This window comes from Citrobacter sp. Ce006 (genome assembly GCF_030336535.1).
Taxonomy (GTDB): domain Bacteria; phylum Pseudomonadota; class Gammaproteobacteria; order Enterobacterales; family Enterobacteriaceae; genus Citrobacter; species Citrobacter europaeus.
The window spans coordinates 1-41,746 of sequence record NZ_JAOWDO010000059.1; the positions used below are offsets into that span (position 1 = coordinate 1).

Annotated in this window: 45 protein-coding genes; 34 read left to right on the top strand and 11 right to left on the bottom strand. The window is 50.0% G+C overall.

Annotated elements, in window-relative coordinates; translation table 11 throughout:
• The 3 genes from OGV94_RS06055 to OGV94_RS06065 all read left to right on the top strand — a co-directional run.
• Positions 1 to 8,076, top strand: an 8,076-nt coding sequence (locus OGV94_RS06055) for an Ig-like domain-containing protein (protein ID WP_286522821.1), incomplete at its 5' end; no start/stop codon positions are given.
• 178 nt (positions 8,077 to 8,254) lie between these two features.
• Positions 8,255 to 10,447, top strand: coding sequence for a type I secretion system permease/ATPase (locus tag OGV94_RS06060; protein WP_286522822.1), 2,193 nt, complete (start codon positions 8,255 to 8,257; stop codon positions 10,445 to 10,447).
• Positions 10,444 to 11,619 (top strand): HlyD family type I secretion periplasmic adaptor subunit, encoded by a 1,176-nt coding sequence (locus OGV94_RS06065; protein ID WP_032950253.1) that lies wholly within the window; start codon positions 10,444 to 10,446, stop codon positions 11,617 to 11,619. The genes OGV94_RS06060 and OGV94_RS06065 overlap by 4 nt, the downstream gene beginning before the upstream one ends.
• A 74-nt stretch (positions 11,620 to 11,693) precedes the next feature.
• Here OGV94_RS06065 and OGV94_RS06070 read toward each other — a convergent pair whose 3' ends face one another.
• Entirely contained in the window at positions 11,694 to 12,545 is an 852-nt protein-coding gene (locus OGV94_RS06070) for a MarR family transcriptional regulator (RefSeq protein ID WP_286522823.1), read from the bottom strand.
• A 473-nt stretch (positions 12,546 to 13,018) separates the two neighbouring features.
• Here OGV94_RS06070 and OGV94_RS06075 point away from each other — a divergent pair, with 473 nt between their 5' ends.
• Positions 13,019 to 13,687 (top strand): hypothetical protein, encoded by a 669-nt coding sequence (locus OGV94_RS06075; protein WP_125461436.1) that lies wholly within the window; start codon positions 13,019 to 13,021, stop codon positions 13,685 to 13,687.
• A gap of 808 nt (positions 13,688 to 14,495) precedes the next feature.
• Here OGV94_RS06075 and OGV94_RS06080 read toward each other — a convergent pair.
• The 4 genes from OGV94_RS06080 to OGV94_RS06095 all read right to left on the bottom strand — a co-directional run bounded on the left by OGV94_RS06080 (position 14,496) and on the right by OGV94_RS06095 (position 18,000).
• Entirely contained in the window at positions 14,496 to 15,143 is a 648-nt protein-coding gene (locus tag OGV94_RS06080; RefSeq protein ID WP_286522825.1) for an MAE_28990/MAE_18760 family HEPN-like nuclease, read from the bottom strand.
• The gene (locus OGV94_RS06085) at positions 15,140 to 16,201 is read right to left on the bottom strand and encodes a DUF262 domain-containing protein (protein WP_286522827.1); all 1,062 of its coding nucleotides are present in this window, start codon (positions 16,199 to 16,201) and stop codon (positions 15,140 to 15,142) included. Before OGV94_RS06085 ends, OGV94_RS06080 begins: the two co-directional genes overlap by 4 nt.
• A gap of 168 nt (positions 16,202 to 16,369) precedes the next feature.
• The gene (locus tag OGV94_RS06090; protein WP_286522829.1) at positions 16,370 to 17,386 is read right to left on the bottom strand and encodes a phage integrase; all 1,017 of its coding nucleotides are present in this window, start codon (positions 17,384 to 17,386) and stop codon (positions 16,370 to 16,372) included.
• An 8-nt stretch (positions 17,387 to 17,394) separates the two neighbouring features.
• Complete coding sequence (locus OGV94_RS06095) at positions 17,395 to 18,000, bottom strand: phage repressor protein CI (RefSeq protein ID WP_286522832.1); 606 nt, start codon at positions 17,998 to 18,000, stop codon at positions 17,395 to 17,397.
• Positions 18,001 to 18,089: 89 nt separating this feature from the next.
• Here OGV94_RS06095 and OGV94_RS06100 point away from each other — a divergent pair, with 89 nt between their 5' ends.
• The 12 genes from OGV94_RS06100 (at position 18,090) to OGV94_RS06155 (ending at position 25,065) form a co-directional block, all read left to right on the top strand.
• Positions 18,090 to 18,326: a regulator gene (locus tag OGV94_RS06100; protein ID WP_286522834.1), complete on the top strand. Its 237-nt coding sequence runs from the start codon at positions 18,090 to 18,092 to the stop codon at positions 18,324 to 18,326.
• 34 nt (positions 18,327 to 18,360) lie between these two features.
• Positions 18,361 to 18,870 (top strand): phage regulatory CII family protein, encoded by a 510-nt coding sequence (locus OGV94_RS06105; RefSeq protein WP_286522836.1) that lies wholly within the window; start codon positions 18,361 to 18,363, stop codon positions 18,868 to 18,870.
• Positions 18,871 to 18,877: 7 nt separating this feature from the next.
• Positions 18,878 to 19,078: a phage filamentation protein Fil family protein gene (locus tag OGV94_RS06110; protein ID WP_072197369.1), complete on the top strand. Its 201-nt coding sequence runs from the start codon at positions 18,878 to 18,880 to the stop codon at positions 19,076 to 19,078.
• On the top strand, positions 19,042 to 19,383 hold the full coding sequence (locus tag OGV94_RS06115; RefSeq protein WP_286522839.1) for a DUF5347 family protein: 342 nt from the start codon (positions 19,042 to 19,044) through the stop codon (positions 19,381 to 19,383). Before OGV94_RS06110 ends, OGV94_RS06115 begins: the two co-directional genes overlap by 37 nt.
• Positions 19,384 to 19,450: 67 nt before the next feature.
• Positions 19,451 to 19,684 carry a DUF2732 family protein gene (locus OGV94_RS06120; RefSeq protein ID WP_076009140.1) on the top strand — a complete coding sequence of 78 codons (234 nt, stop codon included), beginning with the start codon at positions 19,451 to 19,453 and terminating at the stop codon, positions 19,682 to 19,684.
• On the top strand, positions 19,684 to 19,911 hold the full coding sequence (locus tag OGV94_RS06125) for a TraR/DksA family transcriptional regulator (RefSeq protein ID WP_000785513.1): 228 nt from the start codon (positions 19,684 to 19,686) through the stop codon (positions 19,909 to 19,911). Before OGV94_RS06120 ends, OGV94_RS06125 begins: the two co-directional genes overlap by 1 nt.
• Positions 19,908 to 20,204 carry a DUF3850 domain-containing protein gene (locus tag OGV94_RS06130; RefSeq protein WP_286522842.1) on the top strand — a complete coding sequence of 99 codons (297 nt, stop codon included), beginning with the start codon at positions 19,908 to 19,910 and terminating at the stop codon, positions 20,202 to 20,204. Before OGV94_RS06125 ends, OGV94_RS06130 begins: the two co-directional genes overlap by 4 nt.
• The gene (locus tag OGV94_RS06135; RefSeq protein ID WP_286522847.1) at positions 20,201 to 21,049 is read left to right on the top strand and encodes a DNA adenine methylase; all 849 of its coding nucleotides are present in this window, start codon (positions 20,201 to 20,203) and stop codon (positions 21,047 to 21,049) included. The genes OGV94_RS06130 and OGV94_RS06135 overlap by 4 nt, the downstream gene beginning before the upstream one ends.
• The gene (locus tag OGV94_RS06140; RefSeq protein ID WP_286522849.1) at positions 21,046 to 22,056 is read left to right on the top strand and encodes a phosphoadenosine phosphosulfate reductase domain-containing protein; all 1,011 of its coding nucleotides are present in this window, start codon (positions 21,046 to 21,048) and stop codon (positions 22,054 to 22,056) included. Before OGV94_RS06135 ends, OGV94_RS06140 begins: the two co-directional genes overlap by 4 nt.
• A gap of 89 nt (positions 22,057 to 22,145) precedes the next feature.
• Positions 22,146 to 24,473 (top strand): replication endonuclease, encoded by a 2,328-nt coding sequence (locus OGV94_RS06145; protein ID WP_286522886.1) that lies wholly within the window; start codon positions 22,146 to 22,148, stop codon positions 24,471 to 24,473.
• A gap of 158 nt (positions 24,474 to 24,631) precedes the next feature.
• Positions 24,632 to 24,820: a hypothetical protein gene (locus tag OGV94_RS06150; protein WP_001154444.1), complete on the top strand. Its 189-nt coding sequence runs from the start codon at positions 24,632 to 24,634 to the stop codon at positions 24,818 to 24,820.
• 11 nt (positions 24,821 to 24,831) lie between these two features.
• Positions 24,832 to 25,065: a DinI family protein gene (locus OGV94_RS06155; protein ID WP_286522851.1), complete on the top strand. Its 234-nt coding sequence runs from the start codon at positions 24,832 to 24,834 to the stop codon at positions 25,063 to 25,065.
• Positions 25,066 to 25,160: 95 nt separating this feature from the next.
• Here the strand turns inward: OGV94_RS06155 and OGV94_RS06160 are convergent, their stop codons facing one another.
• Genes OGV94_RS06160 through OGV94_RS06170 form a run of 3 tightly spaced genes read right to left on the bottom strand, consistent with a single transcriptional unit; the run spans position 25,161 to position 27,911 of the window.
• Positions 25,161 to 25,844, bottom strand: coding sequence for a hypothetical protein (locus OGV94_RS06160; protein WP_253686229.1), 684 nt, complete (start codon positions 25,842 to 25,844; stop codon positions 25,161 to 25,163).
• Positions 25,831 to 26,910: a hypothetical protein gene (locus OGV94_RS06165; RefSeq protein WP_016150813.1), complete on the bottom strand. Its 1,080-nt coding sequence runs from the start codon at positions 26,908 to 26,910 to the stop codon at positions 25,831 to 25,833. The genes OGV94_RS06160 and OGV94_RS06165 overlap by 14 nt, the downstream gene beginning before the upstream one ends.
• Positions 26,910 to 27,911 (bottom strand): PD-(D/E)XK nuclease domain-containing protein, encoded by a 1,002-nt coding sequence (locus OGV94_RS06170; RefSeq protein ID WP_000508501.1) that lies wholly within the window; start codon positions 27,909 to 27,911, stop codon positions 26,910 to 26,912. Before OGV94_RS06170 ends, OGV94_RS06165 begins: the two co-directional genes overlap by 1 nt.
• 110 nt (positions 27,912 to 28,021) lie before the next feature.
• Between OGV94_RS06170 and OGV94_RS06175 the strand changes: the two genes are divergently transcribed.
• Both OGV94_RS06175 and OGV94_RS06180 read left to right on the top strand, forming a co-directional pair.
• Positions 28,022 to 28,165 (top strand): hypothetical protein, encoded by a 144-nt coding sequence (locus OGV94_RS06175; protein WP_286522858.1) that lies wholly within the window; start codon positions 28,022 to 28,024, stop codon positions 28,163 to 28,165.
• Between the two features lie 91 nt (positions 28,166 to 28,256).
• Positions 28,257 to 28,955 (top strand): DUF4145 domain-containing protein, encoded by a 699-nt coding sequence (locus tag OGV94_RS06180; RefSeq protein ID WP_286522860.1) that lies wholly within the window; start codon positions 28,257 to 28,259, stop codon positions 28,953 to 28,955.
• Between the two features lie 8 nt (positions 28,956 to 28,963).
• Here the strand turns inward: OGV94_RS06180 and OGV94_RS06185 are convergent, their stop codons facing one another.
• The gene (locus OGV94_RS06185) at positions 28,964 to 30,004 is read right to left on the bottom strand and encodes a phage portal protein (protein ID WP_286522861.1); all 1,041 of its coding nucleotides are present in this window, start codon (positions 30,002 to 30,004) and stop codon (positions 28,964 to 28,966) included.
• Positions 30,004 to 31,770 (bottom strand): terminase ATPase subunit family protein, encoded by a 1,767-nt coding sequence (locus OGV94_RS06190; protein ID WP_286522863.1) that lies wholly within the window; start codon positions 31,768 to 31,770, stop codon positions 30,004 to 30,006. The genes OGV94_RS06185 and OGV94_RS06190 overlap by 1 nt, the downstream gene beginning before the upstream one ends.
• A gap of 141 nt (positions 31,771 to 31,911) precedes the next feature.
• Here OGV94_RS06190 and OGV94_RS06195 point away from each other — a divergent pair, with 141 nt between their 5' ends.
• From OGV94_RS06195 to OGV94_RS06245, 11 genes are all read left to right on the top strand, one after another.
• Positions 31,912 to 32,745: a GPO family capsid scaffolding protein gene (locus OGV94_RS06195; RefSeq protein ID WP_286522865.1), complete on the top strand. Its 834-nt coding sequence runs from the start codon at positions 31,912 to 31,914 to the stop codon at positions 32,743 to 32,745.
• 16 nt (positions 32,746 to 32,761) lie between these two features.
• Positions 32,762 to 33,826 carry a phage major capsid protein, P2 family gene (locus tag OGV94_RS06200; protein WP_286522867.1) on the top strand — a complete coding sequence of 355 codons (1,065 nt, stop codon included), beginning with the start codon at positions 32,762 to 32,764 and terminating at the stop codon, positions 33,824 to 33,826.
• A gap of 3 nt (positions 33,827 to 33,829) precedes the next feature.
• The gene (gene gpM, locus OGV94_RS06205) at positions 33,830 to 34,480 is read left to right on the top strand and encodes a phage terminase small subunit (protein WP_040230488.1); all 651 of its coding nucleotides are present in this window, start codon (positions 33,830 to 33,832) and stop codon (positions 34,478 to 34,480) included.
• 93 nt (positions 34,481 to 34,573) lie between these two features.
• Positions 34,574 to 35,038 carry a head completion/stabilization protein gene (locus OGV94_RS06210; RefSeq protein WP_025711939.1) on the top strand — a complete coding sequence of 155 codons (465 nt, stop codon included), beginning with the start codon at positions 34,574 to 34,576 and terminating at the stop codon, positions 35,036 to 35,038.
• Positions 35,038 to 35,241 (top strand): tail protein X, encoded by a 204-nt coding sequence (locus OGV94_RS06215; protein ID WP_000868184.1) that lies wholly within the window; start codon positions 35,038 to 35,040, stop codon positions 35,239 to 35,241. Before OGV94_RS06210 ends, OGV94_RS06215 begins: the two co-directional genes overlap by 1 nt.
• A gap of 3 nt (positions 35,242 to 35,244) precedes the next feature.
• Positions 35,245 to 35,460: an HP1 family phage holin gene (locus tag OGV94_RS06220; RefSeq protein ID WP_001397650.1), complete on the top strand. Its 216-nt coding sequence runs from the start codon at positions 35,245 to 35,247 to the stop codon at positions 35,458 to 35,460.
• Positions 35,441 to 35,956 (top strand): lysozyme, encoded by a 516-nt coding sequence (locus tag OGV94_RS06225; RefSeq protein ID WP_286522869.1) that lies wholly within the window; start codon positions 35,441 to 35,443, stop codon positions 35,954 to 35,956. Before OGV94_RS06220 ends, OGV94_RS06225 begins: the two co-directional genes overlap by 20 nt.
• Complete coding sequence (lysB, locus tag OGV94_RS06230; RefSeq protein WP_286522872.1) at positions 35,953 to 36,381, top strand: Rz-like lysis system protein LysB; 429 nt, start codon at positions 35,953 to 35,955, stop codon at positions 36,379 to 36,381. The genes OGV94_RS06225 and lysB overlap by 4 nt, the downstream gene beginning before the upstream one ends.
• A complete protein-coding gene (gene lysC, locus OGV94_RS06235; RefSeq protein ID WP_286522888.1) occupies positions 36,266 to 36,514 on the top strand; it encodes an Rz1-like lysis system protein LysC in 249 nt (82 codons plus the stop codon). Before lysB ends, lysC begins: the two co-directional genes overlap by 116 nt.
• The gene (locus OGV94_RS06240) at positions 36,477 to 36,908 is read left to right on the top strand and encodes a phage tail protein (RefSeq protein WP_286522873.1); all 432 of its coding nucleotides are present in this window, start codon (positions 36,477 to 36,479) and stop codon (positions 36,906 to 36,908) included. The genes lysC and OGV94_RS06240 overlap by 38 nt, the downstream gene beginning before the upstream one ends.
• Positions 36,901 to 37,350 (top strand): phage virion morphogenesis protein, encoded by a 450-nt coding sequence (locus tag OGV94_RS06245; RefSeq protein ID WP_286522875.1) that lies wholly within the window; start codon positions 36,901 to 36,903, stop codon positions 37,348 to 37,350. Before OGV94_RS06240 ends, OGV94_RS06245 begins: the two co-directional genes overlap by 8 nt.
• 2 nt (positions 37,351 to 37,352) lie before the next feature.
• Here the strand turns inward: OGV94_RS06245 and OGV94_RS06250 are convergent, their stop codons facing one another.
• Entirely contained in the window at positions 37,353 to 37,982 is a 630-nt protein-coding gene (locus OGV94_RS06250; protein ID WP_286522877.1) for a DUF2971 domain-containing protein, read from the bottom strand.
• 281 nt (positions 37,983 to 38,263) lie between these two features.
• Here OGV94_RS06250 and OGV94_RS06255 point away from each other — a divergent pair, with 281 nt between their 5' ends.
• From OGV94_RS06255 to OGV94_RS06275, 5 genes are all read left to right on the top strand, one after another.
• Positions 38,264 to 38,842 carry a phage baseplate assembly protein V gene (locus OGV94_RS06255; RefSeq protein ID WP_286522879.1) on the top strand — a complete coding sequence of 193 codons (579 nt, stop codon included), beginning with the start codon at positions 38,264 to 38,266 and terminating at the stop codon, positions 38,840 to 38,842.
• Positions 38,839 to 39,198 (top strand): GPW/gp25 family protein, encoded by a 360-nt coding sequence (locus tag OGV94_RS06260; RefSeq protein WP_286522881.1) that lies wholly within the window; start codon positions 38,839 to 38,841, stop codon positions 39,196 to 39,198. Before OGV94_RS06255 ends, OGV94_RS06260 begins: the two co-directional genes overlap by 4 nt.
• The gene (locus tag OGV94_RS06265) at positions 39,185 to 40,093 is read left to right on the top strand and encodes a baseplate assembly protein (protein WP_286522883.1); all 909 of its coding nucleotides are present in this window, start codon (positions 39,185 to 39,187) and stop codon (positions 40,091 to 40,093) included. Before OGV94_RS06260 ends, OGV94_RS06265 begins: the two co-directional genes overlap by 14 nt.
• Positions 40,086 to 40,691, top strand: a complete 606-nt coding sequence (locus OGV94_RS06270; RefSeq protein WP_001397640.1) for a phage tail protein I — start codon at positions 40,086 to 40,088, stop codon at positions 40,689 to 40,691. The genes OGV94_RS06265 and OGV94_RS06270 overlap by 8 nt, the downstream gene beginning before the upstream one ends.
• Positions 40,688 to 41,746 (top strand): phage tail protein (locus OGV94_RS06275; RefSeq protein WP_286522884.1); only part of this gene is annotated, 1,059 nt, incomplete at its 3' end. The genes OGV94_RS06270 and OGV94_RS06275, both read left to right, overlap by 4 nt.

Consider the following 41,746-nt stretch of genomic DNA (forward strand, 5'->3'; position numbering starts at 1 on the left):
CCATCGGCTGACCTGGCGGGCATAAAAGACGGCGATGCCAGCGTGCAGGTGAGCGTGACCAACGTCAACGGCAACAGCGCGTCTGCGGGCCGCGAGTACAGCGTGGATGCGACCGCACCGTCCGTGACCATCAGTACCCTTGCGGCTGACGATATCCTGAACGCCACGGAAGCGCAGTCAGACCTCGCCATCTCCGGCACCAGTACCGCCGAGGCGGGCCAGACGGTGACCGTGAGCCTGAACGGTAAAAACTACACCACCACCGTAGGCGCTAACGGCAACTGGACGCTGAACGTTCCGGCGGCGGACCTGGCGGGATTAACCGACGGCAGCGTGACCGTCACCGCGAGCGTCAGTGACAAGGCGGGGAACCCGGCGTCGGTTGACCACAACCTGACGGTGGACGTGACCGTGCCTGCGGTGACGATCAACACCATCGCGGGCGATGACGTCATTAACGTGGCTGAACACAATCAGGCACAGATTATCAGCGGCTCCGCCACCGGCGCGGCAGCGGGGGATAAAGTCACCGTCACCATTGGCGGCCAGACTTACACCACCGTGCTGGACGCGGCGGGCAACTGGAGCGTGGGCGTTCCGGCGAGCGTGATTGCCGGCCTCAGCGATGGCAGCGTGACCGTCACTGCGTCAGTGACCGACGCGGCGGGCAATACCGGCAGCGGTACGCACAATGTAACCGTTGATACCGGGCTGCCGTCAGTTGGCTTCGACACCCTCAGCGGCGATAACGTGCTGAATGCGGTGGAGAAAGGCCAGGATCTGAGCGTGAGCGGTACCAGCGCCAACCTGGCGGAAGGCACTCTGATCACAGTGACGCTGAACGGTAAACAATACACGGCGACAACCGCTGCAAATGGAAGCTGGAGCCTGACGGTACCGGCGGCGGATCTGACTGCTCTGGGTGAAGCAAATTACACTCTGAGCGCGACGGCGACTAGCGCGGTGGGTAACAGCGTGAGCAATACCGCAAACCTGCTGGTGGATACCGCGCTGCCAACCGTCACCATCAATACCATTGCGGGTGACAACGTTATCAATGCCTCCGAAGTGGCTGCAGGCCAGACTATTAGCGGTAAAGTCGCCAACGCAGAGGCGGGCAGTAGCGTAACGGTTTCTATCGGTGGGAATGATTACATCGCAACGGTTCAGAGCGATCTGAGCTGGTCCGTTAACGTGCCTGAGGCCGTCCTGACGGCGCTGGGGAATGGCGAACTGACCGTTACAGCAACCGTCACTAACGGCCACGGTAACACCGGCTCCGGCGAGCGTGATGTTTCCATCGATGCCAACCTCCCGGGTCTGCGTGTCGATACCGTGGCGGGCGATGATGTGATCAACAGCATCGAGCACGGTCAAAACCTGATCATCACCGGTTCCAGCGACGGTCTTGCTGTTGGTACCACGCTTACCGTAACGATCAATGGCAAAACCTATGCAGCATCCGTGCTGGCAGACGGCACCTGGAGCGCGGCAATCCCGGCGGCAGATGTCAGCGCCCTGACTGCGGGGACGGTAACCGTCACCGTAGAAGGCCAGAGCACGGCGGGCAACCCGGTGACTATCAGCCATGACGTCACTGTCGACCTGGCGACGGTAGCCATCAGCATCGATGCCATTGCCACCGACGACGTGATCAACGCGGCTGAAAAAGGTGCGGAACTGGTGCTTTCGGGCAGCACGTCCAACGTGGAAGAAAACCAGACCGTAACCATCACCTTTGGCGGCAAGTCTTACACCGCGAAAGTTGATGCCGACGGCAACTGGACGGCAACCGTGCCGCCCGCCGATCTCACCGGACTGAAAGATGGCGACGCCAGCGTGCAGGTGAGTGTCACCAACGTGAACGGCAACATCGCCTCTGCGGGTCGTGAGTACAGCGTGGATGCGACTGCGCCAACCGTGACTATCGATACGGTTGCGGGCGATAACGTGATCAACAGCAGTGAAGCGGGGACGGGTGTCACAATTTCCGGCTCGACAACGGCCGAAGTTGGTCAGACGGTGACCGTGACGCTTGGCGGAAATAGTTATACCGCGCAGGTTCTGCAGGGTGGTATCTGGAGCGTTAACGTGCCAGCGGGTGACCTGACGGCTATGGCGGACAACGGTTACACCGTACAGGTGAGCGTGAGCGATGCGGCAGGTAACACCGGCAGTGCGAATAAAGCGATTACGCTCGACACTACGCCGCCAACCGTCAGCTTTAATATCGTGGCGGGCGATGACGTGATTAACAGTCTGGAGCATACCCAGGCGCAGATTGTCAGCGGGACAGCAACCGGCGCGAACGTCGGCGATAAGCTGGTCATCACCATTGGCTCAAACCAGTACACCACCACCGTTGATGCCAGTGGTAACTGGAGCGTGGGCGTACCGGCCAGCGTGATTTCTGCCCTGACTGACGGCACCGTAACCATCAGCGCAACTATCACCGACAGCGCGGGTAACAGCAGCACCCAGACGCACAATGTAGTGGTGAATACCGCCTCCGTGGCGCTGACCGTCAACACCCTCAGCGGTGATGACGTGATCAACGCGGCGGAAGCGGGCAATGCGCTGGTGATTAATGGCTCCAGCGCGCAGTTTGCCAGCGGCACGCAGGTGACCGTTACCCTGAACGGCAAGAACTACACGGCCACCATTCAAAACGACGGTTCCTGGAGCACAACGGTACCGGCTGCAGACGTGGGCGCACTGGCCGATGGCGCGAGCTATCAAGTCTCTGTTTCGGCGCGGGACAGCGCAGGCAACAGTGCTTCGGCAACGCATGGCATCAGCGTGGATACCACGGCGCCAGTCGTCAGCATTGCCACGATTTCCAGTGATGATGTTCTGAATGCGGCTGAGGTGCAGCAGCCGCTGACCGTACACGGCTCTTCCAGCGCGGAAGCGGGCCAGACGGTGACCGTGACGCTGGGTGGCAAAACCTATACCGCGACGGTCGCAAACGACGGCACATGGACGCTCAATGTTCCGGCAGCCGACCTTGCCAACCTGAGTGAAGGCGCGTTGACCGTCAGCGCGTCGGTGAACGACAAAGCCGGTAACAACGGCCAGACCACGCATACCCTGACGGTTGATACCGTGGCACCAACCGTCACCATCAGCACTGTGGCAGATGATGATATCGTCAACAACGCCGAGCAGTTGGCAGGCCAGACCATCAGTGGTACCACTACGGCGGAACAGGGCCAGACGGTGACGGTCTCCTTCAACGGGCACAGCTATCAGGCGACCGTGGCGGCGAACGGTGCGTGGTCGGTCTTCGTACCGGGCCGTGATTTCCTCGGCCTGACCGATGGGGATTACACCCTCACCGCGACGGTGAGCGATAAGGCGGGCAACCCGGGCAGCGCCACGCACGACGTGACGCTGAGCGGTGACGTGCCGACGATTGCTATTAACACCTTTGCTGAAGATGACATCGTTAGCGCGGCGGAGCACGGTACGCCTCTGGTCGTCAGCGGTACCACCGACGCACCTGCGGGTCAGACAGTGACCATTACGCTTAACGGCAAAACCTACACCGCAACTGTGCAGAATGACGGCACCTGGAGCTACACCGTTGGCAGCGCGGACGTGACAGCGCTGGCAGACGGCGGGTCATATGTGATTCACGCCGTGGTGAGCAATACCATTGGTAACAGCGCCAGCGCCGACCACACCGTGACAGTTGATTTGACCGCACCATCAATGGGGATCGGCATTGATTCGCTGCAAAACGACACCGGCCTGAGCGCGAGTGATTTCATCACTAACGACAGTAAGGTCATCGTTAACGGCTCACTGACCGCACAACTTGGTAATAACGAGAAAGCGCAGATCAGTCTTGATGGCGGTAAGACCTGGATTGATCTGACCGTTACTGGTTTGCAATGGCGTTACACCGACGGCCGCACCCTGACAGACGGTACGTACCAGTACCAGGTTCGTGTGATCGACAATGCGGGTAACGTTGGCGCAACGGATAGCCAGGACGTGGTGGTTGACCTGACTGCGCCAGCGGCCACGACCATTACTGTGGATTCTGTTATTCAGGATACCGGACTGTCTGGCAACGACTTTATTACCAGCGACAACCAGATCAGCCTGAAAGGGACGCTCGGCGCGGCGCTGGGCAATGGCGACCACGCGCAGATTAGCCTGGATGGCGGTCTCACATGGACTGACGTCAGCGTCAGTGGTCTGAGCTGGACGTATGTAGATGGCCGTACGCTGGCCGATGGTGATTACAACTATCAACTGCGAGTTATTGATAACGCAGGTAATGTCAGCGCGACCACAAGCCAGGTGGTCACCATTGATACCGTCGTACCTGACGCCAGCAAAACGATCTCTATTGATAGCATCAGCGACGATACCGGCCTGAGCGGCAGCGACTTTATCACTAACGATACCTCGCTGACGCTGCACGGTTCGCTGGGGGCGACTCTGGCCGCTGATGAATACGTTCAGATCAGTATTGATGGCGGTGTGACCTGGCAGAACGTAATTGTGACTGGCAACAGTTGGTACTACGTTGATGGGCGCACGCTGCAAAACGCCACCTACGATTATTATGTGAGGGTAGTGGATGTTGCCGGAAACATCGGTGCTTCCGCGCATCAACAGGTGACCGTTGATACGGTCGCTCCTGACGCGGCTATCACAGTAACAGTGGATAACATTACTGTTGATACTGGCTTCGATAATAATGATTTCCTGACCAGCTCAACGTCATACACTCTGCACGGTACGCTGGGTGCGGAACCTGGCAAAAATGAGTATGTCCAGGTGAGCTTTGATGGTGGGGCTACATGGGCCTACGCCACGGTGAATGGAACAAGCTGGAGCTATACCGATACCCGCACGCTCAGCGATGGCGATCACCGCTATCAGGTTCGCGTGGTGGATCAGGCCGGTAACGTAGGGGCGACGACTTCTCAGGTAGTTACTGTCGATACTGTGGCACCGCAGAATGGCATCACTATTGACAGCATTAGCGAAGATACCGGGCAATCCAGCAGCGACTTCATCACCATGGACACCACGCTGACCATTAACGGTTCTCTGGGCAGCGCGCTGGCAAGCGATGAGCGCGTGCAGATAAGCCTCGACGGCGGCAATACCTGGATTGACACAACCGTAACTAACCAGCGCTGGAGCTACACTGATACCCGCGATCTGGCTGACGGTGATTACACTTACCAGGTGCGGATCGTCGACCAGGCAGGCAACGTCGGCTCGACCTCTTCGCAGGTGGTGACGGTCGATACCACGCCGCCAGCCACGGTCGGTACAGTCGTCAGCTATACCGACGGAGAGGGTGAACGCCAGGGCAGTTTTGGCGCATCGGTGGCAACAGATGACAGTTCCCCAGTCATTAACGGGACACTTAACCGTGCGCCGGACAATGGCGAGATTGTACAGTTGTATCGTGATGGTGTGCTGCTGGGATTGGTGACGATGAGCGGTGCCGCCAGTTGGTATTTCCAGGACAGTGGTCTGAATGACGGTAATCACACCTATACGCTGCGTGTCACCGATCTGGCGGGTAACCACACCGATTCAGATAATTTCGTGTTGAAAGTGGACACTCGCATCCCTACTACCACTGTGAGCATCACCGCCCAAACGACGACAGACACTACCCCCATTCTGAGTGGTTTGGTATCGGCGGAACTGACTAACGGCGAGTATCTCGTTATCAACGTGAACGGTAAAACTTACACCTCTGAATCAGGCGGTGCGGTAGTGGTCGATCCGGATAATAACACCTGGTATTTGCAGATCCCGGACAGCGATGCGCTGAGCGTGAAGAATTATGATGTCACCGCACAGGTGAAAAGTAGCGCCGGCAACGGTAATACTGCTGATTTGACCACCGGCAGCCTGGTCGTGGGTAATGAAGCCTCATTGACACCAGCCTGGTCATTTACCGCCGCGAATTATTCCTATTCTTCCAGTTATATGCTGGATTCGGATGGGCTGTGGACGATTATCGCTAATCAGCAGTTCGCCTCGGCGAACTCCAGTAGCCGTAACTCTTACACCGTTTCAGGTAATTTCTCTATGACGGGGAGTTACACCACGGGTACTTACGCAGATATCAACCGCGACGGGCTGGCAGACGTGCTGGCTGAAGGGACAAGCTACTCGTACATGGTGCAGCTAACTAACAATGGAGATGGTACATACACCTCCAGTACGCTGACCAATATGGGCGCTGCGGTGTGGTATGGCGCGGTGGTTGCCATTGATATTCAGGGAGATGGTTACACCGATTTCGTTATTGGCGATGCGGGGGGGCCTGACTCCAGCACCTTCATGCTCAATAACAAAGGTGTGCTGACCGGTAGTTCTAAGGCCGGGGCATACACCAACTTTGTATCAGGCTCGACGGTAGGTAACTACGTCAGCCTGATTGAAGCGTCCGGTGTGGATTTGAATAACGACGGAAAAGTGGATATTGCCCAGCATACGACCAATGGGGTGAACAACTATGCGCTGTCAACCATGTTTAACCAGGGCAATGGTTCTTTCACATGGGGGCAAAATTTTACCAATACCATGTACAGCGGCTATGGTTCTGGCGCGGCTTCCAGTGCGGTAAGTATGACCTGGGCCGACTTTAATGGTGATGGTTACATGGACCTGTATATGAGCATGTCCCGTACCTCCAGCGGAAGCAGCCAGGGCGGCGTGTTAATGCTGAACGATGGTAGCGGTAACCTTCTTGCCGGTACTGCGGTTGGAACAGCGACCACGGATAAGTTTGTGGGTAACGTCAGCGTGGCGGTGGACTGGAACCTCGACGGTAACATGGACATCATCAAACTGGCGAACAGTGGGCAGTCCTATCTTTACACCAACGATGGACTGGCGGGGACAGCAAGTTTTACAGCTTCAAAGTTCAGTACCGCTACGTCAACCCAGGTATCCGGAGCGGCTCTGCTGGATTACGACTGGGATGGTGCACAAGATCTGCTGATTTTCCGTCAAAACGGTACGGTTTTACTGGAGCGTAATACCAATACGGTTGCGCCAGGAACCGCATTGCATTTGAAGATCGTCGACAGCGAAGGCATTAACGCCTTCTTTGGCAACACTGTCCAACTGTACAACTCGGCAGGTCAGTTGGTCGCCAGCGAAATCATCAATGCTCAGTCCGGGATCGGCATAAATGATTCTTCGTCACTCATCAGTTTTTACGGTTTAGACCCCAGTGAAACTTACCGTGCGGTACTGGTTCGTGCCATTAATGGTGTTTCAAGTAATGCAACCTGGGATGGACTGACGGCAGGAGACGGTAAAGAGAGTTATTCCCTGACGGCTGATGCTGCCACAGGCGGGCACCACGGAACCCTGACAGGTACTGGATACAACGATACCTTTATAGCTGAGGCGGGTACTTATACCTACAACGGTTCTGGTGGCTGGACGACAACCTCTGAACACGACACGTGGAGCAGTACAGGCGGCATGGATGTCGTGGATTATCGCCATGCTACTTCCGGTGTAACCGTCGATCTTGGGCGGTCTACGGCCCAGAGTACCGGGTTCGATACCGCGACGCTGGTTAACATTGAAGGGATTAATGGTTCCAACTACAACGACGTTATTACCGGCAACAGCGGCGATAACCAGTTCGAAGGGCGTGGCGGTAATGACACTTTCAATATCGGCAGCGGCGGTCACGATACGTTGCTTTATAAGCTGATCAACGCTTCGGATGCCACGGGGGGCAATGGCAGTGATGTGGTCAACGGCTTTACCGTCGGTACCTGGGAGGGGACGGCGGATACTGACCGTATTGACCTGCGCGATCTGCTTTCCGATAGCGGCTATACCGGCACGGGATCGGCGAGCTATGTGAATGGCGTGGCGACGTTGGACAGTGGGGCGAGCAATCTCACTGACTATATCCGGGTGGTACAAAATGGGAGCAACACTGAGATTCAGATCGACAGAGATGGTACGGGTAGCCAGTTCGACCCGACCACCGTCGTGACGCTTAATGGTGTGCAAACCGATTTGGCCACGTTGTTGGCAAATCATCAATTGTTATTAGCGTAATCAAATGAGCTGCGAGGGGAGAAACTCTCGCAGCTATTCATTTCTTTACATAAAAATTGATAACAAACAGAAAAATAAAGATTTTTTTCATTTTTATTAGGATTCTGTTCGTATTGATATATCAATTAAATGACATAATTTCGATGCGTGACAATGTTGTTGGATAGGAAGTAGCACTATGAAGACTCATCCGCTTTATGAGCCATGGTTACAAGCCATGCTTATTATTGCGAAACATTACCGGCTTGATTTTTCGTTAGAACATGTCCGGGTGGTGATTAATCACGAAAGCCAGTCACCGCGTCAACTGGTCCTCGAAGATATGGCTCGCCATTTGGGATTAGGATTGAGGAAAGTTTCGGTGAATGCCGAATTACTCGATCCCTGGCGTTTGCCGTTGATTGCTGAGTTTACTGGCGGTCAAATTGCAGTTATCAACCGGATGGATAAAGAGGGGAATGTTAGTCTTCAATTCAGCGGTGATAGCGGTCTCGAAACAGTATTAACGCGAGAGGAGCTTGCGACGCGCCTGCTAGGGGGGTTCGTGCTTCGCCCTCTTGAGTCAACGCCGGACGCACGCGTTGATGACTATATCAAACCTTATGAGAAAAACTGGTTCTGGCAGCTGGCGCTGAAAGACTGGCGCCGTTATGGCGATATCATGCTGGTGGCGATGATCGCGAATGTACTGGCGCTTTCAGGCATGGTGTTTTCTATGCAGGTGTACGATCGCGTAGTACCGTCACAGTCGGAAGCAACTCTATGGGTCCTCTTTGGTGGGGTCATGGTGGCTATTACCTTTGAGTTCATCATGCGTATGCTACGCGTCCATCTTTCAGATGTAATTGGTAAACGCGCAGACCTGCGGATCTCTGAACGCGTATTTGCTCATGCTCTGAGAATTAAAAATGGTGCGCGGTCAAAATCCACGGGCTCTTTCATCGCTCAAATCCGCGAGCTGGAATCAGTGCGAGAGTTGATTACCTCCACGACTATTGCGGCAATTTCCGATCTCCCCTTTTTCCTGTTGTTCGTTTTTATCCTCTGGATGATCGGCGGGCCGCTTGTGCTGGTGGTATTGCTGGCCGTTCCGCTGCTGCTAATCCCTGGACTGCTGGTACAACGTCCATTAGGACGGCTCTCCAGCGAAGGGATGCGCGAGTCGGCGATTCGTAACGCCACATTGGTAGAGGCGGTACAGGGCCTTGAAGATATCAAACTGATGCGTGCTGAGCAGCGTTTTCAAAATCAGTGGAATAACACCAATGATGTCGCCGCTAATGTGGCGATGAAACAGCGTTGGCTAACGGGGTTACTCCTGACCTGGACCCAGGAGGTTCAATCCATCGTTTATGCTGTGGTGCTGCTGATAGGTTGTTATCTGGTGATTAGTGGAGATATGACTACCGGCGCGTTAGTGGGTACCTCTATCCTTGCATCGCGCACAATTGCTCCACTTTCGCAAATTTCCGGCGTGCTTTCACGCTGGCAGTCAGCGAAAGTTGCACGCAAAGGGCTTGATGATCTGATGCAACGGCCAATTGACGATCCGCAATCCGGCAAGAAAGTCCATAAAGCCCATCTGCGTGGAAATTACGTCATGGAAGATGTGAGTTTCTATTACGATGATGAAGAAAAACTTGATGTATTAAATATATCACGTCTCCAAATTCAAGCCGGGGAACGTATTGCCCTGCTGGGACGTAACGGCTCAGGAAAAAGTACGCTTCTGCAACTTCTTGCGGGTATGCAGGAACCCCAGCAAGGTTCCATCTTACTTGACGATATCTCACTCAATCATCTTGATCCTGCTGATTTACGCCGGGACATGCAGCTACTCAGCCAGCAGGCTCGTCTGTTCTTTGGCTCAGTGCGCGACAATATTATAATGGGCAATCCCTTAGCGACTGATGAGGAGATCCATCAGGCGCTGGCGATAACAGGAGCATTGGATTTCGTTCGTAAACAGAAAATGGGTCTGAATTACATTGTAAATGAAGGCGGGGCTGGTCTGTCTGGCGGTCAGCGACAGGCGCTATTGCTCACTCGCGCACTCTTAACATCACCTAATATTTTGCTGCTTGATGAACCGACGGCCTGGCTAGACGAGGTGAGTGAGAAACAGTTTATCGGCAGTCTGAAAGGCTGGTTGGGAAAAACGCGCACACTCATTGTCGCTACACACCGCTTACCTATCCTTGAACTGGTTGACCGCATCATTGTGCTGGATAACGGCCGAATTGTTATGGATGGACCACGAGATAGCATTCTTCGTGAACATGGTATGGCTCCACAAAAAGCGGGCCAACGTACGGTAACAATGAAAAAAGCCACTTCTCAAAAACCGGTAGTTAATGAGGAGGGCGTATGAGCGATTTCAGTCGTTTTAACAGTCGTCTTCAGGAGCCCCATCTTCCTCGCTCGAGTCTGGTGGTATGGAGCGTGGTGTCTATGCTTGTTGTTTTCATCGCATGGGCGGGGTGGTTTCAACTTGATGAAGTTACAACCGGAAGCGGTAAAGTAGTGCCTTCTTCACATGAGCAGGTTATCCAGTCGCTGGAAGGTGGAATCATCCATAAATTGCTTGTTCAGGAAGGCGATATCGTTGAACGCGGGCAGCAGGTTGCGCAACTGGATCGCACAAAAACAGAATCCAGTGTTCTGGAAAGTGAATCCCGGTTAAATGCGGCGCTGGCAACTGCTTCACGTTTGACTGCCGAAGTGAATGGTACAGAACTTACTTTTCCGGCTGAACTGGATGATGATGTCGACCTGGTCAGACAAGAGACAGCACTTTTTACTTCACGCCGCGAAAGTCTGGAAAAGGGGGTTGCTGGATTGCGTCAGGGGATGGCGTTGATTCAAAGAGAGTTGGCTCTCACCCAGCCTTTGGTAAAGCAGGGCGCTGCCAGTAATGTGGAAGTTCTTCGTCTGCAACGGCAAAAGAACGAATTAGATAATAAAGTGACAGAAATGCAGAATCAATACGTTGTGCGCGCACGCGAAGAATTAGCTAAAGCGAATGCCGAAATTGAAGCGCAACGTTCTGTAATGAAAGGCCGTGAGGATTCATTAACCCGACTGACTTTCAATGCACCGGTGAGAAGTATTGTTAAAGATATCGATGTGACGACAGTCGGTGGTGTTATTCCGCCGAATGGAAAACTGATGACTCTGGTTCCACTGGATGACCAAATGGTTATTGAAGCAAAAATCTCTCCCAGAGATGTTGCATTCATTCACCCAGGACAGAAAGCGTTAGTTAAAATTACCGCTTATGATTATTCTATTTATGGTGGTCTGCAGGGTGAAGTGACGATGATTTCACCGGATACAATCCAGGATGATGTAAAACGTGATGTCTATTTTTATCGTGTCTATATCAGAACAAACACTAATCATCTTGAAAATAAGCAGGGTAAAGAGTTTCCTATATTTCCTGGCATGATTGCAACTGTAGATATAAAAACAGGTAGTAAATCGATTCTTGATTATTTGTTAAAGCCATTGAACAAAGCAAAAGAGGCGTTACGCGAAAGATAAAAAAAAGCGATCGACGCAAATCGATCGCTTGTAACTTACCACAAGCTAGCACGAAAGAATGGGGGGTGATTTAACTATTTTTCAGGATGTATATTCAGATAGTGCATGACATAAGCAAAATACAGACCTGCATAGTTTTCGACAAGCTGAATAAATGAAGGATAAATCTCAATCAATCCGTCTGCTCTTTCTCTTAGGTAACCAGTGTCCTGGGCAACCTTTATAATCCTGCTGACATGAATCCGTGACACAAAGAATTCTTTGGCCAGTAGATTTGATGAATAATTAATGACTGCACCACGACTGGTCAGTTTTTCTATAGCTTGCAAGTAAAGATAAAGCATAATCATTCGCCCACCATCTTTTTCAATAAATATCCCGACTTCAGGCAGGATTTTTTTGAAGGTTACTCCGCGAAAAAGATATTGGGATGCGCGTTTGAAAAAATCATACCGTGGCGCTTCATCATCCAGTGAATCTACTGAAATATTATATTCAGGGTAGAGCAGATTCAAAGGCGAAAACGCGCCAGACATATATCTTTTAAGTTCATCGATTCCTTTTTGCGTTGGCGTGATCAGGATTTTCCTTCTGTCTTCCTGGCTACGCCATGTTTTAATTCTGTTCGTTGTTTTTAATAGCGTAATGATTGCAATAACGCTATTAGGACTGGCGATTTGATATCTGGAGCAGAGCTCTTTAATCTCTGATATACATGATGCCTGGTTACCAAAAACAAAACAACACATTGAGAGTGCGATGTTGAATCTTGATTCCTGAAGCATTACTTTGTAGAACAAAGGTTGTTTCTTATAAATTTTATCATTGATTTGATAGTGTTCTCTTATGGCTTCTTTAAATTTAGGGTTAGCTTTTATAAGGTTTCTTCGATGAAGCAATGCCTCTGGGGAAATTTTTGTTTCCATATGGTAGCCCCTATGTTTAATTATTTAAATAACGTTGGTATATTGGTCCTTTCAGATGGTTAGTCGCCACTTATTATACATTGAGAATAATAATAATACTTTTAATATCTAATCATATTCTGATCATAAGGTGATATTTTATACGGGAAACACGAAGTCTGGTATGCCAACTTTCCAAAAATGGGCTGTAGATTATTGGGTTTATTTTGCAGCGAAATAAGATCAGAAATGTACATGGCAAATAATGATAAGTGATGTGATCTTTATTATCTTTTATACTAAGGGTTAAAGGTAATGGCTTTTTTTGATGTTTTTTGTTGATAATTGTGTGGTCCTCTTGTTTTATGTTTGTTATGCTTGAATTAAGTTTTAAAGCATTGCTTTGTTACATTTATTAGAAAAAGGTAACATTTTTATTATTGGGTAGATTCCTGGTCAATTTTTCATTATAACTATTATTATAGGGAATGAATATGATTTGTAATTCATCTTTGCCTTCAATTAAAAAATATAATCACTATTATATCATCTCTTGTTGTAGTTATGCTTGTGAAGGCGCCACAGCACTTTTCATGCATGAGAGTGAGGCACCTAAGAGAATATCCTGTGACCAGGAGTATCTCTCCGGTGATGAATTGCTATTGTTTCCAGAGAGTGGTGAAGTATGCATTTTTGTGTATCTGAATGGTAATATTGATACTATTCTTAGTGCGCTGAAAAAAACAGCGAGTATTATTTGCAACACAAAGTGTAGTTCATCAGTATATATTATTTCTGATTTTCCTCCTGCATGGGTTAGCTTTATTTTAAGCCCGCTGATTAATAATGAAACCCTTTTGTCAAAAGTTTTTTGCACGGATGCTAATTTATCCTGTGAACAGCTCCTGAGTCAGGACTTTATCAGAGTTGAGTCAATTCTCAGTGAAGGGATTAAATATAAAAACAGAAAAATCAAGAGGTTATCTTTAAGGGAGTTGGCTGTCGCCATCCGTTACTACCGAGGAGAGACAGTGAAAAATTTTTCTCAAACTTTGGGACTCCCGGCAAAGTCTGTATACGTCTATAGAAGAAATGGTGTGGCTAAGCTTACAGCGCTTAAGCAATGGCTAAATAATGAACGTGCTAAACAAAGTTTCAAATAATATGAATGCCTGGTGTCACACCATGGTCCTGTTTGTTTTGTCTACAAATTCAGATTCTATCAATTTTTTTATCTGAGATGATAGAGCGCTGGGCTTGTAATCACGATTATATATGCACCAAAAATAATATCAGATAGATATTATTTTTGTGAATCCCCTACGTCCATTACCGGAGCGTAATGATTTTTCACGCTGAGATCCCGTAGGAATAAATCTGACGGCCTGCAGATCATAGAACAATCGCTGGCGTTGCTTCCGTTCACCCGACGACAGATTATTCTTCAAAGTATTCATGTATGAGCCGGCAGAAGCCGGGGCCATCAACGTACCGATCGATAAACTGCATGACATCATCGCCCTGCACTTTACGCGAACGCTGGCAGCGAGATGAACAGGACTCGGAGGCAATAACTTTCCTGACCCAAATGGCACCCAAAGAAAAAGGACCTGCGATTTCTCGCAAGTCCTTGAAGTTTGGTGGCCCCTGCTGGACTTGAACCAGCGACCAAGCGATTATGAGTCCCATATTGTAACGATACAAATCAGCAACTTACTGTTTTTAAAAATTTATTTAGAACGTATAGTGATGAAAAGTGGTACATGGTGTTACGCTCTGCTGCCACTTTGCTGCCAATTTTTACGTGTTTGTAAATATCTTAAGTGTAGGTTAAATGTGGTTTAATTATCACTGCTAAATTTAATGGCACAACTTTATAATTCTTATTTTTTACTTTTAAGTCGAATTTTTAATAAATACTGATTTTTAAGAGTGGTTGCACATTTAAAAATGTGCAACCTATTAATAATATTAAAATGAGGCAGAAAGAAGAAATCTTTGATTGTTCAAATACTCACCAGACTTAATAATTATATCATCAAGAATTGAATCAACCGAAACCATAACTGCTTTTAAATTTTTATTACTTATCCTCCCAGCTTCAATTAATGATTGTTCGCCGTGAGCTATTTTATTCCTTTTGGTTGTGACAGAGAGAAGATGTTCTGGGTTACCGTTTATCTTCTTAATTGGTAAGCCGTATGATTTAAATATTTCTCGAATAATTTTTAAATTTAGATTTCCGGAAAAAACAGTTTTGACATCCATAAATTCCTTTAGTTGTGGAAGGGTATAATCCCCAGATGTTATCTTGTCTGATAGCTTTATTTTTTTTGCCAGTGTCATTTCTTGAGAATTACCGAAATGATATAAAACAATTTTTGATTTAATATCTTTGATAAGATCTTGATACTTATGTCTAGATATCTCCTCATGAAATCTCTCCAGAATAGAGTAAATTGTCGCTTCAATGTTATTATATAATGAAATATAGAAACTAGATTTTAAAATGATGCTAATTTCAACATTTCCATTGGCAGAGGAAATTTCTTCAATATGTGATAAGAATGTATTACTTATTTTGCATCTTATCTCAAAATCGCGACGAACGGAGTTCATTTTGACAACTCCAATAATCTTCTTTTGATGAAGTCAATTCGTGTAAGTAAACTTGCTTGAGAGTGAGTTCTCTGTTGCCCAGCCGTAGCCTTTTTAAAAGATTTGTCGGCTAAACAATATTTAATATCAAGTTTTTCTCTTAAAGATAATGATGGCTTTTCCCGTAATGCTAGTATAGTACCTACGGAAATAGCTTCGAATAATATTCTATAGACATCCGAATCGTTGTCTTTTGCGAAACCATACTTGAAATTATCTATTACAAAGTTGATCATTTGATTGAATTCGGCTAATTTTTTTGATTTCTCTTCAGCACTAAATTCATTTTTTTTACTGATCATGTAGTTGTCAAGCGCATTAGTAAGACTTCTACCAAATGCACTATATTTAGGATACGAATCTGATAATGCGAAGAATCTGAGAATTAGTTCTTCATGTTCTTGTCGATTAGCTACTGTTTTTGATAATTTAATTACTCTTTGGAATTGATCGTTTTTCGCACATTCAGAATATATAAAACTTGTAAATTCACTTCTATATACTCCTTTTCTAGTCTCCATATTTCTTAATATATCACTGCCTTTATTTATTCTTTCAAATAGATCATTTTTAACTTCATCGGTAGCATTTTCAGAAAGGACAAAAACAGAGATAGTAGTATTGTTAAACTTCCTTTTTCTTGAAATATCTAAATCTTTAAAAGACATCCCGTTTAGTTTTGTAATTTTATTTAAGCCAGATAGAGTTAATCCATCGCTGACAAATGCACTTAAAGTTCTAATCCTCTGAGAGCCATCAACAATCTCCAGTCTTCCATTTTTGTTTTCTGCAAGAAAGATAGGAGGGACTGGAAGTCCCAACACGATTGACTCAATCAAACGTGACTGTCTTGTATCACTCCAAACAAACTCACGCTGATAATCAGGGACATAAATTTCATTATCATCACTTTCAATATCTTTAGTGTATTTGTTTACTAAGACCTCTATAGGGTAGTCTTTACTGTCATAAGCTACTTCTTTCTGAAGTTCAAGTATTTGATTCTCAAGATCATTCATAATAATTCCTTTTTCAATTAATGGTTTTTAGTTAACAAACTTTCAATTCTTCTCTGTTTGTCGATACAGTTCAAAATTTTGTTCTATCGTTCATGCTCTGATTTTACCAATCAATAAGTTATATTTAACAGTATGATTTTATTTGTATTTGAAAATCTAGTTTCATGATTAATCTATCCGAAATATTGGGTTAAGAAACTTCGCTTCAGACAAATGGTCAGGTGCAAAATGCGCATATCGCATCGTCACTTTTATATCCGTGTGGCCCAGTATCCGTTGAAGGACGAGAATGTTGCCGCCATTCATCATAAAATGTGAGGCGAAGGTGTGGCGCAAAACATGCGTTAGTTGCCCAGCAGGTGTCTCAATGCCAGCGCGTTGCATAGCTTTTCTAAAGGCTGAATAACATGGTTTAAAGAGCGATTGCGCTTTCCTGCTCGATGGCAGTTCAGCCTGTAATTTTTCTGTTATCGGCACCGCGCGGTTTTTCTTGCCTTTCGTTTTCACGAAAATTATTTGCCCTGCGCGAATCTGGTTTCCTTTCAAGCCTTCCGCTTCACTCCATCGTGCTCCGGTTGATAGGCAAATTTTAACAACTGTTGTCAGATCTTGAGAACGGCTCTTTTCACATTCAGCGAGTAGAGTGCGGATTTCTTCAATGGTGAGATAAGCCATCTCTGATTCACCAATTTTAAACTCGCGCACGTTCTCTAAGGGGTTCGGTGCAGCCCATTCATTAAACCGGCGCAGCTCGTTAAACATGGCTCTGAAATACGCCAGTTCTAAATTAACCGTGCGTGGCGTAACAGTCTTCACTCTGCTGGAGCGGGTGATCTTCCCGCTTAACCGCTGCTCGCGATAGGACGCAAAAATTTTCGCATTAAACTCTGTTGCGAGTGGGTTTCCCATTGCCTCGCATGCAAACGCCATGGTGGTTTGTCGCTTCTCACCATCCGCTAATGTGATGCCGTGCGTGTTGAACCAGAGTTCAACCAAGTCAATTACCCGTCGCTTATCCGCTTTCTCACCCAGCCAGGGCTTATCCTGAGCCTGTTCTTTTACGTACTTCTCATAAGAAAGTGCTTCGCCTTTCGTTGCAAACTGGCGACGGATACGCTTTCCATCGCGTCCGTTGGGGAAAACCTGCGCTTGCCATTTGCCGGAGGGTAATTTACTAACAGCCATTTCTTTCCTTAAAAATATTCAGTGCGAGCGACCACCTTCCCCAGCACTGTGATCTCTTCTGCTTTACATTCAAACGATGCTTTGCCGTTCTCTACGCGGATACGTCCGCCGGGGAAACGATAAAGTTCTTTCACGCTGACAAATCCATCAATCTCAATCAACCAAAGGCCATCGGTGACTTCGGCCTCAGTTTCATCAACTAAGAAGGTCTGTTTCTCAAATCGGATCAGTAATGGCGTGTTAACTTCACAAGGCAGTAGCTGTGCATCATACTCAACCCAATCTGATGATGAAAACTTCCCATTTGTAATGTTTTTTAGTTCGATTTTTGTTGGTGAAATATCCTGATTTGTGATTTTTGAATCCCCACGCCCATAGGTTAACCACTCTAAGGACGTACCCGTCTCCATCGCGCAAATCAGCACCCAGTCGGCAGGAAAATTCCCACGCATTATGCGGTTAGCCATTGTGCTTTGCGATACATCTAAGTGGCGACACAGTGCCTGACGTGATGAAAAACCATATGCTTGAACGATACGCTCAATGGGATCTTTACCACCCACTGGTAAAGATTGGGCTTTACGAATCGTAAAATCTTTCGTTGACCTTTCCAATTTGTGATCCTAATATTCACTCGTCGTATCAAGACGTGCTTAATAGTGATTAATAGAGTTGGCTAGAACTCAACAGAGGATACTGCATCATGACCCGTAAACTTTCAATGCGCCCATCAATTAATCTCGTGATTTCGGAACCGTACATTACTGTCGAAGAGTTCTGCCGTCGCACAGGTTACAAAGAAGGCACCGTTCGCCAGATGTATCGCGAAAATCGTTTGCCTATCAGAAAGAAATTAGGTGTGAACGGACTTATAGAAATCAACATGGTTGCCCTAACTATCGAAGCTGCTGCTGACTGCGAAGTCACAATGCAAGCCTGATAGTTACATTCTGGGATAGAAAAGGACTCTCAACATGTTTGATTTTCGTGTTTCCAAACATCCTCACTTTGATGAAGCCTGCCGCGCTTTCGCACTGCGTCACAATATAGCGAAGCTGGCAGACCGCGCAGGAATGAAGGTCCAGACGCTGCGCAACAAGCTTAACCCTGAGCAGCCCCATCAGCTCACACCGCCGGAGATCTGGCTACTGACTGATATTACCGAAGACTCAACGCTGGTTGACGGTTTTCTGGCTCAAATCCATTGCCTGCCGTGCGTGCCATTGAATGAAGTGGCAAAAGAGAACCTGCCACATTACGTCATGAGTGCAACTGCGGAGATTGGGCGTGTAGCTGCAGGCGCAGTATCCGGTGATGTGAAAACCAGTGCAGGCCGCCGCGATGTGATCAATAGCATCAACTCTGTTACGCGCCTTATGGCACTCACCGCAATTTCATTGCATGCGCGTTTGCAGGCGAATCCGGCGATGGCAAGCGCGGTAGATACCGTGACGGGCCTGGGCGCTTCGTTCGGTCTGATCTGAGGTGGCTATGCTGACTAAAGAACCATCCTTTGCATCTCTGCTCGTTAAGCAAAGTCCTGCAATGCACTGCGGTCATGGCTGGATTATGGGAAAGGATGGCAAGCGCTGGCACCCGTGCTGTTCTCAGGATGCGCTGTTGGCTGAACTGTCCACTAAAAAGCAGGGGAAACCATGGCTATTGAAGGCGATGCTGCGACTGTTCCGCTAAGCGCTGGCCTCCGTCTTAATGGGTTAAACCACATCGCGGAATTAAGGGCGAAAGTGTTTGGCTTAAATATTGATTCAGAACTGGAGCGCTTTATTAGCGATATGCGGGACCAACGGGATATTAACCATGAGCAGAATAAACGCGCACTAGCCGCAATATTCTTTATAGCAAAGATTCCGGCGGAACGTCATAGCGTCAATGTTAGTGAGCTGACGACTGACGAAAAGCGGGAGCTGATTAAAGCAATGAACCATTTCCGTACAGTGGTGAGTTTATTTCCAAATCGGCTAGCCATGCCGAACTAATTCACAACCGAAATTAAAGGCGTAAACCCGCCGGGCATCTTATTGCCCAAATTCAGGAGAAACAACAATGCGAAATATTGAAACCCGAATCACCAAAACAGGACCAGATGATGCTGGCCTTAACCAGATGCTGACTGATGCGCGCATGGAAGAACGCCGTGCACGTGCTGCGGTAATGGCAGCCCGTCTTGATAGCCTGGCTTGCCATATCACGTCACGCCAGCTTAATCACGTTGAAGCGGCGGAGCTGCTGCGTATTGCTGCTGAAAACATTCAGAACGAAGCGCAGGAGATCCACTGATGGCTGATTCAATGGACCTTGTACAGCAGCGCGTTGAAGAAGAACGTCAGCGCCACATCCACACCGCCCGCAACAGAACGCCGGGCGTTTCCCGTGTACTTTGCATTGATTGTGATGCACCGATCCCGCCAGCACGCCGTCGCGCCATTCCAGGCGTGCAGTGCTGTGTCACTTGTCAGGAAATCGCAGAGCTGAAAGGCAAACACTATAACGGAGGTGCAGTATGACTATGCGCATCCATCAGATAAAAATTGCACCTAAGTATTTTAATGCCGTAGTCGCTGGCAGCAAAAAGGCAGAGCTTCGCAAAGATGATCGCGGCTACAAAGTAGGTGATGTCCTTTCTCTCTGCGAATGGAAACACGGTTCATATACTGGTCGGGAATGGGCCGCTGTTATTACCCACACTTTGCCGATTAATGAAGTTGTGGCAGTGGAAGGGCAATGGGTAATTCTTTCTATTCGCTCATTAACGCCGTTTGAGGCTCTCTCCTATGTCATTTCAGGGGGAGCTATATGACCACTATCCTGAAATGGGCGGGAAATAAAACCGCTATCATGCCGGAATTGATTAAGCACCTTCCTGCTGGCTCGCGGCTGGTTGAACCTTTCGCGGGTTCCTGTGCTGTGATGATGGCGACAGACTATCCTCATTATCTTGTCGCGGATATTAATCCTGACCTGATCAGCCTTTACAGCGTCATTAAAAACGGGTCTGAATTACTAATTACTATTGCGAAAGGGTTCTTTGATAAGAATAACACTGCAGAAGATTATTACGGTATACGTAAGGAATTTAACTGTGATCGCTACTGGCCCGCAGAATGGCGCGCAGCTATGTTTCTTTATCTTAATCGCCATTGTTATCGTGGATTATGCCGCTATAACTTAGGCGGTCATTTCAATACCCCTTACGGTAATTATAAAAAACCGTATTTCCATGAAATCGAAATACGTGCATTCGCAGAAAAAGCCCAGCGAGCAACGTTTATCTGTGCCAGCTATGACGAAACATTGGCGATGCTGCAGACTGGTGATGTTGTTTACTGCGATCCTCCATACGACGGTACATTTAGCGGTTATCACACTGCCGGTTTTACTGAGGATGATCAGTATCGTCTGGCGTCTATTCTTGAACGCCGGTCATCGGAAGGGCATCCGGTTATTGTGTCCAATAGTGACACGTCTTTAACCCGTTCTCTTTATCGTAACTTTACCATCCACCGTATCACCGCAAAGCGCAGCATGGGTGTGGCTGCAGGTGATGGTAAATCTGCAGTAGAAATCATCGCGACAAAGTCAGCGTGCTGGTTTGGTGTGGATTTTGCCAGAGGCCCAGACCGTACCGTTGAGGTACGCGTATGAATGCCATCGATCCACGCTGTTTCACTGCCAGCACCATCAATAGCATCAGTATTTCAGGCGGAAAAGATAGCCTTGCACAGTGGCTAAGAGCTATCGAAAACGACGTTCCGCATATTTCTGTCTTTGCTGATACGGGCCATGAACACCCGCAGACGATGGAATATCTGGATTATCTGGAGTCAAAGCTGGGCAAGGTTATCCGCGTTAAAGCTGATTTCACACGTCAGATAGAAGGAAAACGTAAATTCATTGCTGAAAAGTGGCCCGTTTCTCTGGTTCAGGAATGTGGTATGTCGCCGGATGAGGCTGCAGAGCGTATCCATCGGGCACTGGAAATCCTTAAACCAACCGGCAATCCGTTTCTTGACTTATGTATGTGGAAGGGGCGTTTTCCAAGTACGAAAGCAAGGTTTTGCTCACTTGAATTGAAGCATCACCCTGTTCGTGATCAGGTGGTATTACCCGCACTTGAAAATCACGATGAGGTGATTCTCTGGCAAGGTGTGAGGGCACAGGAATCTCCAGAGCGTGCTTTGCTGTCTGAGTGGGAGGAAGACGCTGACGATACACCGGGCCTTCATGTTTATCGTCCGATCCTCAACTGGCGGCATGAAGATGTATTCGCCCTTGCCAGACGCCATGGCATTAAGCCTAACCCACTTTATCTGCAGGGCTGCAGCCGTGTCGGGTGTATGCCATGTATTCACGCCCGCAAGTCCGAGCTTGCAGAAATTTTCCAGCGCTGGCCTGACGAAATCCGCCGTGTGGCTGAATGGGAGAGGATGGTTGCGGAATGTTCACGGCGTGGCAATTCAACATTCTTCCCGTCCACGCATGACCCGCGCCGTGCTGAAAAACGTATTGAAGTCATTACCGTTGATGCTTATGGCATTGAGTCTTATCGCGACTGGGCCTTAACCACTCGTGGCGGTGTGCAGTTCGACCTGCTTGCAGGCATGAATGATAAGGCGGTGTGCAGCAGTGTTTATGCGGGAGTCTGCGAGTGACGGAAATCAGTACAGGCCGTCTTGCCGCCACGTTTGTAACTGAAAATCCCGGTAGCGTTGAGAATGTTGCCGGGCCTTATTCGTGGAATTTGCCCAAACAAGCGGTTAACCCCTATCTGGACCCGGCGGAAGTTGCGCCGGAGTCTGCGCTTTCAAACCTGATCGCTCTTTACGCTGCGGATAACGAGCAGGAGCAGCTGCGCCGTGAGGCGCTGAGTGATGAGGTTTGGGAACGCTATTTCTTCAATGAATCCCGTGATCCTGTCCAGCGTGAAATGGAACAGGATCGGCTGGTTAGTCATGCCAAAATGGCTCGCGAGCAACAGCGAGTTAACCCTGATTTGGTTATCCTGGCTGATGTAAGCGCCATGCCCACCCATATCAGCAAACCCTTGCTGGAGCGGATTAAATACTTCCATAGCCTGGGGCGCCCGAAAGCGTATTCCCGTTACCTGCGCGAAACTATCAGGCCGTGCCTTGAGCGGCTGGAGCGCGTGCGTGATAGCCAGGTGTCTGCCTCATTCCGGTTCATGGCGAGCCATGACGGGCTGGAGGGGCTGCTGGTTCTGCCTGAAATGAGTCAGGATCAGGTCAAACGTCTTTCCACGCTGGTTGCGGCACACATGAGCATGTGTCTTGATGCGGGCTGGGGCGGTCTGTCTGCAAGTGATGATGTAGAACTGGAGGAAATCAGGCAGACATGGGAAAAAGTCGCTGCAGAAACTATGCGACTTGAGGTTATACCCCCTGCATGTGAGAAACTGCGCCGCAAGAAACGCCGCCGTAAACCCGTGCCTTATGAGCTTATCCCGCCCTCGCTGGCACGCATGCTATGCGCAGACTGGTGGTATCGCAAGCTGTGGCAGATGCGCTGCGAATGGCGGGAGGAACAACTGCGCGCGGTCTGCCTGGTCAACAAGAAAGCATCGCCGTATGTCAGCTATGAAGCCGTGATCCACAAACGCGAGCAGCGTCGCAAATCGCTGGAGTTTTTCCAGTCGCACGAACTGGTTAATGCAGACGGCGACACGCTGGATATGGAAGACGTGGTGAATGCCAGCAGCAGCAACCCGGCGCACCGTCGTAATGAAATGATGGCCTGTGTGAAAGGGCTGGAGCTGATCGCGGAAATGCGCGGAGACTGCGCAGTGTTCTATACCATCACCTGCCCGTCACGCTTCCACGCAACCCTCAACAACGGCAGACCAAATCCAAAGTGGACCAGTGCCACTGTCCGCCAGAGCAGTGATTACCTGGTTGATACGTTCGCGGCTTTCCGCAAGGCAATGCACAAAGCCGGGCTGCGCTGGTATGGCGTCCGCGTTGCAGAACCGCACCATGACGGCACCGTGCACTGGCACCTGCTGTGCTTCATGCGCAAAAAAGATCGCCGATCCATTACCGCATTACTGCGTAAGTTTGCCATCCGTGAAGACCGCGAGGAGCTGGGCAACAACACGGGGCCGCGTTTCAAGTCAGAGCTAATCAACCCGCGCAAGGGCACGCCGACCAGCTACATCGCCAAATACATCAGTAAGAACATCGACGGGCGCGGGCTGGCTAAAGAAATCAGCAAAGAAACAGGCAGATCACTGCGCGACAGCGCCGAGCATGTTAGTGCTTGGGCGTCACTGCATCGTGTTCAGCAGTTCCGTTTCTTTGGTATTCCGGGGCGTCAGGCATACCGCGAGCTGCGTTTGCTGGCTGGTCAGGCCGCGAGAGTGCAGGGCGAACGCAAAGCGGGTGCGCCGGTTCTGGATAACCCGCGTCTTGATGCCGTGCTGGCTGCCGCTGATGCGGGTTGCTTTGCCACCTACATCATGAAACAGGGCGGTGTGCTGGTTCCCCGCAAGCATCACCTTGTCAGAACAGCCTACGAACTTAACGACGAGCCGAGCGCCTACGGCGATCACGGTATCCGTATTTATGGCATCTGGTCCCCGATAGCAGAGGGCAAGATTTGCACGCATGCGGTCAAGTGGAAAATGGTTCGCAAGGCCGTTGACGTTAAGGAGGCGATAGCCGACCAGGGCGCTTGCGCCCCTTGGACTCGTGGCAATAACTGTCCCCTTGTTGAAAATCTGAACAAATCAGGGGGTGATTTACCCGATATTAAAACCATGGATGAGAAGGAGCTGCAGGAATATCTCCACAACATGGGCCAGAAGGAACGGCGGGAGCTGACAGCCAGGTTGAGACTGGTAAAACCGAAGCGGAAAAAAGCATACATACAGAGTATTTCGGAGCAGCAGCGCCTGCAGCTTGAGGCAGAACTGACTACCAGGGGGTTTGAAGGTAGTACATCGGAGATTGACCTGCTTCTGCGCGGCGGCAGTATTCCATCTGGTGCCGGTTTACGTATTTTTTACCGTAACCAGCGGCTGCAGGAAGATGACAAATGGCGTCAGTGGTACTAAGACTGCTGTTTAACATTTCGTGCTTTATTGACTGACATCAGTACATCCAATTAACTGACAAAAAAGAGTTTTACATTTTTTCTTTCCTACTATACTGTTTATATAAACAGTGGATATATATACAGTGATTGTGTATCCGTATAATGATAGGAGGGAAGATGCAGGACTATCTTTTGGAGTCATTGAAGCTCCAGCGTATTGATTTTTTTATCAAGCTTGTAGCGGCTAGTGAGTGCAGCGACGAAGAAAAGCGGCTGGCTATCCAGTGGGTGTCCGAACTGACAGACGAGCTGATGGCGAAAATTCGCAGCCATGAATACAGCCGGTCAATGGACGTTACCAGTTAAAGGGAATCCGTATGCGCATTGAAATAATGATCGATAAAGAGCAGAAGATTAGCCAGGCCACACTGGAAGCCCTTGAATCCGAGCTTTACCGTAATTTGCGCCCTCTGTATCCCAAAACAGCAATTCGTATCCGCAAGGGCAGCGCCAATGGTATTGAACTGAGTGGGTTAAAACTGGATGAAGACAAAAATCGAGTGATGGAAATTATGCAGCAGGTCTGGGAGGACGATAGCTGGCTGCATTAAGAAACATTGCAGGCGTCAGAACTTGATTCTGACGCCTGCTAGGTTGAACAACGAATAAGGCGAGGCGTTAGGTGAAGGAACTCCTTATAAGCCATCTATGAATGAAGGGTGACTTTTTTTAACGTATCAAAAACGATTTTCGTAAACTCATTTTCATTTCTAACATCAATATAAGCAAGGCCGCTATTGGTGATCTTGAGCTTACCGGAATACTCTAATGAATTAACAGAGCAAACCAGCCTGTCAATTCGTATTTTTTTACCCTCTAATTCCTCTTTATAATATTTTCTAAGGTCACTGCTGCCAATTATTTGCATTTTAGCCGTGGCGTAATCAGAGACTCTAACCCTTGAAATATCAAGCTGTGTTAAATTTATATTTACACTTGAAGATATTTCATTAAGCCAGTCTATAGGGTTTATGTCAATTTCTTCCAAACTGACACCTAAGCCAAGATTTTTTACCAAAGCCTGCGAGAAAGGCTTTAAAGTTCTGGGGGGGTTAGTAATCTGCATTACAGGAAGAGAGTCTAAAGCCACACTGAAATTTGTAGTGCGATATTCGATTCTTTCAACGGTAGTTTCACTTCCGTCAAAGCTTGATATTTTATCGTGATAAACAATACGCTCGACAAAACGCCCATTTGCAAAGTCATGGCGTATTTTGTCAAAAATGAATCCTTTCCCTTTATCCTCTGTAAAAGAATCAAGGGAAAGACGTCTAACGGCTGTTTCAAACTCAAGCCGTATGTTTAACTTAAGCCATTTAACCTTTTTCATCTTCGTTCACCTCTGACCCTATTATTATATTATAGGCATTTTCAGCGGCGGACTCAATTAATTCACTAATATGTTTTTTCTCTTGTGCCGTTGCCGCGCGAATAGTAACATTGAAACCATCTTCTTTTTGATTGTTTATCCCTTTAATTTGATAAGCAAAGTCACAGCATTTCTCTGAGTCTTTGAAAAATGCTTCGACGTTGATTCTATCTCCAATTCCACTTGTCGGTTTTGAAGACCATGCAATACGCCCGATATAATAACCCTTCTCATGTAATTGAGAAAATATAGCTGAACTATTTACCCCTTCACCATTCAGGACTGCTCTCTTAACAAATCCGGTATCAATAGTTTCTTCCTTGTCTTCATCTTCACTAGCATCAGTACTGCGATTTAATTCGACTTTTGTTACGTCATCAGTCTCATAACCACGTAGGCCATTCATTAATTCTTGAAAGAACTGGCTTCGCAATGTAGGATCAGTTATTGCTAGTAATGATATTTCGAAGCGTTCGATAGGCTCGGATTTGATTTTAGATAGCTCGTTTTGCAAGCTCTCAATAACTTTTTTTGCCTCGGGGTTTTGAGGCATACGTACTTCAACTTTGTCAGTTCCAGGGCGAAGTTCTATTATAACATTCCGCTTGTCGATCTGGCGTAATGCAGTTTTAGACAGGTCTATTTCTTCATATTTGTATTCTACTGTAAGCGAACCATCTTTTTTAGCTACAATATTCAGGCTTTGACCTTTACTAGGGGAGCATGTTTTTTTCAGTGCTTCAGCAGCACTTTTTAACTCAGCCTGATTTGTTGAGGTTTGGAAGCTTACACTAGTAGTACTTTCTCTTGGGTCATATGTTTTGACCAGTTTTTTTATGTGTTCTAATTCATTGAATCCGTGAGGAAGTTTAGATATTTCCTCAATTAGTATTTCCTTGTCGAGTTCTGGTGATAAAAACACACCTCTATTCAACAATAATTCATGTAACTTTGCAGCGGTTATCCTTTTATGATGCAATGCATCATAAATATTTTTGTCAGTTGCGAAGTATAGTTTTTTAGCCATTATCGTTGCTCCATGCCGATTTGTTCAAGATTATATTCAACAACAATTTTGTCCGTTTTGTCGAAGTCAATTTTAAGAAAAAGTCTTTCATCCTCGCCTAAGAGCCAGTCTGTACTGTATTTCTTTTTCGCTCTTTCAAAGTGATGAATGGCATTTTCATTTGGATGAATGTGACAATGGCGTAATACGATTGGTTTACCTTCGGTTAGTATTTGATAAGTTGATAACATATCAAAGAAGTAAACAAATTCGTCTACTGAATCCCCCGGTTGATTGTAATAAACAACATATCCCTCAGGGTTTTTATCTCTGAGCCAACTAAAAGCCTCATGTTTTATTATAATATATGGTGATGTTAATAATTCAATTGTTGCAGGTGTTGTCTGATTAATAGGGTGTTTTATTCTTGTTAGGGAAAGATCTGGGTAATAATATGTGAACTTATCTGGCTGGGGAAGCTTGCCTGAACCAATTAATTTGGTTATGTCAGAAGATATGTTTATCAAATCTGATATTTTATAAGGGTCAAGTAAATGTAGTTTGATGTTTGGAGGGCAATTTATAGATGAGTGATCTAATTTTTTTGTGATATTCTCATAGAAGTCCTTATCATATAAATTATCATGGTTATATAAGAATAACAACCCTCTGACGTTATAACCTAAAGAATCATCATGAACATATTTCAATCGCCATTCTTCACTCACATTTGCACACTCGGTAGCTAAAGCAAGCGATGTTAAAGCTCCCTCGACTATTTTTTTCCCAATAGTACCTTCTGCATAACTTTTGAGGTCTGTGTTGAGATAGACCATTTCCTCCTCATATGGATCAATGTAGAAAAATACAACATCGCTTGGATGCGTTTTCTTGGAATGAGCCTCTTGGCAACAGTCCCAGTTCATGTCCGCTCTAGCGGCACGATCCCATTTGAACACTGAGAAAATATCATCAGAAATCTTACCCGCGACTCGTTGTATAGCCGAAGTCTCTCCACCCATTTCAATCTCGCTCCTTTACAATTGCTGTGGCAATCTACCTGAAAATCCATCTGACTTGATGAGTAATCTAACCATATGGTTCGTATGCGTTTGTTGCATGACTATAGCGCATGAAAATGAATGATCGCAAAAGGATCGTTTTTGCTCAGGCCCGCCAGTTCTGGCGGGCTTTTGCTTATGCCATGCAGGTGCATGAAAACCACTACACAAAGCGGGCAGGCGTGGCGGGGATACGAGCGCGCGCTCATGGTTGAATTTGTGAATTTGTGGTATCAAAGGGCTGGGTTTTCAAGCCGTTGATGTTCAATAGTAAGGCATAAGTTTCACCAGTAGGAGGGGGCTGACATGGTGACGTTAGTGGACGACTGTCCAAGGTGTGGTTCACAAAAAATTTCTTTTGATTTTAATGGATTGAATTGCACTAAAGTTTACACAAACCTAGGTGGAGCAAAAACGTACGAGTACGAGATTTACTGCGTTTGTCGAGAATGTCGTCAAACGACTATGTTTATGTGCTGGCCTTTGGAAAAAAATAAAACGTTAGATGGTTACAATTGGGGGAGTGGGCTTTTTGGGCTAAGGGAAGTTGTTGAAGTGGGCAGACCTGTTTCACCCGCTGACATAGCCGTAGATGAACCACCTGAATTTTTGCCTGAACACATAAACAACGCATATGAGGAAGGGGCAAAATGTCTGGCAATCGGCTGTTATAATGCAGCGGCAACCATGTTTAGACTTTGTCTTGATTACGCGACTAAAGGTCTTGTTCCTGAAGGTGAACAAGGGCCAGCACAGAAAATAAAAAGAAGCCTAGGGTTAAGAATGGAGTGGCTCTTTGATAATCACCTTTTACCTGAAGCTTTAAGAGAACTGGCTGAATGCGTTAAAGATGACGGAAATGATGGCGCTCATGAAGGTATTTTGGATAAAGCTGCTGCTGAGGATCTTGAAGATTTTACCTATCTGTTTTTAGAGCGACTTTACACTGAACCTCAACGCCTTATCGAAGCCAGGACAAGGCGTGAGCAAAGAAGAAACAAATAAATTCGGAATTATTCTTCTGCAAGAATATAGGGCGTAAATTTAACCACTTCTTCGCCCAGCCAGTCGTTCAGCTCTTGTAGCCTTTTTTGCAAGGGCATTAATTCATTGCGTACAAATACGCGACTGGCTTTCTCAACATCCCCAAAGCCACCGACGTTACTTGGCATAATTCCCATCATCTGCGGCGGAACGCGGTGGGCCGCCATCATGTCATCCCGGCTCACGTTCTTGATGTTCAAAAACTCATCCTTTGCCGCCACCTCTGACAGCGGGATGATCTGGATACCGTCCTTTTTACCGTTGGGTGAGTACATAAACAGATTACGGAAGTTGCCCGGCCCTTTGGCGCTTTTCATGGCCTGGCGGATGTTGTTCACGTCTTCCTGGTTCTGCGCGGCGTCGGTCATGTACATGATAAAGCCCGCATGGCTACCGTTGATGTAATACTTGCGGCGGAACAGCGTGGCGGACTCGTTCAGTAAGGCCGAAGGGATGGCGGAAAGGTATTCCGGCAGACCGTAAATCTCTTGGTTTAAATCCGGCTCCATCAGGTGAAAAATGCTGCCTTTGGTGAACTCGTAGGGCTGCGTGGTCATGCCGTATTGCACAAACCAGTAGGTATCCAGATCTACACCACGGCGGGTGTATTTCGCCAGCGACGGCTCCAGCGACAGAATGCCGCCGAGCCGGTTGGTACGTTTCTCAAGATAGGCGTTACCAAACACCAGATAATCCTGCACGAACCGGCTGAACGCCTGCTGGCTGAGCAGCGGGTGGGGGATAAACGTGCTGGTCAGAATGTTGCGTTTTACCGCAATGGGTGAGCTGTGATGCACGGCCGCGCGATAGGTGCGCGCCAGCCCGTCAAAACTCACCGGAGGTTCATACCATCTGTCCATCTGTACGCATTCCACATAGTCCAGCAGTTCGCGGCGGTCTAGTACCGGGATCGGATCGCCAAAGCTGAATGCTTCGGCGTGAGTTGTATTCTTCTGCTGTTCGGCCTCGTGCACTGGTGCGGTGCTGGTCAGGGCGTAGTGTTCACTCATCAAAAAATCTCCACAATGTTGCTGGTATTGGCGGATTCGCCCTGCAGCGGTTCGTTAAACAGTGCGTGCATCGTTGCCCAGGCCAAATCTGCGTGGCTGGTCTCTTCGCTGCGGCTGGCTTCGTAGGTAGGGCGGTTGCCGCTGGCGGTGGTGGCGCGGCGGATAGCCATAAAGGACTGCGCAATGTCGGTGTGCCCTGCGTCAAACTCCAGGCGACGATGGCTGATAATGTCGTAGGCCTTGAGTACCAGGGCGTTTTTGACGTTGGGGTTATAAACGAACTCGCGGACGGCAGGGAAAAACGCTTTCACGTTTTCATAAACGCCGTGGCCCACGCCGGTCGAGTCGATGCCGATATAGGTCACGTTGTACTGCTGAGTTAGTTTTTTGATAGCGTCCGCCTGGGCGCGGAAGTCCATCCCGCGCCACTGATGACGCTCCAGAATACGGAACTTCCCGCCCGGTACAGTGGGAGGCGCCATAACCACGCAGCCTGCGCTGTCACCGTTCTGCGTACCTTTCGCCGGGTCGTATCCGAGCCAGACTTCGCGCCAGCCAAACGGGCGCAGCGCCAGCGCCTGAAAATCTGACCAGACTTCCCAGCTGTCCACCATGCACGCCTGCAGCTCGCTGAGCGGGAATACTGACGCCAGATCGTCGATAAATTCGCACATCAGCAGGTTCTGGTATTCGTCCGGGCTGTACTCCATGCGCAGCTGGTCGAGGTCGAACAGGTTACAGCCGCCTCGCACCGCATCCTCCACGGTGACGATCTGGCGGTACTGTCCGTCAGGGCAGAGCAGGCCGCGCGCAAGGTTGCTGTGGGTCAGGTCAATATCCACCTTGTCCGCTTTGGCACGGCCCCGGTTAAACAGCGCACCGGACCAGAACGGATAGGCGCTGTGGGTCAGGCTGGACGGCGTGGAAAAGTAGGTTTGTCGCCATTTCTTGTGAATGGCCATACCGGAGGCAACTTTGCGCAGCTCCTGGAATTTCGGTATCCAGAAATATTCATCCAGATACAGGTTGCCGTGGTAGCTCTGCGCCGTGCGGGCGTTGGTGCCGAGAAAGTACAGGCACGCGCCGTTGCTGAGCGTCATCGGGTCGCCTTTCAGCTCAACATCCACCTCTTTTGCAAAGTCGATGATGTACTGCTTAAAGACGTGCGCCTGTGCCTTACTGGCTGAAAGGAAAATCTGGTTGCGCCCGGTGGTGATGGCATCAATCAGCGCTTCGCGGGCAAAAAAGTATGTTGCCCCAATCTGGCGTGACTTAAGCAGGTTGCGAATGCGGTGTTTTACGCCTGCCTGCCACCAGTGGCGCTGATATTCAAACATGCCGTTGCGGAAGATTTCTTCCAGCTTTTCGGTCTGTTCATCAGTGAAAACATTCTTTTCGGGTTGGCGGCGTGGCCCTTTGTTACGGTTGGCAACTTTCGGGTTTAAATCAGCTTCGTTCCCGCCATCGTTAAATTTTCCGATCCGGGCATGGCGCTCTGACTGGCGCGCCAGCAGGTCAATTTCCTTGAAGTCTTTCCCTTCTTTCTGCTCCTTCATGATGAGCTGGCAGTAACGTGCGGCGGTGGTGAGCTGCATTTGATCCAGCGGCCCATAGTCGCCCCACTTGTCGCGTTTTTTCCAGCTGTGAACGGTTGCAACTTTTTCGCCCAGCATTTCAGCAATGCGGGCTACGCGGTATCCCTGAAAGTACAGCAGCATGGCCTGCCGACGGGGATCGAGGTCTGCGGGGGTCAGTGTCGTGTTCATGGCCCAAACATACGGCCTTGGGTGGCGGCTTTCCCCGGCTGCGGTTTGTGTGGTTTACCGTACAAATACAGCGCGTTGTCTCACTCCCCCATCACCGCAAACATAAGGCTCCAGTAAGTTATTTCTAACGGAGCACGGCTCATGACAGTGAAAGCAAAGCGTTTCCGTATCGGGGTGGAAGGTGCCACCACTGACGGGCGTGAGATCCAGCGTGAATGGCTGGTACAGATGGCTGCCAGCTACAACCCGACGGTCTATACCGCGCTGATTAACCTTGAGCACATCAAGTCTTATTCCCCGGACAGTGCCTTCAATCGTTACGGCAAAGTGGCTGCGCTGGTTGCAGAAGAAATCCAGGACGGTCCGCTGGCGGGCAAGATGGCACTTTACGCCGATGTTGAACCGACGGACTCCCTGGTGGCACTGGTGAAAAAAGGCCAGAAGCTGTTTACCTCCATGGAGGTCAGCCCGAAGTTTGCTGACACCGGCAAGGCCTATCTTGTGGGGCTGGCGGCAACAGACGATCCGGCGAGTCTCGGCACCGAAATGCTGGCTTTCAGCGCCAGCGCCGCACATAACCCGCTGGCAAACCGTAAGCAGAACCCTGAAAACCTGTTTTCGGAAGCGCTTGAAACGCTGATCGAACTGGAAGAAGCCCAGGACGAAAAGCCGTCCCTCTTTGCCCGAGTCACTGCGCTGTTCACCAAAAAAGAGCAGACCGACGATGCGCGATTCTCTGATGTGCATAAAGCCGTGGAGCTGGTCGCTACTGAGCAGCAGATCCTGAGCGAGCGCACTGATAAATCCCTGTCCGATCAGGACCAGCGCCTTTCTGAGCTGGAGTCCTCCCTGCAGGAGCAGCAGACCGCCTTTGCCGAGTTACAGCAGCAACTGAGCCGCGAAGACAGCCGTAAGGATTACCGCCAGCGCGCGCCGGGCGGTGACGCACCGGCAGGCACCCTGACCAATTGCTGATGGAGCATAAAACCCGATGAAAAAGAAAACCCGCTTTGCCTTTAACGCTTACCTGCAGCAACTGGCGCGCCTGAACGGTGTGGAGGTTGAAGAACTCTCCAGCAAGTTCACCGTGGAGCCGTCCGTGCAGCAGACGCTGGAAGACCAGATCCAGCAGTCCGCCGCTTTCCTGACGCTGATTAACATCACGCCGGTCACTGAGCAGTCGGGACAGTTGCTGGGGCTGGGCGTGGGCAGCACCATTGCCGGAACCACCGATACCACCACCAAAGAGCGCGAACCTACCGATCCGACTCTGATGGAAGACGTGGAATACAAATGCGAGCAGACCAACTTTGATACGGTGCTGACCTACGCAAAACTGGACCTGTGGGCCAAGTTCCAGGACTTCCAGGTGCGTATCCGCAACGCCATCGTCAAGCGTCAGGCGCTGGACCGCATCATGATCGGCTTTAACGGCGTGAAGCGCGCCAAAACGTCCAGTCGTGCTGAAAACCCGCTGCTGCAGGACGTCAATAAAGGCTGGTTACAGAAAATCCGCGAAGACGCGCCGGATCATGTTATGGGCAGCAAAACCGCCGAAGATGGCACCACTACTGCAGAGCCGGTAAAAGTTGGTCCGGGTGGCAAGTACGTAAATCTGGATGCGGTGGTGATGGATGCCGTTAACGAGCTGATCGATGTCGAGTATCAGGATGATGACGAGCTGGTTGTTGTCTGTGGTCGTGAACTGCTGGCTGACAAGTATTTCCCGCTGGTTAACAAAGAGCAGGACAACAGCGAAAAAATCTCTGCCGATCTCATTATCAGCCAGAAACGCATGGGTGGCCTGCAGGCCGTGCGTGCGCCTTTCTTCCCGGCGAATGCCCTGTTGATCACCCGTCTGGATAACCTGTCCATCTACTGGCAGGAAGACACCCGCCGCCGTTCTGTTATCGACAACCCGAAACGTGACCGGATTGAAAACTTTGAATCCGTCAATGAGGCGTATGTGGTCGAGGACTACCGTTGCGCGGCACTGGTGGAAAACATCGAAATCGGTGATTTCAGCGCGGCAGCCGCACAGGAAGGTGGGGAATAACGCATGAGCCTGAGTCCCGCACGGCAACACCGCCTGCGCATTCAGGCCGAACAGGCCGCCCGTGAGGGCGGCAGTGTTCGCCATGCGTCGGGTTATGACCTGATGCTGCTGCAACTGGCAGAAGATCGCCGCAGGCTTAAAGGCATCCAGTCCACGGTGAAAAAGGCGGAAATCAAGGTGGAGCTGCTGCCGAAATATTCTGCCTGGGCAGAGGGCGTGCTGGCTGCCGGAGGCGCGCAGCAGGATGACGTGCTGATGTACGTGATGTTGTGGCGTATCGACGCCGGTGATTATGCCGGTGCGCTGGAAATCGGGCGTCATGCGCTGCGCCATGGCTGGGTGATGCCGCTGGGCAACCGTAACGTGCAGACCGTGCTGGCAGAAGAAATGGCAGACGCGGCGCAAAGCGCTCTGCTTGCTGCTGCCGGTTTTGATGCCGATCTGCTTCTGCAGACGCTGGACCTGACAACCGATCTGGATATGCCGGACCAGTCGCGGGCGCGCCTGCATAAAGCCATCGGCGCTGTACTGAGCGAAAGCAACCCGGCGTCTGCCCTGAATCACCTTACCCATGCGCTGCAGCTTGATCCCCGCTGCGGTGTGAAAAAAGAAAAGCAGCAGCTGGAGCGCAGACTGCGCAATGACAGCCGCTAAAGAACGTGCCCCGCGCACGGGCGGCACGGGATGGCGAAAGGCACTGCCACATCAAAATTCCGTCCACCGCCCACTTATTCAGGAGAAAGCCGCATGAAGTTTGTTGCGCCCGAACAGGCACCGGAACAGGCGGAGGTCATCAAAAATACGCCGTTCTGGCCTGATGTGGACCTGTCGGAATTTCGCAGTGTGATGCGAACTGACGGCACGGTGACGCAGCCGCGTTTAAAGCAGGTTGTGCTGACGGCTATTTCTGAGGTTAACGCTGAGCTGTACGACTTCCGCAACCGCCAGCAGATGCTGGGCTGGCGGACACTTGCTGAGGTTCCTGCAGAAATGCTGGACGGCAAAAGCGAGCGTATCCAGCACTACCACAACGCCGTTTTTTGCTGGGCGCGCGCTGTGCTCAATGAGCGTTATCAGGACTATGACGCCACGGCGTCAGGCGTGAAACGGGGGGAGGAGCTGGCGGAGGCCAGCGGCGATCTGTGGCGTGATGCCCGCTGGGCCATCAGCCGGGTGCAGGATGCACCGCACTGTACGGTGGAGCTTATCTGATGAAAGTGCGTGCGCATCAGTATGACACGGTGGACGCGCTTTGCTGGCGTCATTACGGGCGCACGCAGGGTGTCACTGAGCAGGTTCTGCAGGCGAATCCGGGGCTGGCTGAGTACGGCCCATTTTTACCGCACGGGCTGCAGGTGGAGCTGCCGGACATTACGGCGTCAACCACAGCGCAGACCGTCCAGCTATGGGACTGAATTATGACGCTTGAACGAATCAGCGCCTTTATCACTTACTGCATCGCCGTGCTGCTGGCATGGCTGGGCGATCTGTCGCTCAAGGATGCGTCAACGGTTGGCGGCGTACTGATTGGTGTGCTGATGCTGGCTATCAACTGGTACTACAAACACCAGTCTTTCAGGTTGCTGCGCGATGGCAAAATTTCACGGGGGGAATATGAATCCTTCAATCGTTAAGCGCTGCCTTGTCGGGGTTGTGCTGGCTATCGCCGCCACGCTGCCCGGTTTCCAGTCGCTCAAAACCTCCGTTGAAGGGCTGAAACTGATTGCCGATTACGAGGGATGCCGTCTGCAGCCGTATCAGTGCAGCGCAGGTGTCTGGACTGACGGAATTGGCAATACATCCGGGGTGGTGCCGGGGAAAGCTATCACGGAACGGCAGGCGGCGCAGGGGTTAATAAACAATGTGCTGTTGACTGAAAAAAGGCTGGATGCCTGCCTGACGGTTAAGCCCCCGCAACATGTTTACGATGCGCTGGTGAGTATTGGTTTCAATGTGGGGACCGGCGCGATCTGCAGGTCAACCATGGTGTCATATATCAATCGCCAGCAGTGGTGGCAGGCATGCAACCAGCTACCGCGCTGGATTTACGTTAATGGTGTAAAAAATAAAGGTCTGGAGAACCGCCGCGCGCGGGAACTGGCCTGGTGTCTGAAAGGTACTGGAGCGTGACGCGCGCACTTGTGGTCGTGCTGGCGCTGGTTCTTGTGGCGCTGGGCTGGCAGTCGTGGCGGCTTAATAATGCCAGTCACACCATTGAGACGCAGGGCGAGGCGCTGAAAAGAAAAGCGCAGGAACTGACGAAGAAAAACAGTCAGTTGATCGGCCTGTCCATTCTGACCGAAACCAACAGCCGGGAGCAGACGCGGCTTTATGCGGCAGCGGAACAGACCACCGCACTGCTGCGAAGCCGCCAGCGCCGGATCGAGGAACTGAAACGTGAAAACGAGGATTTGCGCCGCTGGGCTGACGCTCCTTTGCCTGCTGACATTATCAGGTTGCGCGAACGTCCGGCCCTTGCCGGAGGTGCAGCTTACCGTGAATGGCTGTCCCAGAGTGACGCAGTGCCGCCTGGAAAGGTCAGCGCCGCGCAGTAACGGTGATTTGAATACGGCGCTGGATGAAACAGAGGCCGCCTGGGCGGTCTGTGCTGACAAAGTCGACACGATAGTTGCGTGTCAGGAGCGTAACAGTGAACAAACCGCAGTCCTTACGCAGCGCCCTGAATAAAGCGGTAATGTATATCCGCAATAACCCGGATAAGCTGCACCTTTTCGTTGATAACGGCTCACTGGTGGCAACCGGTGCCAGCTCTATGTCATGGGAATACCGCTACACCCTGAACGTGGTGATCGAGGATTTCAGCGGCGACCAGAATCTGCTGATGGCTCCCGTGTTGCTGTGGCTCAGAGAAAACCAGCCGGACGCCATCAGCAACCCGGAGCTGCGCGAAAAACTGCTCACCTTTGAAGTGGATATTCTGCGCAATGATGTATGCGATATCAGTATGAACCTGCAGCTGACGGAGCGTGTGCTGGTCAGCACTGACGGCAGCGTGTCAAGCGTTGAAGCGGTGCCGGAGCCTGACGGATTCGAGGAAATGTGGACGGTGAAACGTGGGTGAGTTGCAGAGGGTGGATGACTGGCTAACGGCATTGCTGGCAAATCTGGAGCCTGCAGCACGCAGCCGTATGATGCGGCAACTGGCGCAACAGCTACGCCGGACGCAGCAGCAGAACATCAGGATGCAGCGTAATCCTGACGGCAGCGGCTATGAGCCGCGCCGGGTGACAGCCCGTAGCAAGAAGGGACGCATCAAACGCCAGATGTTTGCAAAGCTTCGCACCACAAAATACCTGAAAACTGCAGCCAGTGCCGACTCTGCCAGCGTGCAGTTTGAGGGTAAGGTGCAGCGGATTGCTCGTATTCACCACTACGGCCTGCGTGACCGCGTCAGCCGTAAAGGCCCGGAGGTCCGCTACGCTGAGCGCCGCCTGCTGGGTGTGAATGATGAGGTGGAAACCGTTACCCGCGATACGCTATTGCACTGGTTATCGGAGTCATAGCTTCAAACAAGGCATTGACGGATAGCCTCATCAATAGGCAATTTGTTAAAGGTCCACTCTGACTGATCGAAGCCACATACATAAATCTTACAAAGAGGTAATATAGCGTTTATTTCATCACGCTTTTGAATTAAATAATTTTTATTAAATGAGTTTCTAAAACCTAAATACAATTCCTTAATACTTGATTTTTCTATCTCTTGGATTTCTGTTTTACGTCTATGTACATTTCTTACAACTCTAACTTCTTCCTCATAAGACCAGTAAGCTGGTTTATACAGGAATGTTCTTTGTAATGCCTCAAGTATATCTGGGTTATATATGTGTTGAAGGCCTTCATAGAAAAATGAATTAGTAGAGTTTATGAAGGGCGATTTTGGTTTTGTTGAAGCATAAATGACGCTTCCAAACTTCGCAGGAATGACATTAGAACCATTTTCATTTAACCCTGCTGCGTCTGCATCAATTCCAAAAACAAATCCTGCATGGGAGCCGTTTCCTATGTCGAGAGAAATACCTCTTGTTCCTTCTAATTTTTCGCCCCTGGCATAATGTGCCCACATCAGAGGGTTTAAAGGGTTACGGGTAAGTGAAAGAATACCGTAGGACATAGAGGCTGCAACAAACCTCATAGCTTGTTCTGCATCTTCGGATACAGAATCGTAATGCAAGCTCGTTAGCTCAAAGGGATCATTTAGGGACGATGCCTTTGAAAATTTCAAGGTCGAAGTATTCAGTATTATTTCCGCTGTTTTCGAATCTACATATTTATATAAAATCATATTTAAATAACTCAAGTCGTTAGTGCTTTTAAATTTAATAAAATAACAAATAATATTAATGCTTCATTGTAAGAGACTCCATACAAAGACGATAGGTTTTTTGATTTGTTTTGTTGATGCACTCTCACGGAATGAATGCACAACTGACCGAAATCATGCGTCTTATCACCAATCTGATCCGCACCGGCATCGTGACCGAAGTGGACCGGAAGAAATGGCTGTGCCGGGTGAAAGTGGGCGAGCTTGAAACCAACTGGATTAACTGGCTGACGCTGCGCGCCGGTGGTGCCCGTACATGGTGGTGTCCGTCGCCGGATGAGCAGGTGGTGGTGCTGAGCATGGGCGGCAATCTGGAAACCGCTTTTGTGCTGCCCGCCATCTACTCCAATCAATTTCCGCCGCCGTCGGATTCTGTGGACGGCTGCGTGACGGAGTACCCGGACGGGGGCTGGTTTGAGTATGAACCTGCCACCGGACGATGGCATGTCAGGGGCATCAAATCCATGGTGATCGAGGCATCAGACAGCGTTACCTACAAAACCGGTGAGTTTGTGGTGGAGGCTGACACCACGCGCATTAACAGCGAGGTGGTGATCAATGGTGGCGTCGCTCAGGGCGGCGGCGCAATGAGTTCTAACGGGATCGTAGTTGATGACCATGAGCATACTGGTGTTCTGAAAGGCGGCGACAACACGGGGGGACCGGTATGACGTTGTATATCGGTATGAGCAGGAACGACGGGCAGGCCATTGCAGATACAGACCATCTGCGCCAGTCGGTGCGGGATATTCTGCTGACGCCGCAGGGCAGCCGTCTTGCCCGCCGGGAATATGGCTCCCTGCTGTCTGCCCTGATTGACCAGCCGCAGAACCCGGCGCTGCGCCTGCAGATTATGTCTGCGGTCTATGTGGCGCTGAACCGCTGGGAACCGCGCCTTACGCTGGACTCCATCACCATCAACGGCAATTTTGACGGCTCTATGGTGGTTGAGCTTACCGGACACAGCAATAACGGCGCACCGGTTTCCTTTTCCGTATCAACAGGAGCAGACAATGGCAGTCATTGACCTTTCCCGGCTACCGCCGCCGCAGATTGTGGACGTGCCGGACTTTGAGGCATTGCTGGCAGAACGCAAGGCCGCCTTTGTGGCCCTCCATCCGGCTGATGAACAGGAGGCCGTTATGCGCACGTTAGCGCTGGAGTCAGAACCCGTCACCAAACTGCTGCAGGAGAATACTTACCGAGAAATCCTGCTGCGCCAGCGTATTAATGAGGCTGCGCAGGCGGTCATGGTGGCCTATTCCATGGGAAATGACCTTGAGCAACTGGCAGGCAACTGCAACGTGAAGCGCCTGACGGTAGTCCCTGCCGATAATGACGCGGTGCCGCCGGTCGCCGCAGTGATGGAAAGTGATGAAGCATTACGCCAGCGCATTCCTGCAGCATTTGAGGGGCTGTCCGTTGCAGGGCCGACGGGAGCCTATGAGTTCCACGCCAGAAGCGCCGACGGGCGCGTGGCGGATGCCAGCGCAACCAGTCCGGCTCCGGCAGAGGTGGTGATTACCGTACTGAGCCGCGAGGGTGACGGTACGGCAGGGGCAGACCTGCTGGCAGTGGTTGAGCAGGCGCTTAACAGTGAAAAGGTTCGCCCGGTGGCAGACCGCCTGACGGTGCGCAGCGCTGAAATTATTCCGTACAGCGTGGATGCAACGATCTTCCTTTATCCGGGGCCGGAGGCTGAGCCGGTGATGGCAGAAGCAAAAGCCAGCCTGCAGAAGTACATCGCCAGTCAGACGCGGCTGGGACGAGATATCCGCCGCAGTGCCATTTATGCCGCGTTGCACGTAGAGGGCGTCCAGCGTGTGGAGCTGACGTCCCCTCTGGAGGATGTGGTGCTGGATAAGACACAGGCGGCGTCCTGTACTGAATGGAGTGTCACCAACGGGGGTACGGATGAATAGTCTGCTGCCGCCGGGTTCGTCGCCGCTTGAGCGCAGACTGGCGCAGACCTGCAGCGGGATTTCCGATCTGCAGGTATCACTGCGGGATTTGTGGAACCCGGCAACCTGCCCGATCAGATTTCTGCCTTATCTTGCCTGGGCGTTTTCTGTTGACCGCTGGGATGAAAGCTGGACAGAAAGCGTTAAACGCCGCGTTGTGCAGGACGCTTTTTATATCCATCAGCACAAGGGAACAACCAGCGCTGTGCGGCGTGTGGTGGAGCCGTTTGGCTTTCTGATCCGCATCATTGAGTGGTGGCAGACCGGCGAAACGCCGGGGACGTTCCGTCTGGATATTGGCGTGCAGGACCAGGGCATAACAGAAGAAACCTATCTGGAACTGGAGCGCCTGATCGGTGACGCCAAACCATGCAGCCGTCATCTGGTTGGTATGTCCATCAACCTGCAGACAGGCGGCCCGTATTTTGTGGGTGCAGCCACCTACACCGGCGAAGAAATCACGATCTACCCCTATATCAACGAAACCATTATTTCCGGCGGCACCGCTTATGAGGGCGGGGCGGTCCATGTTATTGACACGATGAGAGTGAACCCATGAGCGCAAAATTTTACACCCTGCTGACGGATATCGGCGCGGCGAAACTGGCAAGCGCCGCCGCGCTCGGTGTCCCGTTGAAAATTACCCATATGGCGGTGGGTAGCGGTGGTGGTGTGCTGCCCACACCCAACGCGCAACAGACCGCGTTAGTGGCTGAGGAACGCCGCGCAGCGCTGAATATGCTGTATATCGACCCGCAGAACAGCAGCCAGATTATTGCTGAGCAGGTGATCCCGGAAAATGAGGGCGGGTGGTGGATTCGTGAAGTCGGCCTGTTTGATGAAACCGGTGCGCTGATTGCTGTGGGTAACTGCCCGGAGAGCTACAAGCCGAAGCTGGCGGAGGGCAGCGGACGTACGCAGACCGTGCGTATGGTACTGATTACCAGCAGCACCGATAACATCACCCTGAAAATAGACCCTGCAGTGGTGCTGGCAACTCGCAAATATGTGGATGACAAGGTGTTGGAGCTTAAGGTGTATGTGGATGACCTGATGGCAAAGCATCTTGCTGCTGTTGATCCTCATTCGCAGTATGCACCAAAAGACAGTCCGACACTTACCGGTACGCCAAAAGCGCCGACGGCGGTGGCAGGCAATAATTCCATGCAGCTTGCAAACACGGCCTTTGTGCAGGCTGCTATTCTTGCCCTGATTGGTGGCGCACCGGCAACGCTGGATACGCTGAAAGAAATTGCAGCAGCTATCAATAATGACCCGAATTTCAGTACCACCCTTAACAATGCGCTGGCATTGAAAGCCCCGCTGGCAAGCCCGGCCCTGACCGGAACGCCAACAGCTCCTACTGCCGTTCAGTCAACGAATAATACGCAGATTGCCACTACCGCGTTTGTGAAATCTGCCGTCGCCGGGCTGGTCGGTTCGTCGCCGGAGGCGCTGGACACACTGAATGAACTGGCGGCTGCGCTGGGGAATGATCCTAACTTTGCGACAACAGTGATGAACGCGCTGGCGGGAAAACAGCCACTTGATGACACGCTGACGAATCTCAGCGGGAAAAGCATTTCAGGGCTTCTCGAATACCTTGGTTTGGGA

What these genes read in the sequence shown, in the direction of transcription:
- OGV94_RS06060 (WP_286522822.1), top strand. Translation starts at nt 8,255, where the DNA reads ATGAAGACTCATCCGCTTTATGAGCCATGGTTACAAGCCATGCTTATT.
- OGV94_RS06065 (WP_032950253.1), top strand. Translation starts at nt 10,444, where the DNA reads ATGAGCGATTTCAGTCGTTTTAACAGTCGTCTTCAGGAGCCCCATCTT.
- OGV94_RS06070 (WP_286522823.1), bottom strand. Translation starts at nt 12,545, where the DNA reads ATGGAAACAAAAATTTCCCCAGAGGCATTGCTTCATCGAAGAAACCTT.
- OGV94_RS06075 (WP_125461436.1), top strand. Translation starts at nt 13,019, where the DNA reads ATGATTTGTAATTCATCTTTGCCTTCAATTAAAAAATATAATCACTAT.
- OGV94_RS06080 (WP_286522825.1), bottom strand. Translation starts at nt 15,143, where the DNA reads ATGAACTCCGTTCGTCGCGATTTTGAGATAAGATGCAAAATAAGTAAT.
- OGV94_RS06085 (WP_286522827.1), bottom strand. Translation starts at nt 16,201, where the DNA reads ATGAATGATCTTGAGAATCAAATACTTGAACTTCAGAAAGAAGTAGCT.
- OGV94_RS06090 (WP_286522829.1), bottom strand. Translation starts at nt 17,386, where the DNA reads ATGGCTGTTAGTAAATTACCCTCCGGCAAATGGCAAGCGCAGGTTTTC.
- OGV94_RS06100 (WP_286522834.1), top strand. Translation starts at nt 18,090, where the DNA reads ATGACCCGTAAACTTTCAATGCGCCCATCAATTAATCTCGTGATTTCG.
- OGV94_RS06105 (WP_286522836.1), top strand. Translation starts at nt 18,361, where the DNA reads ATGTTTGATTTTCGTGTTTCCAAACATCCTCACTTTGATGAAGCCTGC.
- OGV94_RS06110 (WP_072197369.1), top strand. Translation starts at nt 18,878, where the DNA reads ATGCTGACTAAAGAACCATCCTTTGCATCTCTGCTCGTTAAGCAAAGT.
- OGV94_RS06115 (WP_286522839.1), top strand. Translation starts at nt 19,042, where the DNA reads ATGGCTATTGAAGGCGATGCTGCGACTGTTCCGCTAAGCGCTGGCCTC.
- OGV94_RS06120 (WP_076009140.1), top strand. Translation starts at nt 19,451, where the DNA reads ATGCGAAATATTGAAACCCGAATCACCAAAACAGGACCAGATGATGCT.
- OGV94_RS06125 (WP_000785513.1), top strand. Translation starts at nt 19,684, where the DNA reads ATGGCTGATTCAATGGACCTTGTACAGCAGCGCGTTGAAGAAGAACGT.
- OGV94_RS06130 (WP_286522842.1), top strand. Translation starts at nt 19,908, where the DNA reads ATGACTATGCGCATCCATCAGATAAAAATTGCACCTAAGTATTTTAAT.
- OGV94_RS06135 (WP_286522847.1), top strand. Translation starts at nt 20,201, where the DNA reads ATGACCACTATCCTGAAATGGGCGGGAAATAAAACCGCTATCATGCCG.
- OGV94_RS06140 (WP_286522849.1), top strand. Translation starts at nt 21,046, where the DNA reads ATGAATGCCATCGATCCACGCTGTTTCACTGCCAGCACCATCAATAGC.
- OGV94_RS06150 (WP_001154444.1), top strand. Translation starts at nt 24,632, where the DNA reads ATGCAGGACTATCTTTTGGAGTCATTGAAGCTCCAGCGTATTGATTTT.
- OGV94_RS06155 (WP_286522851.1), top strand. Translation starts at nt 24,832, where the DNA reads ATGCGCATTGAAATAATGATCGATAAAGAGCAGAAGATTAGCCAGGCC.
- OGV94_RS06160 (WP_253686229.1), bottom strand. Translation starts at nt 25,844, where the DNA reads ATGAAAAAGGTTAAATGGCTTAAGTTAAACATACGGCTTGAGTTTGAA.
- OGV94_RS06165 (WP_016150813.1), bottom strand. Translation starts at nt 26,910, where the DNA reads ATGGCTAAAAAACTATACTTCGCAACTGACAAAAATATTTATGATGCA.
- OGV94_RS06170 (WP_000508501.1), bottom strand. Translation starts at nt 27,911, where the DNA reads ATGGGTGGAGAGACTTCGGCTATACAACGAGTCGCGGGTAAGATTTCT.
- OGV94_RS06175 (WP_286522858.1), top strand. Translation starts at nt 28,022, where the DNA reads ATGAAAATGAATGATCGCAAAAGGATCGTTTTTGCTCAGGCCCGCCAG.
- OGV94_RS06180 (WP_286522860.1), top strand. Translation starts at nt 28,257, where the DNA reads ATGGTGACGTTAGTGGACGACTGTCCAAGGTGTGGTTCACAAAAAATT.
- OGV94_RS06185 (WP_286522861.1), bottom strand. Translation starts at nt 30,004, where the DNA reads ATGAGTGAACACTACGCCCTGACCAGCACCGCACCAGTGCACGAGGCC.
- OGV94_RS06190 (WP_286522863.1), bottom strand. Translation starts at nt 31,770, where the DNA reads ATGAACACGACACTGACCCCCGCAGACCTCGATCCCCGTCGGCAGGCC.
- OGV94_RS06195 (WP_286522865.1), top strand. Translation starts at nt 31,912, where the DNA reads ATGACAGTGAAAGCAAAGCGTTTCCGTATCGGGGTGGAAGGTGCCACC.
- OGV94_RS06200 (WP_286522867.1), top strand. Translation starts at nt 32,762, where the DNA reads ATGAAAAAGAAAACCCGCTTTGCCTTTAACGCTTACCTGCAGCAACTG.
- gpM (WP_040230488.1), top strand. Translation starts at nt 33,830, where the DNA reads ATGAGCCTGAGTCCCGCACGGCAACACCGCCTGCGCATTCAGGCCGAA.
- OGV94_RS06210 (WP_025711939.1), top strand. Translation starts at nt 34,574, where the DNA reads ATGAAGTTTGTTGCGCCCGAACAGGCACCGGAACAGGCGGAGGTCATC.
- OGV94_RS06215 (WP_000868184.1), top strand. Translation starts at nt 35,038, where the DNA reads ATGAAAGTGCGTGCGCATCAGTATGACACGGTGGACGCGCTTTGCTGG.
- OGV94_RS06220 (WP_001397650.1), top strand. Translation starts at nt 35,245, where the DNA reads ATGACGCTTGAACGAATCAGCGCCTTTATCACTTACTGCATCGCCGTG.
- OGV94_RS06225 (WP_286522869.1), top strand. Translation starts at nt 35,441, where the DNA reads ATGAATCCTTCAATCGTTAAGCGCTGCCTTGTCGGGGTTGTGCTGGCT.
- OGV94_RS06250 (WP_286522877.1), bottom strand. Translation starts at nt 37,982, where the DNA reads ATGAGGTTTGTTGCAGCCTCTATGTCCTACGGTATTCTTTCACTTACC.
- OGV94_RS06255 (WP_286522879.1), top strand. Translation starts at nt 38,264, where the DNA reads ATGAATGCACAACTGACCGAAATCATGCGTCTTATCACCAATCTGATC.
- OGV94_RS06260 (WP_286522881.1), top strand. Translation starts at nt 38,839, where the DNA reads ATGACGTTGTATATCGGTATGAGCAGGAACGACGGGCAGGCCATTGCA.
- OGV94_RS06265 (WP_286522883.1), top strand. Translation starts at nt 39,185, where the DNA reads ATGGCAGTCATTGACCTTTCCCGGCTACCGCCGCCGCAGATTGTGGAC.
- OGV94_RS06270 (WP_001397640.1), top strand. Translation starts at nt 40,086, where the DNA reads ATGAATAGTCTGCTGCCGCCGGGTTCGTCGCCGCTTGAGCGCAGACTG.